Below are 57,235 nucleotides of genomic sequence, written 5' to 3'. Positions count from 1 at the left end.
CCCCTAATTTTCGGAATACGTCCAAAGTGGTTTCGTTGTAGATATTCAGGCTTGCACCGGCAACAAAAGGAATGCCATGTTCGCGTGCCAATTTGACTGCACCCATGTCGTTGGCTTCAACTTTAAACTTTCCCTGCTCCGTGATTTTGCGCAGGCGTTTTAGATCGGATTCGCTTTCGAGCAGGACTTGTGAAGAAAGAATAATCTCCTTACCGCTTTCCGCCAAGTCTTCAGCCAGTCCGAACCAGTCGGCAAAGCGCATTTTCTGACGGCGTGAGCAGACTACCTCACCCAAATAAACAGTGTCCAACGGCGTATCCAGCATGGAAACGTAAAATTCCAGTAGTGCTTCTTTTTGCCAGAAAAATAAAATAGGGCCCAGCGACAATTTCAATGAATTCATTTTTTTCCCCTTATTTCCATGGGCGGTTGTATGCGCCCAAAGTTGTCTGATGACCTTCCGAAACTTTGCTCAAGGCATTGCTCCAGGACGGATTGACTTTGAAATGCGACGGGTCGGCTGCGGCTGCATCCAGTGCTTGGCGCAGGGATTTGGTTACTTGCGCCGTATACATCGGACTGCGTTGGCGTCCCTCGATTTTGATGGCGGACACACCGATTTTGATGAGTTCGGGCAACATTTCCAAAACATTCAGGCTGGTCGGTTCTTCCAAAGCATAGTAAGTTTCATCATTGACTTCAAAGCGGCCTTTGCACAAGGTTGGATAACCTGCCGGTTCATTGGGTTTGTATTGGTCTATCAATACCTGGTTTAGACGTACGTTCATGCGGTCGGGTAGTTGTTCCCAGCGGACGGATTTTGCCGGAGAGCAGACACCTTGCATATTGGGCGATTCGCCTGTTGCATAGCTCGACAAGATGCAACGGCCTTCCACCATTACACACAAACTGCCGAAGCCAAAGACTTCAATTTCCACATCAGTATTGTCAATTACATGTTTGACCTGATCGATGGTCAGCACGCGCGGCAAAACGGCACGACGGATACCGAACAGCTCTTTCATCATATTGATGGCTTCGTAATTGGTGGCCGAACCTTGTACCGACATATGCAGGCGTAAATTCGGATGTTTGTCTGCCGCATACGCCATGATGGCGGGGTCGGCAACAATAATCGCATCGGCACCCAAATCCGCCGCCGTATCCACAGCAGCGTGCCAACGTTCCACTTGGCCGGCTTGTGCGAATGTATTGATGGCCATCAGTACATTGCGCCCGCGCGCATGGGCGTAAGCTACGCCTTCCCGCGCAGATTTCATATCGAAATTCAGTCCCGGAAAGTTTCGTGCATTGGTCGCATCTTTCAAACCCATATAAACCGTGTCCGCACCGTTGTCCACAGCGGTTTTCAGTGCAGGCAGGTTGCCGGCGGGGCAGACCAATTCTGGAATTTTCTGCATTTTGTGTCCCTCGTCTTGATGATAACCTCTATCGGGTTAATCAATATTTTGTAGAATTCCGAATATTTTATGGATTAATGACACAAGATATGCTGACTTAAATCAAATCGAAAAATTCAGGTTGACGTAGACATATTGTTTACAAAATCTTAACAGATGTTGTTTTTTATATATTTCATGTGCTTAAAAATTTTGATGACGGATTTTGTTTCAAAATCGGCTTATGTTTTTAACTATCGCATTTATTAATTTTTACAATAATGGCGATAGAAAAATGAAAAAAGGCCGTCTGAAAATCTGGTTTCAGACGGCCTTTCGCTTTAAAGGGGTAGATTTAAGAGAAACCCAAGCGTTTATCGGGTCGGGTAAACACAAAAATAAACAGCGAGGTTAACGCGCCCAAAGTATCGGCAAGCATGTCTTTTTGCGCGTCCCAAATATCGCCTTGAGAACCCAAGAATTCCAATCCGGCCTCTCCGCCGTCGATGACGGCATATTGCCATTCGATGATTTCATAGGCTGCAGCAACGCTCATAATGAAGAATAGGGAGAAAAATAAGGCCAACAGCAGGTTGCACAGCTTGCGGCGCAGCAGCCATTCGGCCATCGGGTAGGCGTAGAAGCCGATGATGTAATGGGCAATACGGTCGTAATGATTGCGGTTTTCGCCCAAAATCGGTTCGACAAAGCGGTTGATGGATTCAAACGGTACATCGGCAAAAGTATAGTATGCGCCGATGGAATGCATAATCAGCCAGAAGCTCATGAATAAGTAGGCCAAGTTGCTGAAGCGGAAAATGCGGTAGGTGGCAACCAGAAGGATGAATACGGATGCTACGGGGATGATTTCGGCGTACCAGACCGCGCGGTCATGGGGATTGATGCCTGACCAAACAATGAGGGCGAAGATAATCGTGGCAAGAAAAATGGGAAAGATTGGAGAGGGTTTATTCATATCGTGTGTATGTAATAACATTGCGTATTGTATAACGAATTGGTAGGGCTGGCAGTTTCATACATTCAAGGCCGTCTGAAAAGCAGCTTTCAGACGGCCTGAAGTTTAGCCGTTCCAGAAATAACGGGTGATGTGGAAAAACACGGGTGCGGCAAAACAAATCGAATCCACGCGGTCAAGCATACCGCCGTGGCCGCGTATCATATTGCCCCAGTCTTTGACACCGTAATCGCGTTTGATGGCAGACATAACCAGGCCGCCAAAGAAGCCCATCAGGCAGACGATAAAGCCGATAATGGCTGCTTGGCCGTGAGAGAACGGCGTAATCGGCGCCATCAGCGCGGCAATGGCAGTGGCCGATAAAATACCGCCGATAGTGCCGGAAATGGTTTTGGACGGGGAAAGTGAGGGCATGATTTTTGCACCGCCAATCAGTTTGCCCCAAACGTATTGCAACACATCCGATACTTGCACCACGCCAATCAGGAAGATCAGCAACAGGATATTGTTGCTATTATCGAAGCCGTCCAAGTCTAGAAACATCAGCGCCGGAACATGAGACAGGCAGAAGATGCAAATCATCGCCATCCATTGCGTTTTGGCGGCGCGTTCCAAAAAATGCGCGGTTTGGCCGCTGAGGCTGGCAATAATCGGTAGTATCAAAAAGCCGTAAACCGGAATAAAAATGCTGAACATGCCATACCAGCCGTCATAGACGAAATAGTATTGCACAGGCAGAAGCAGGTAAAAGCAGACCACCATGCTGTAATAGTCGCTGCGGCGACGATAGACGAGGGTCATAAACTCGCGCAGTGCGGCAAATGAAATCAGGAAAAACAGTACAACCGTCCCGATTTTGCCGAACCAAAACGCCCCCAGCAACACCAGCGTCATCAGCCACCATGCGTAAATACGGGCGTTGAGGTTGGCGATGGTGGCATTATCTGCGCCGTTTTTGCGCTTGAGCCATTGTCCGATGATGCTGGCAAAACACAATACGGCAAACACGCCGACAAAAATATAGCTGGCTTGCGGAGTCAGATGAGCGGCGGCTTGTTCGACAATGATTTGTTGGGAAGTCGTTGAAAGGCTCATGCTTGTCCTCCTTTGTTTTGCTGAACTTCAGATTCATTTTGGCGAAGCTCGCTGCGGTCGTTTTCAGACGGCCTGAGTGCCAGCAGCGCTTCACGGCTGCGTGTCAAAAAACAGTCTTTGTCTTCGTTTTCCTGCAAAGTAAGCGGCTGTCCGATATGGACTTCACACAAAAGAGGGATAGGCAGGATTTTGCCTTTTGGCAGTACGCGGCTGATGTTGTCTATCCAAATTGGCACAAATTCGGTATTGGGTTTGCTTTTCGCCAGATGATAAATGCCGGACTTGAACGGCAGCAGGATGGTGTTGTCGTCAGTGTTGCGCGTGCCTTCAGGGAAAATAATCAAGGAGTCGCCTGCGTTCAGCGCGTCTTTCATCTGTTCGGTAATCGCTTGCGGATTATCGCTATGGCGCGGAATCAGCAAGGCATTGAAAACATTTTGAATGATGAAGCGTTTGAACTTGCTCGTCAGCCAGTAATCTGAACCGGCGACAGGGCGCGTGGACAAGCGCCAGCGGCGGGGCAGGGAAATCCACACCAATACAAAATCACCATGGCTGCCGTGATTGGCGTAATAGACCTTTTGGTGCTGATTGAATGTCAGCTCGCTCGGACTTTTGGGGCGTACACCCGTAAGAAAAGAGACTGACAGACATAAGGCTTGGTCGGTCAGCCAGGCAAGTTGTTTTTTGAGGAAGTTTTTCATTGTTTCTGCCTTTTGAAGTGAGATACCGCTCTAGATTTGGTTTGGGTAAATCAGCAAAAATAATCAAATACTTTGGATAAGCAAAATTAAAAATTGGGCGGCGGTCAGGTATAAGCTTTTGCGCCATAAGGAAAGTGCGCCGTTTATCCGTTGGGTCAAAGTACGGCTGCCTGAAATTTGACGCAAACCGTTTTGCTGTGAGGCGTGGTCGAAGTCTTCAGGTGAGTAGCAGTTGTCGGCAAAGTCTTCGAACACGCGGCGGTCGAAGTGAATGCGGATATGGCAGTACAACAAAACCGCTGCCAAGAAAAGTTGCACCTCAAACCATGCGTCGCCATATTTTGCCGACAAGGCGAGCAGCAAGGCATTACAGGCGGCAACATAATGTGCGGTAGAGAGCAGGTGGGCAGTAATACGGCTATCGGTTGCGTTGTCCATCATTATCCTTGTTTTAAACGGTTGGCCGCAGCTTCGACTGCTTGGGTAGTGGCCGGCGATAATACCATTTGCGGCCGAGCCTGTTTGAGTTCAGCCTTCGCTTGCGTCAAGTCTTTGCAGCCACCATAGACCAGCAGCCACGTCAGTACCACTGCGGCACTTCTTCCATAACCCAAAGCGCAACATACCAGCACTTTGCCGTGTTTTTGGCGCAAGGTTTCCAATATCAAGGCCGTCTGAACCAAATCGTTTTCAGACGGCGTTACCATATCCAGTAAAGGCAGAGCGCGATATGCTCCCTGATAGCTACGGCAGGGATATTCGGCGCATACATCCAATACGGCAGGCAGATGGTTTGAAATTCCCCAAACGCTGCCAATCCATACATCATTGCGGACTGGTGCCGTTTTCGCCTTACCGCGTAACCAATACGCCATGTTTAGCCGTACACCCACCAGATAAGGCAATAGCAAAACCGTCGCTGCTGCCGATAATTTACCGTTAGCCTGTTTTTGGAATACGTTTGCATTTCCAGTCAAATAGGCAAAGGCCACCATCAGCAAAGACACGCTAATCCATATCAACCACAGCCACGCGCCACCCAGCAACGCGGGTAACGCCGTCAAACACGCACCAAGCAAATACAGCAACGCAATCTTTTTTGAGTGTACATTACTCAAGCCCAGTTTAAATGGCGAAGTCATCTGACGCGGGAAAGCCCACAACACCAGCCAGCCGAGCAATGCTCCGGTTGGCACGTCAATAAAATGATGTTGATAAGTCGTCAGTACCGACAAGGCAATCAGGCTTTGCCATAAGAAAAGCGGCAGGCGGATTTTTGGAAAGCGCGTCCAATAAAATGCACCTACGATAATCGCCAGCGCGATATGCAAAGATGGCGCTTGGTTGTATGGCAAATCAAATGCAGCCAATGAATCAAACAGCCAGCCTGACAGCCCATCAGCGGGCGGTTTGGGCCATCCGAAACGCAGCGGAAACAGCACGAAGCAAGCAGTCGCAATCAGTTGGGCAGCTACAAGGTGCGCTACATATCGGTTTTGTTCATGTGTATCACGGCAAAGAAAAAATGCCGCGGCATACATCAGGTTCAGCGACCAATAAGGCACAATCGTCCATGCCCAAAACGGAATATTGCTCTCCCATGCAAAAGCGATTTCAGGTACATAGTCCAGGGATGCCGCGTAATGGTTGGAGAGGCAGTAGCTGGTGTAGAACAGAATACCGACTAAAATCAGCTTGAGCAGGGAGGTTTTGAGGGAGGGTTTCATGGATAGGTACATGGTTTAAATAAGGCCGTCTGAAAGTTAAAAAATTGTTCAGACGGCCTTTATTTTTATTTCTTCACTGCCAAGCTCACGGTGAAAATACCGTCTTCGTCTATCCATTGATGGATTTTTTCAAAACCAGCCTTTTCAACCAACTGATCCATTTCCTGTTGACTGCGGCGGCGCATTACCCAGTTTGGGCTGCCTGCTTTGTGGCTGGTCAGCGCACGGGCAATCATTTCGAGCTGCGGATGCCACGGCTGACCGGTGTAAATCAGGTAGCCGCCGGTTTCAATGGCTTCGCCGAAGCCGTAGAGCGAGTTCAAAATCAAATCGTTGTCGGCAAACAATTCATGCAGGCCGGAGACGATGCCCAGGGTAGGGCGCGGCTGTAAATCGTGATAATTGGCGCGGTCGTAGGCATTGACTTCATTGAAGGTTACCGTGTTTTGCAAGCCGCGCTCGGCAATCAGCTTGCGTCCGGCTTCGACATTAATCGGGCTGTAATCGCGCAAGCGTACGGAATCAGGCAATGTGTCGGCAGTCAGGGCATCCAATACATAGCGGCCATGACCGGATGCAATATCCAAAACGTGTACAGGTTTCCCTGCTTCACGCAGTTTGGCTGAGGCCGTCTGAATGGCTTTGCCGATATTGACTTTGCGTTGGCGGATACCGCGCCAGCCGATGGCGTTGAGATAGTATTTGTCCACCCATACACCGAAAGCATTGCTGCCTTGCGGTTGATTGCGGTAAACGTAATCCAGTGTGCTGCCCGAATCAAAACCTGTTTCTTGGCCGATTCTCAAGCCTTCACTCCAGCGCGAACCCAGTTTGAGCGAGGCACGATATATTGCCCAAAATGCACCGCGAGGTGTACAAACAGGCAAAGGCGTAGCCAGTTCGTCAGCTTCGCGACGGCTGTCTCCAAATAAGTGCGCTTGAGTCAGATCGACTTGTTGTAAAGGCTGATTGAAACGCTCGCGGATAAAACGGCGCATTTCAACAAAAGCGATTTCACGGTTTTGCTCACCTAAAGTATCGTGGTAGAAACCGGGCAGGATATGGCGCTCTTTAATATGGCTGCCTAAGCGGTTGTAGAAATCGTGTTGCGGTTTGTGATGAACGACCCAATCACTGCCTGAAATCAACAGTTGTACAGGCGTAGTAATCGCTTGTGCATCGGCCACGACGCGCTCGGCCGCCTCATATAAACCCAGCAGGATGCGCACAGAAATAGCGCGGGCAATAAGCGGATCATTGTCGTAGCTTTTTTGACGTTCGACATTGTGGGTCAGATAGTGGGCTTTGACGTAGCTGTTGACAAAGAAATTGCCACGCCATTTTTGCATAATTTTCAAACCGGTACGGGCAAACGGAACATAGAGTTTGACTTTGAACGCAGGCGAAGCCAATACGGCGCAACGGATTTTCGGCGCGTAATCGTGCAACCAAGTAGAAACCAATACCGCACCAACACTTTGTGCAATCACGCAGATGTTTTCAGGTTTGATGCCGTATTCGCTTTGAATGTGTCGGATAAAATCATCTACATCAGCAACCGAAGTACCGATACTCGGACTATCGCCGCGTTCACCAGGGCTGTAACCATGACCGCGCGCGTCCCAAGCAAAATAGGCAAAATCATCAAAACCTAGCTCATCTGCCACAAACATCATCCGGCCGGAGTGCTCATGCCCGCGATGGAACAGCACAATGGCTTTGTCGGAAGAACCATCAGCAGCAGGGCGATAGCGGTAGAAAAGCGAAGTACCGTCTTGGGTAGAAAAGAATTTTTGCTGTTCGGACATGAGAAACTCCTAATAGTCATATTTTTTGAACAGTATCATGACATATCGAATAAATGCAATGACTATCCGATAGACGGACGAATGCAATGATGGAGAGAAATGGTAAAAGATGGTTTCAAATTTCACTTAAAACTGATGACAGTGATTGTGAAAAGGGTTAGATAGGGGGTGGATAACCTTACAAACTACTACCGACATATCATCATAAACTCTTTGTTTTGCAATTAATTTACGAAACACAGTCAGACGGGACTTATCGTTATCATATTGTTGCCAAATTTTTTCTCTTATTTCTTCTGAAGGGGAATCGCTTAGGCCGTCTGAATAGTTTTCAGACGGCCTTTACTGCGTTTAACCAAGCACTAATTAACTGCTAATTTTGTCATGTTTTAATACATCCATCGAAACCCGAATACACATTTAAAAAGGAAATCAAACATGAAAAAATTTTTATTGACCGCCATCGTTGCTTTGTCTGCCGCTACTGCCGGTGCCAGTGATTATATCGAACACAAAATCTACAGCGACAAAAACTTCGAGCAAAATCGTGCTAAAGCCGTAAAAATTTTGGAACAACGCGGCTATCAAGTTCACGATGTTGAAGCCGATAGCCGTCGAGGTCAGCCTGTGTTGGATATCGAGGCTTTTAAAGATGGTCGTGAGTACGACATTGTTTTGTCTTATCCTGATTTGAAAATTATTAAAGAACGCATCGACTATTAATATTTTGATGCAAAGCGGGTTGTCGCAGGACTTTGGGGTTCTGCGGCAGTTTGCTATTTAGGTATTTAAAGAATGTAAGCTACATGTAAATTACCTAAAATAAATGAACTAAATATGCTTTTTATTTTCCATTTAATTCAAAGTGTTTGATGTTGGGAGTCATGATATGGATTTGAATGATTGGAAGGAAAATGGTCGGCCGAAGCAGATGGGCGACCAAGACAAATCTTTAAACGACGGCGTATCTGCCGATTCCCAACAGGACGTTGATTTTTGGGATCGCAATCGAAACAATACTGTTGAAAACGAAGTTGAGGTTGCGGCTGAAACGGTAGAAGTTCAGGAGGAGGTAGAAGGTCAGGAAGCAGTTGAACATCCTGAGATGCCGTCTGAAAAAAGTGAAAAGAAAGCCAAACGCAAAAAAGACAAGGCAAAAAAGAAAAAAAATAAAGCCGAAGATTTGAATGCGCCTGATTTGTTGGGTACGAATAAGGGCGTGGAAACCATGTTCCGCAACGCCGTACGCTCGGAGATGGAATTGTTGGCGCTGGCGGCAACCAAAGCGAATATTATGATTTCGCTGAATGGTTTTATCGTGTCTGCTCTGATGATTTCGGGCGCGTTTATTTTTTCATCGTCGCCCGAATTTTTGATTCCGGCCAGTACGTTTATGATTACTGCCGCCGCATCTATCGTGTTTGCGTTGCTTTCTGCTTCGCCGGAACGTATCGGCAAAATGCAGGCGGCGCGGACATGGTTTAAGGATTTTATCCGCGGCCGTTCTAAGCTGCGGGACTTGAAAACCCGCCTCAGTAGTACCGAAACGCGCTTTTTTGGCGGCAGCCAACCTAATATTTTGATTTATGAAGACCGTGTGAAACTGCAAAAAGATCAATATTGGGAAATGATGCAGGAGATTATGGGCGACCGTAAACAAATCTATGAAAAGATGAGCGACCATCTTTATTGGCTTGGTTTGTTGGCGGACAAACAGTTCAAATACATCAATTTGTCTTACGCGGTATTCCGCTGGGGCTTGCTGGCTTCACTGGTGGCGTTTATCGGCGTGAAAACATTGCCGTCATTGCTGATACCGCCGGCCAACAATGCGGCAGAGCTGCGTTCGCTGGGAATCAATATGTTTAACGGTGTGTACGAGCCTTCCGCCGTACAACAGCTTCCGGACGGTAATTTGCTGATTGCGGAAGACGAACCCAACCATGCATTCAGTATCATCAGCATTGATAAAACGGGCAGGTTTGTGGAAGACGAGGCATTGGATACGCGCGTGATTACCGGTTTCAAACGCCGTCTCAGCGACTTGGAGGCTTTGGCGCGCGATGATGAAGGCTTTATCTACGCGCTGACTTCACATTCGCGCACCCGTAAAGGCAACCGCTCACCCGACCGCGAACATCTGATGCGCTTTAAAATCCAAGACGGCAATGTGTTGGGGCTGACCAGTTACGACAATTTGACGCAGGTTTTGGAAACCGATCACAAGCTGCATGATTTGATTCGTGAGCGAACCAAGGCAGAAGTTTCTTTTGAAGAAATCAATATTGAGGGCATGGCGTTTGATCCGGTGAAAAAACGTCTTGTTTTGGGCTTCCGTGATCCTGAGTTCAACAATATGGCTTTGGTCGCATTTATCAGCAATCCGAAAGATGTGTTTGAGCGCAATGCCAAACCTGAATTTGATGAAGTGGCGGTGATTGATATTGATGGCGGCGGTATCCGTTCCCTCAACTATGATCCTGTGTTGAAAACCTACGTGATTGCCAATGAAGTGAAGGATGAGAATGGACAGAAATTTTCACAACTGTGGACTTGGAGCGGTAACCCGACCGATGAACAGCAAAAAATCTCTCTGCCTAATCTGCAACACATCACCAACGTTGAAGCTGTTGATTCGATTACCGTTAACGGCAAGCCTCAAATGATTCTAATGGGTGACGAAGGTAATGCTTCGCAGAAAATTACTGCCAAGTATATGTTGGTAGATTACAGTCAACTGGGTAAACAGTAAGTGATCTTCGCTGACGGATAAAAGGCCGTCTGAAACCGATAGTTTATGGTTTCAGACGGCCTTCAAGCCATTGATGACACGTTTGTAGCAGGTATAAACCAATGCCGCGCAGGCCAGCCACATAAGGATATAGAAAGTCGGATGGAAGCTGCCGGCGATTGCATACCATACTGCCAATGCACCGATAAAGAATGCACGGTCGCTTTTGCCGAATGGCCCGTCATAACGCCGGCTGTTGCCATGAACTTGTCCCAAAACGCCGCAAAACTCAGTCATTGCCGCCAGCCAAATAAACAGGGCAATTTGTACGCCGCCGAAGGGCGCGATGAAGGCAAAAGGCAGATACAAAGCAGCATCGGCGACAATATCGGTGATTTCATTCAAATAGCCACCCAATGCCGATTGTTGACCGAACTCCCGTGCCAGCATACCGTCCATCGCATTCAGTGCCATGCGGACAAACAACCAGATCGGCAAAAGCCAGAATAATGTGGATACACCTGCAAACAATGCTAAAAGCAAACCGAGCAAAATGGAAACGGCGCAGGCAAACAGGGTTACCTGATTGGCAGTAATGCCTTTTTGATACAGTCTCTTAACGATGGGGCGCAACAGGTTTTGGAATTTTGGTTTCAGGGCGTAGATACTCATCATTATGCAGAATAAAAGAAAACGAAGTGCCGTGATTATAGACGAAATCCGTTATAATCCGTCAATCTTCGAATCACGCGGTTCGCAAACCTCCCGCGTTAACAAAACTAGGAATTTACAATGGAAAAACAGCAAGCCCTCGTTATTTTTTCGGGCGGGCAGGATTCAACGACCTGCCTGATTCAGGCAATTCAAACCTATGGCCGTGAAAATGTGCAGGCCATCACTTTTCAATATGGGCAACGCCACGCCATCGAATTGGAGCGCGCGCGTTGGATTGCCCAAGATTTGGGCGTGAAGCAGACGGTACTCGATTTGAGCCTGATGCAACAGATTACGCATAACGCCTTGATGGATGATACGGTATCTATTGAAACAGCTTCAGACGGCCTGCCCAATACATTTGTAGATGGACGCAATGCTTTGTTTTTGCTGTATGCCGCCATTTACGCCAAAGGGCAGGGAATACGCCATATCATTGCCGGCGTGTGCGAAACCGATTTTTCGGGTTATCCCGACTGTCGCGATGTGTTCGTCAAGTCGATGAATGTCACATTGAATCTGGCCATGGATTACGCTTTTCAAATCCACACGCCCTTGATGTATTTAACCAAAGCGCAAACTTGGGCATTGGCGGATGAAATGGGTGTGTTGGATTATATTCGCGAGCATACGCATACCTGTTATAACGGCGTGGTCGGTGGTTGTCATGAATGTCCGAGCTGTATTTTGCGCGAGCGTGGTTTGTCGGAGTATTTGAAAAGTAAAAAGGCCGTCTGAATCAAGAGGGGCATATATTTCCAATAGCCAGTTGTACGAAAAGGCCGTCTGAAAAATTCATTTCAGACGGCCTTTGGCTATGTATTTTGTTCTGCTTAGAACAGCAAATCTGCCGGCTCGCTGCTTGCCGGAGCATCTTTCACAGGAGCAGAGGCTGGGGCAGTAGCCGGTTCGGAAGCGGCTTTAGTTGCAGAAGCAGGAGCGTCGGCCGGAGTGGTTGCCGGTTTGGCAGCAGGTTTTGCCGGTTTCACCGGAGTCGGACGAACGCTTTGTTTCGGTTCGGATGCTGCCTTGTTTGCATCGTCGGTAGCATCGACTTCGATTTCAGTACCTTGAGGCAATACCACATCTTTAGCAGGAGCCTGTTTCGGCATGACTTTAGGTTTGCTGTAAGCATCCGTGCCGCTGGTCCATGCCAAAGATTTCAAAGGCGATTTGAGTTTCACGCCTTTGGCGCAGGTCAGACAGTTTGCCGCTCCGGTGCGTCCTTTCAGGATTGCATCCACACGCGCGGCTGGAATGGTTTTACCGTGCGCTTTTGCCCAAGCGGCAATGCTTTTTTTCAGGGCAGCCGTATCAAGGTTTTTCTTGTCGTATGGGTCACGATAGGCAGCCAGCCACAAGTTTTGGTTGGCATCTTCGTTCAGGCTCGCCATTTGGTAGATAACGGAGGCAGGAGAACCTGTTGCGATGGTTTTGGCGAATTCTAATGCATCAGGCGATTTCATGCGCACGCAACCATGGCTGCGGACGCCGGGTACGCTGGCAGGGGCATTGGTGCCGTGAATGCCAAGGCTTAATTTAGGGTCGCCAAGGCGGACAAATACCGGGCCCAGCGGGTTATTTGGGCCGGCCGGTACGCTTTTAACGCCGTCATTGCGTTCTTTTTGGATAGATTTAGGGATGTGCCAAACCGGGTTGTAGGCTTTTGCACCGATTTTATGTTCGCCCAGATTGGTTTGGGTCATGGCTTTGCCGACGGCAACAGGATAAATTTTGCTCAGTTTACCGTTGTCGTAGAGGAACAAACGCTGTTGCGTAATATTGATAACGACGTGTTGTCCGGAAGAGGCGGGGGAGACGTCTGGAATAAGTGTGTTTGCAGCAGCGGCCGAGGTCAGAAGGGCGGCTGTCAGGCCAAGGAATAATTTTTTCATGTCGTCTTTTTTTTGTAGGGATTGAAATGAAAGTTTTTGGCGCATGATACCTGAAACTCTGTGTTTTTGTGAGAAAATATGCGCTTTCGGTATTGGAAGACAGTCAGACGGCCGGTAAGCGGCTGTCTGACGGAAACGGTATGAGTGTGAAAGAACGGTATCAAGAGGCGGAAGTTTTTTCTTTGGATTATGAGGGCAGGGGTGTTGCCAGAGTCGATGGAAAGACTGTATTCATCGGCGGTGCGCTGCCCGGAGAGCGTGTAACGTTTGCCATTCATAAAGAAAAAAAGCAGTTTGCAGAAGCTCAGGTCGAAACGGTTTTAAAACCTTCTTCCGAACGCATTGAGCCAGCTTGTTGCTATTTTGATACATGTGGCGGCTGTTCGCTTCAACATGTTTCTTTCGGAGCGCAAGTTGCGTTAAAGCAACGGATTTTGGAAGAGCAGTTGGAACGGATAGGTAAGGTCAAGCCGGAAATAATTTTACCTCCTTTATATGGTTACTCCTGGTATTATCGCGATAGAGCGCGTTTAAGTGTTTCGGTGGATAAACAAGGCCGTCTGAACCTCGGTTTTCAGGCCAAAAAAAGCCATGATGTCGTCAATATCCGCCATTGCCATATTTTGCCTAAGCATGTGTCCGATAGATTGCCTGATGTCCGCAATTTGCTGCAAAAGCTGCATGATGACGGTGTAAAAGTGAAATTTGTTGAGTTTTATTGCGGGAAAAATGTGACAGCGCTCAACATTCGTTTCATAAATCAACCGTTTGGACAAATATTAAGCGAATTGCGTAATTGGTTTGATAATATATTGTCGGGTGCTGAAAAGGCATGGCAAATATGGTTGCAGGATCATGCCGAGTCCTTGCCGTTTTATCCCGAGAATGCTCCTGCTCTGAACTATAATTTTGCTCAATTTGATGTAGAAATGCCTTACAAACCCGGTGATTTTACGCAGATTAATGCGCAGCTGAACGAAGTGATGGTGGCAAGGGCTGTCAGGCTTTTAAATCCTCAAAAAGGGGAGCGGATTGCCGATCTGTTTTGCGGTTTGGGCAATTTCAGTTTGCCGCTGGCAAAAAGTGGCGCATCGGTTGTCGGTATTGAAGGCGCCGATTATTTGGTCGATAGGGCAAGGGAAAATGCACGCTTGAATCGTTGTGCCGAGAATATGACGTTTTCTGTTGCAGACTTATTCGATACCGATGAAAAAACTGTTGAGTCGTGGGGGCAATTTGACAAGATGTTGCTGGATCCGCCGAGAAACGGGGCGTATGCTGTTGTCAAATCGCTACACAAGCCGTTTTTGCCTCAGAAGATAGTGTATGTTTCGTGCAATCCATCAACATTTGCACGAGATGCCAGTGTCTTGGTTGATAAGGGCTATAAGTTTAAGGCGGCGGGAATCATGAATATGTTTGCACAAACCTCGCATGTTGAATCCATCGGTGTGTTTGAGTTGTAAATTGGTATCAAGTCCTTTATGGGGGTAGGGTTTCTAATGTAAAAATGGGTGCGTTCATGTTATCATCATTCGTTTGGCGAATTAATAACGTTGAAGTTGCGTGTAAAGCAACAGATATTAATAAATGCAGTTTGCAGCACAAGACCGGGAGGTGTTCTTGAACTATCAACTTTTAACTATTTTTTTGCTGGTGCTTTTTTTGCTGGTGTTGGTTTTTGTTCGTCATAAACAAAGTAACAATTCAGACAAACAAAGCGCACATGCATCAAAAAGCGGCCGTACATCTGCTGCTCATACAGCCTTCTCTGAGGATGGAAACGACTGGATCGAGAAAGTGAACCAGACAGTTTCCAATGCGGATAATCAAGACTGGGAATGGGGCGGAAGCGGCTCAAACGATGTAACAGCTTCTGTTTCCGCACAAGAAGTCGATCCGTTGACCGAATATCAGGTTTATAAACAGTTCGGCTATGAGAGTAAGGCTGCAGAGTCTTTGGCCGGTTATCTCAATACTTTGGAAGACGGCGCTCCGGAAAAGCTGGTTCATGAATTAATTGGTTTGAATCTGCGGGTCGGTAATATCGACATGCTGGCGGATACACTTGAGCGTCATAGTGCCTCACTTTCTGAAGACGGCGTAGCCGAATACCTGAAAGCCGGTCTGGCTTTGGATTCTACTAACCTGCGCCTGCGTGTTTTTGCCGATCATCATCTTGGTTGGAATATGCAGGAAGTGGACCGTCAAATTGGCGAACAAAGCGGTTTGGAAGTTGCTTCCGACGAGCATATTGCCTTTGAGAACGATTCGGTTGAACGTATTGTCGTTCCTGGTATGGGCAAACATGCGCCTATCGTATTAGGCAAGAAAGATTTTGGCGAAATCAGTCCTGAAGAGATGGGGGCGGTTATTGGTTTTGCCAAACCGGAACGCAGTGCAAAAATCCTGAAAGACAAGATTAGCTACGAGACTGCTTTGCATCAATACAACAAAGCAATCCAAACTTCTGCGAAGCCTGCTGGTCTCATTATCGATGCCTTGCGTCTGGATTATCAGAATGAAGAAGTAGGGCAGTTTGCCAAGCATCTGTGGAAGCTTTATCACTCTTTGGGTCAATATGGCCGTCAAGTAAAAGAACGTATGCTTGGTTGGGGTTATAGCCTTGGTTATCACGAAATTTTTGATGATTTGGAAAAAGGGCCGTCTGAACAGCAAATTAAAGAGATTGGCTTGAAACGCGGTTATATCCAGCCAAGTTCTTTGCAGATGAAAGCCAAATATCGTGAGTTGGTTCAAAAAGACTCTTCAGTCATCAGCGCGAGCTCTTCACCTGCAGATGAAGCCGTGAAAGAAGTCGAATCTTTGTTGGCCTATGGTCAGTTGGATTTGGCCATCGGTACTTTGGAACAGGCTGTTTTGCAGTATCCTCAAGAATCGCAGTTGTACATTATCTTGTTTGATTTGTACGAACGCGTTGAAGATTGGGGACGTTTGGAACAATTTCTGCGCTTGTTGCGTGAACGTGTTGTCAGCCTGCCTGAAGAGGTTGTCTTGGCAATGAGCCGTCTCTTGCAACGAATGAACCAATATTCAAAAAAATAAGATAATCGTAGAAAGTACGAGTGATGAATAATCATTTACCAAAAATTAAAACCATACGGGTTATGTTACAGGAGATGGGTGAGCAACAGCAGGCGGTATTCCGTATGGCATTTAAAATGCACAATACGACGAATTACGTCATCGTTTCTCCCGATTCTGATGAAAAACCGGATTTGGTATTGGTTGATACCGATACTCCGGCAGGTGTAGAAGCTTGGAAAGAGTCGAAGAAAACTTATCCGGAAGTGCCTGTGGCTATGTTTTCTTCCAAGTTGCCGACAGTAATGACTCCTTATTTGGCTAAGCCGGTCAAATTCGATACCTTGTTTCCTGTTTTGCGCAGCCTGGCTCAAGGCGGTAATGTTTTTGAGCCGTCTGAGCAACAAGCGGCCGAAGAGCATAAAAGACAATCAAATTCCGATGGCACAAGAAAAGCAACCATTCGTCGATTTAATCCAAATAAAGGCTTGTTGGGTGCGCTGAAATTTGCCAGTCAAGGACATCAAGATGTTGCCGTCTTGCATGAAGGCAAGCCGATATTAATCGTGTTTCCTAGTATTCAGCGTGTACTGTTGACAGTCAGTGCCAATGAGTTGGAGAAATTGTGTAAGAACGATAACTTGGCTGTCGTGTGTAAGGCTGTTCCTGATAATCCTCAATGGAAAGAAAAAGCCAAAGTCACCATTATGTCATGCTTGTGGCAAATGGCTATTTGGACTGCATCAGGCCGTCTGATTTATCCGATGACGCCGCAAACTGTCTTTACACTCAAGCGGTGGCCAAACTTAACCCGTTTGGCACATGTTCCGGAATCTATGCGTCTGTCGGCATTTCTGACAAAAACGTCTGTTAATCTGAACATCCTCTATAAAGTCATGCCTTTAGAAATGTCTGATATTTTGAACTATTTATCGGCAACATATATGACAGGCTTTTTGGCGACAGATACAGAGTTTGCAACTGATGCGAACAATACGCCTTCGTTGAATGAACAGATTGATGTGAATAGCAAAGACGTACCTGAAACAGCAATGAGCAAAGAGGCTCAAAAAATTGCTGGTCCGTCGAAAGAACAACCTCGCGGCCTGTTGCAACGCCTGATGCGTAAGTTGCTGGGTAAATCGTAAAGGACACGTCATGAAAGAAAATAAAATTATCTTTACCGGTCCTGTTGGCGTAGGTAAAACCACTGCAATTTCAGCTTTATCTGATGAACCACCGGTTCAAACCGATGCATCCGCATCCGATATGACACTTGTCCGCAAGGGGTACACGACTGTGGCGATGGACTACGGTGTCATTCATTTGGATGAGGAAACCAAGGTTCACCTTTATGGTACGCCTGGTCAGGAGCGTTTTAATTTCATGTGGGAAATTCTGAGCCAAGGCAGTATGGGCTTGGTGCTTCTTTTGGATAATACAAGAAGCAATCCATTGAAAGACCTGCAATTCTTCTTGGATGCATTCCGGGAGTTGCTGAAAAAAGCGCCTCTGGTTGTAGGGGTAACAAAGATGGATATCCGATCCTTACCAAGCGTGGATGTTTATCAAAAATATTTAGCACAGAATAATTTTAATGTCCCGGTTTTTGAGATTGATGCGCGTCGAGAAGACGATGTAAAACAATTGGTTACTGCTATGTTGTTCTCAATTGACCCCGGATTAGAGGTATAAGATGGAAGCGACACTTTCTTTACAAGCAAATTTATATCCTAAGATTACACCGGCGGGTGCGTATTATGCTGTTTCAAATGATACACCCAGTGCCAGCAGAACTTTATTGTATGGCCTGTTGCGTGCAGAGCCGTCTGAAACCATCAGCAGCGAAAAAATCTTGGCATGGGCGGATACCAGCGACATCAATACCGCTTTAAACCTGCTGTATCGCCTCCAACGCTTGGAATTTTTGTATGGTGATGAAGAAATCAGTACAGACGATATCCATTTGACTGACGAGCAATTGCCTACATTGTTGGAACAGTTGTCCAATTCTGGCAAGGCTTTATTGGCTGATGAAAACGGTTTGTATTTTGCCAATGCTAATTTCCATCACGAGGCTGCGGAAGAGTTGGGCCTTTTGGCGAGTGAAGTGGCCAAAATGGAAGACAAACACCGTCTTTTGATTCGCAATAACCTGCATATCAATAATAGCGCATGGGGTATTTGTGATCCTTCAGGCCAAAGTGAATTGACCTTTTTCCCCCTGTATATTGGCATGACCAAGCTGATTTTGGTAATTGGCGGAATGCCTGACTTAAATAAAGAGGCTTTTGTTACTTTGGTTAAAGTGCTGTACCACCGATACGGCAGCCGTTGATTTTTGCCTGACCGATATTTATTTTAGAATGGAGCGACTATGCAACAACTATTAATCTCTGTATTAAGCGATTTGAACAATACCTCTGCTGATATCACTGCTTCTGCAGTTATTTCTACAGACGGCCTGCCGATCGCAACCATGCTGCCTTCCCACCTGAATGCAGACCGTGTAGGTGCGATGTCGGCAACGCTTTTGGCATTGGGTAATCGTTCCGTACATGAGTTGGCTTGCGGTGAGTTGGATCAGGTAATGGTTAAAGGTAAAAATGGCTATATTCTGTTGAGTCAAGCAGGTGAAAATGCAGTGTTGGTATTGATGGCAAAAGAAAGCGGTAAATTGGGCTTGATTTTGTTGGATGCGAAACGTGCGGCCAAACAAATTGCTGAAATTTTATAAAGTTTTATAAATTAAAAAGATATAAAATATTTTTGTTTTTATATAGATTGTTGCTTGACAAGTTTCTGATATTTTCTATATAATTCCATCTTTAATTCCCCGATAGCTCAGTCGGTAGAGCGACGGACTGTTAATCCGCAGGTCCCTGGTTCGAGCCCAGGTCGGGGAGCCAAATTTTAAAACCACCATCTTGTATGGTGGTTTTTATTTTATCTATTTATTGGTATTTTAAACATATTAATAATGCGTGGTGAGATGGTTGCAGTTAATGCTTTAATTTTCAGACGGCCTACCAGCATATTTAAATATCTCATTTATTTTTTTAAGCTATACATAATATTTATAGAAGAAATAATATCTTATTGTTATCTATGGAAAACGCACATACATTACATTCTTCACCACGCTTTCGGTTCGCATTAAAAAATGCGGCATGGCATTTGTTGATTAGTCTGATTTTGGCAGGATTGGCCGCTTTGTTGGTATTTGGAGTTTGGTATCCTTATCCGTATGCCGAACTGACAGGCGGATTGGCTTTATATAAACTGGTCATTTCAGTAGATATTGTTTGCGGCCCGTTGCTGACTTTGATTCTTGCCAGTCCGAGCAAAAAACTTAAAGAGAGGATTGTTGATTTTTCCTTAATCGGCATGATTCAGCTGGCTGCTTTAATTTATGGTTTGTACAGCGTATCTTTGGCGCGTCCAGTGGTTTCCGCATTCGAAACCGATAGGATGAATGTGGTAACTGCTGCAGAAATTGATGTAAATGATTTGAGCCATGCCCCGAAGGATTTGCAGGATTTATCTTGGTTTGGCGCGCGTCGTGTTGGGTTGCGTGAAGCAACGAGTCCGGATGAGGCTAACCAAAGTCTTGATTTGTCTTTGAAAGGCATTGAACCGAGTATGAGACCTTCTTGGTGGTTGCCAGATTCGCAGCAAGAGCGTGAGAAAATTCGTAAGGTAATGAAACCGTTGTCTGTCTTGGCAAAAGCCCGTGGCATGAGTGAGGAATCAATTTTTAAACAGGCTTCATTGGAAAACAATGGGAAAGAGTTGTATTTCTTGCCGTTTACCAGTGCGCGAAGTAAAGAATGGGTTGTGATATTGAATGATCAGGCAGATTTCTTGGGTTATGCGCCGATTGATGGTTTTATCAAGTAAGAAAAGGCCGTCTGAAAGCTGGTAAGTGCTGGTATAGGCTGTTTTTAAAAGAAAATATGCTGTTAGACTTTGCCTTTCTTTCTTCAAACTGATAAACTGTTTGCCATTATTGTTGACCGAGGCATAAATTTTTCATGAAAGACGCAGAGCAGAGTAGTTGTTATACCGCTTCTTTCCCTTTATTTATGCCCGAACTTTGGCAGTCTGTCCGTTTTAAGCGGAACGGCTGCCTTTTTGTATTTTAAAGGAACACAATCATTATGGATTTCAGTTGGTTGGCAGAGCCGCATACTTGGATAGGCTTTGCCACGCTTCTGGTTTTGGAAGTTGTTTTAGGTATTGATAACCTTGTTTTCGTAGCGATTTTGGCAAACAAGGTTAAACCGTCGCAACGTGATAAGGCGCGGATAACGGGCTTGGGTTTGGCCGTAGTTATTCGGATTTTTATGCTGGGCTTTATGGCGCACATCATGACGCTGACGCGTCCTTTGTTTGAGTTGGGCGGTCTGGAGATTTCCGGTAAAGACATGATTATGTTTGCCGGCGGTATTTTCCTGCTTTATAAAGCGACTACCGAGTTGCACGAACGCCTTGAGGGCCACAATCAATTTGCGGTTGCTGAAGGACAGAAGAAGCATTCTTCTTTTTGGGGCGTTGTGGCGCAAATCTTGATTTTGGATGCGGTTTTCTCTATCGATTCTGTTATTACGGCAGTGGCGATGGTGGATCATATTGTGGTGGCAATGGGGGCGGTTGTTGTGGCGATGACTGTGATGATTTCTGCCAGCAAACCGTTGACTGCATTTGTCGACAAGCATCCGACCGTTGTGATGTTGTGTTTGGGTTTCTTGTTGATGATTGGTTTCAGCCTGATTGCGGAAGCCTTCCATTTCCATATTCCGAAAGGCTATTTGTATGCAGCGATCGGTTTCTCGATTTTGATCGAGCTGTTTAATCAGGTTTCGCAAAAGAATGCCCGCAAAAATGACTACATCAGCACTTCTTGGCGTAAGCGCACCGCTGAAAATGTGTTGGGTATGATGGGTATCCGCGAAAGCATTTTGGCAAAAGCAGGCGATAACGGCGGTGATGACGAGCATTTTGAAGAAAACGAAAAATCCATGATTCGCAGCGTGCTGACTTTGGCGGAACGCCCGATTATGGGCGTGATGATTCCGCGTCGGGAAATCGAGAAATTGGATATTTCCCAAAGTCGGGAAGAACAAAATGCGCAGTTGAAAAATACGCCGTATAGCCGTTTGTTGGTTGTCGGCAAGGCAGGTGTAGATGAGCCTTTGGGCTATATCAGTAAAAAAGATTTGCTGAACCAGCTGCTTGAATCGGGAGAAATTAATATTCAGACGGCCTTGCGCCAGCCATTGATTTTGCCGGACAGTACGACGGCGTTGAATGCGATTGAATTATTCCGTCAAAGCAGCGCGGATTATGCCTTGGTGGTGGATGAATTTGGTGCGGTGCTGGGTATGGTGACCATGAAAGATTTGTTGGAAACCATTGCCGGTGAGTTCCCTGAAGAGTTTGAGCGTGAGGAAGAAGAAGCTGCTCCAGCCAGTCAGGATGAAACGCTGTCTGTGGATGGTGCATTGGAGTATGTGGAATTGGCTTCACAGTTAAATCTGCCTGCTCAAGAGGAAGACGCGGACTTTCATACCGTTGCCGGTTTGATTATGGAAGAATTGCAAAGTATTCCTGATGTGGGCGACTTCATCGATTATCATGGCTGGCGTTTTGAAGTGGTTGAGAAGGACGGACAACGGATTGCCCGTGTGAAAATCAATCGTTTGCCGGAAGAAGAATAAGGAAAGGCTAATATAGTAAAGGCCGTCTGAAAATGTTCAGACGGCCTTTTTATTGATTTAACTTTAGTTGCCGTAATGTCCCGAGCCTAAGATTCGGTGTGAATGTGCGCCGGTTGCATGGTGGGGATTGCTCGGAACTTGATTGCACCAACAGGCTGCAAGCCAGGCAAAAGCGGCGGCTTCGACCCATTGCGGGTCAAGATGGAGCTTGGCTGTGCTGTGCAATTTGGTGTCAGGAGAAAACAGGGTTTCCAAGTCTTGCATCAAAACCGAATTGCGGATGCCGCCGCCGCAGATATAAAGATGATGAATCGCCGGAGCAGCTTGTTTGGTAGCATTAAAAATGGTTTGTGCAGTATAAAAGACCAATGTGCGCATGACATCTTCCGGCTTTTCATTACCTTTCAGACGGCCTTGAAGCCAGCTTAGGGAAAACAACTCTCGGCCTGTACTTTTGGGATAAGGGCGGCTGAAGTAAGGATGGTCGAGCAGGGAAGCGAGCAGGTCAGGAAGGATTTTGCCTTGTGTGGCTTTTTCCCCGTTTTTGTCGTAAGGCTGCCGCCAGATATGTTGCATCCATGCATCCATCAGCATGTTGCCGGGGCCTGTATCGAAGCCGAAAGAAGGGCTGTCGGGCGGGAGGATACTGATATTGGAAATGCCACCAATGTTGAGTACGGCACGGGTTTCATTCGCATCTTGAAATAGCGCTTCGTGAAAAGCGGGGACGAGGGGCGCACCTTGACCGTTGCAGGCAAGGTCGCGGCTGCGGAAGTCACCAACCGTGAAAATTCCGGTTAGTTCGGCCAATAGGGGAAGGTTGACCAGTTGAATGCTGTAACCGTGTTCAGGCGCATGGCGGATGGTTTGTCCGTGGCAGCCGATTGCGGCAATGTCTTTGGCCGACAGGTTTTGTTCTGCCAATAGTTGTCGGACGGTTTGGGCGTATAGGCGGCTGAGTGTTTGCGCCAGGATATTGCTTCTGTGCAATTCATTTTCGCCTATGTCTTGCAGTGCCAACAATTCTTGGCGCAGGCCGTCTGAATAGGGTAGAAAGCTGTGGGCAACGGCTCGTTGCCATTGCTTGCTCTGCATTTGAATCAGTACGGCATCGGCACCGTCCATGCTGGTTCCGGACATGATGCCAATATAGTATTGGGGTTGCATTTCGGTTACAGAAAGAGAAGGTAAAACGACATTTTAACGCCTTTTGACGTTTTTACGGGAATTTCGGCATTTAATGTAAATAGTTGGTGCAAGAAAGATTACAAAAAGGTTAAAATAACGCGACTCAACATGTTTTCCAAAAGGAAACTTTCCATGGCTCAAACTCAGTCGAGTGCGAACTTGAAGCTGATTAATACGGTTTTTGCCGCTATGCTTGTGAGCATGGTCGGCTATTTTATTTATTGGGGCCTGGGTTATACCCACTACAACCACTCCGGCCTGTTTATCCTTGCTACCTTTTTCGGCGTCTTCATGGCGTTTAATGTGGGTGGCAACGATATTGCCAACTCTTTCGGTACAAGTGTCGGCTCCGGCACATTGACTATTCCGCAAGCTTTGCTGATTGCGGCAGTATTTGAAGTCAGCGGCGCAGTGATTGCTGGTGGAGAGGTAACAGATACCATCCGTAAGGGTATTGTCGATTTGAATGGCATGCATCTGGATCCGATGCAGTTTGTCTTTATTATGATGTCCGCGCTTTTGGCTGCGGCATTGTGGCTGCTTTTCGCATCACGCAAAGGCCTGCCGGTTTCCACGACACATGCCATTATCGGCGGTATCGTCGGTAGTGCCTTGTGTATGGCGGCATTGAACGGTGTGGATTCCGTTGCGCTGATTCAATGGGACAAGTTGGGCGAAATTGCCTTGTCTTGGATTTTGTCTCCGGTATTGGGTGGCATCGTTTCTTATCTATTGTTTTCACGAATTAAGAAAAACGTTTTGGACTACAACTCTTGGGCCGATAATACGCTCAAAGGCATCAAGCTGGAGAAGAAAGCCTATAAAGAAGAGCACCGCCTGTTTTTTGAAGCTTTGAGTGAATCTGAAAAAGTCGAATACGCCACCAAAATGGCGCATGATGCCCAAATTTATGATGAGCCGGACTTTGATCCTGAAGAATTGCAGTCTGAGTATTATCGCGGTCTGCACCGCTTTGACAGCCGTAAGGGCGAAGTTGATTCTTACAAAGCCCTGCATTCTTGGGTGCCGTTTATTGCTTCTGTCGGCGGCATGATGATTGCGGCCATGCTGATTTTCAAAGGTCTGAAAAATCTGCATTTGGGCATGAGCAATGTTAACAGCTTTCTGACCATTTTCATGATCGGCGCGGCTATTTGGATGGGTACGTTTGTATTTGCCAAAAGTTTGAAACGCAAAGATTTGGATAAATCGACTTTCCAAATGTTCTCATGGATGCAGGTATTTACCGCTTGCGGTTTCGCATTCAGCCATGGTGCGAACGATATCGCCAATGCGATTGGTCCGTTTGCCGCGATTATGGATGTGTTGCGTACCAACAGCATTACTGCTCAAAACGCCGTGCCGCCAATTGCCATGTTGACTTTCGGTATCGCTTTGATTGTCGGCTTATGGTTTGTTGGTAAAGAAGTGATTAAAACCGTAGGCACCAGCTTGGCAGAAATGCACCCCGCGTCAGGCTTCTCAGCAGAGCTTTCTGCCGCCGCCGTCGTGATGGCCGCATCATTTATGGGCTTGCCTGTTTCCAGTACCCATATCTTGGTGGGTGCAGTTTTGGGTATCGGCTTGGTTAACCGCAATGCCAACTGGAAGTTGATGAAACCGATCGGCCTTGCTTGGGTTATTACCTTGCCTGCCGCTGCCGTTTTGTCTGTTGTCAGCTATTTGGTTTTACAAGCCGTGTTTTAATTGATTATTTTATTTCAAAAGGCCGTCTGAAAGATATTTCAGACGGCCTTTATTTATTTTTGTAAGGGGTAGATTTGAGTTTGTTTTAGCGATGTATAAATCATGCTGTTCAATGTTTGAACTGATACAAGAGTAATCAAGGTAATAGAGAAATACCTTATTGGGAATATTTTAGAAAAGATTTTGGTTCGTAGTGAGGGCAAATAAAGCTATTTTTAATCAGCCCACTATAAGGTTAGGGTAATAAAAAAGCCCCAATTCATCGACGTTAAAGATGTCGTATTGAATTGGGGTCTCTATTTATTTAGTGCAAGCCTTAGCAGGCCGTCTGAACATTATTCAGCAGCTTCGTTGGTCTCAGCTTGTGCAGGAGCTGTTTCTGCTTCAGCGGTAGCCTTAGCGGCTTGGCGTTCGGCTTGTGCAGCCAATGCCTGTTGAACGGCTGGGTGCTGTTGGGCGATGGTTTGTTCTTCTGCGCTGACTTCGCCTTTGAAGCGGTTGTTCAAGTCAAAACGTTTGCCGCCGCGAGCCAGAGCTTTCAGATAGCGCGGACGGCGGCAGTGGTTGGCCAGTACGCGTGCAATCAGTGCAGGGTCGTATTGGGGCAGGGCGGCAACCAAGTCTTGGTCGATACCGACGGCCAACGGTTTGAATCGTTTGAATACATCATATTTGCCGTAGATGTGGTCGGCAATCATGTCTGTCTGTTTTTTCTTGCTCATGGTTTGGACGGCAGATTTCAGCGCAGCGCCCAAAGCGGTTTCTTGTGCCATTGCGGTTGTATTCCTCTAATATAAATCCGTATTTTCGTCATACGGCAATAAGGTGCTATTGTAGTATAAAGACTGTGATTTGGCTAAATTTTTCTGAGAATATTCGATTGTAAATGTTTATTTTGCAAACGAGCTGGCACACTTATCTCAATAGGCGTTATGAAAGGTCGTCTGAAAATGTTCGGCACAATCCGCCATATTTGTTTTCAGACGACCTCAAGTGCACAGATGAAGCGCTTCATATTTTGCTAGCTTAAGAAGAGGGTTTGAAATGCCTATGCGATAATCTTTACTGGACTTCTTTTTGCAAAAGCAGGCCGATTTTGCTGTTTTCGGTCTGTTCAATATTTGGCAGAATGTCGTCAGCAGTAAACGCTTTGCCATCATTGCCCACACTACGCAAATAATAATGCGCATCGCCACTGCGTTCGTAATAAAACAGTCGGAGCGGTTCGGAACTCAGAGGCGTAGTACTCGTATCATACATAAATATCGGCTTGTTTGGCTGAGATTCTTGGAGCTGCTCTAATGATTCAGGATAGACACCGTGTTGCAGACGGTAGAATTCGACTTCGGAAACCAAACTAGATAAAGTATTTACCGTCAGTTGCTGCCTCAGTTCATCGTACACGCCTCCTCGCTGAACAAAGCCGAAATAAAACAATGCGCTGTAAAGCGCGACGGTGCATAACATTCCTAAGGAGGCAATCAAGGCAACGATTTTTGCACCGCGTTTGCGCCATCCCAATATACTTAAAACCAAAGCCGCTATGCCGAAGATCAAACCGATGAGCGGAATAAAGGAAACGCCTGCAAGGACATAAGCGGCTGTGTGGATTTTGGCAGGTGGTGCGACGGATGTGTGGTTTTCAGTATTTTCCATTGTAAGGTCCGGATGTATAGTTTAAGGCCGTCTGAAAAGTACCATATCATAATATCATATAAATAGGCGTTTTCAGGCGACCTTTTTAGATTTTACCCGCGAGTTTTGGCAATATCTGGCGTATCAACCACTACGTCGGTATTTTGCGCGCGATGGCGTAAGGCGTGGTCAATCAATACCAAGGCCAGCATGGCTTCTGCAATCGGAGCGGCGCGTAATCCGACGCAGGGGTCGTGGCGGCCGTGTGTGGCAAGTTCGACAGGGTTGCCTTCTATATCAATGCTGTGGCGCGGTGTGGCGATGGAACTGGTCGGTTTGATGGCAATATTCACATGAATGTCTTGTCCGGTGCTGATGCCGCCCAAGATGCCGCCTGAGTGGTTGGACAGGAAGCCTTGAGGCGTGAGCTCATCTCCATGCTCGCTGCCGCGTTGTGTTACGCTATTAAAACCTGCGCCGATTTCCACGCCTTTGACGGCATTGATGCCCATCATGGCGTAGGCAATTTCTGCATCGAGGCGGTCAAAAACCGGTTCTCCCAAGCCGACAGGGACGTTGGCTGCTTCGATATGAAGTTTTGCGCCGACAGAATCCAATAATTTGCGCACGCTGTCCATATAGTTTTCCAAGTCCTCAATTTGGCTTTGGTTCGCTGCAAAAAAAGGATTTTGGGAAATATATTCGTAACCTTCAAACTGGATTTCTTTTTCGCCGACTTGGGTCACGTAGGCGGTAATTTCAGTACCGAATTTTTCTTTCAGCCATTTTTTAGCGACTGCTCCGGCAGCAACACGTGCGGCGGTTTCGCGGGCGGAACTTCTACCGCCGCCGCGATAGTCGCGTGTACCGTATTTGTGCCAGTAGGTGTAATCGGCGTGACCAGGGCGGAAGCTGGTGGCGATACTGCCATAGTCTTTGCTGCGTTGGTCGGTATTGCGGATCAGGAGGGCGATGGGTGTACCGGTGGTTTTGCCTTCGAATACGCCGGAGAGGATTTCGACTTGGTCGGCTTCGCGGCGCTGGGTAACGTGGCGGCTGGTGCCGGGTTTGCGACGGTCAAGGTCATATTGGATATCCGCTTCGCTCAATTCTAATCCGGGCGGGCAGCCATCAATGATGCAGCCCAAGCCTGCACCGTGGCTTTCGCCGAAAGTGGTAACGGTAAAGATTTGTCCGAAGGTGTTGCCTGCCATAGGGATACTCTTTTGAAATTGGGTTTGGAAATTTTTTGCTTGTTTGGATAATTCTCAGGCCGTCTGAACGGTGAAACGAGAATCTTTGATTTCGTTGTCACATCTGTTCAGACGGCCTTTTGAGATGACTGCTTAGTTCAATTTACCGTGGCACTGTTTGTATTTCAGGCCACTGCCGCAAGGGCAAGGATCGTTGCGGTGAACAATCAGGCCGTTTTGTGCAAGCGCTTCAGGGCTGAAGTCTGTGCCGTCAGGGTCGAATGCTTCGGTAACCAAATCGGTTTGCGATTGGCCGAGCAATTCTTCCATATCAGGCGCATCGGAGTGGACGGTTTGAACATCGCTGACGCTTTGTGCGGCAGTGTGGTCGTATTCGCTGTTGCGCTCGATTTGAACGGCAGTCAGCAAAGCGGCAATGTTTTGTTTGATACCGCGCCACAGGTTTTCAAACATGGCGAAAGCTTCGCGTTTGTATTCCTGTTTAGGATTTTTCTGAGCATAGCTGCGCAGATGGATGCCTTGGCGCAAGTAGTCCATGGCGGCAAGGTGCTCGCGCCATTGATTGTCGATAACTTGCAGCATAACATTGCGTTCGAAGTCTGACATGGCCTGTTTGCCAACCAATTCAACTTTTTCGGCATACTCGTCTTCGATGCGCTTGATGAGGCGTTCTTTAATGTCTTGGTTGTCCAAAGTGCTGTCTTCTTTCAACCAGCCTTTGATATCGACATGCAGGCGGAAATCGGCGGCAAGTTGGTGCTCCAGTACCGGAATGTCCCATTGCTCTTCCATGCTGTCAGGCGGGATGTGGTAGTCAACCAAGTCGCTGACAACGTCGGCGCGGATTTCGCGGGTCAAATCGCTGACGTCTTTGCTGGTCAGGATTTCGTTACGTTGATGGTAAATCACTTTACGTTGGTCATTGGCAACGTCATCGTATTCCAAAACCTGTTTACGCATATCGAAGTTGCGGCCTTCGACTTTACGTTGTGCGCCTTCGATTTGACGGGTCAGTAGGCCGTGTTCGATGGCGACGCCGCGCTCAGGTGCCAGGCGGTTGAGGATGGCGGCGGCACGGTCGAGTGCGAAGAGGCGCAATAATGGGTCTTCAAACGACAGATAGAAACGGCTGGAGCCGGGGTCGCCCTGACGGCCGGCACGACCGCGCAACTGGTTGTCGATACGGCGGCTTTCATGGCGTTCTGTACCGATAATGTGCAAACCGCCTGCGGCCACAACTTGGTCGTGTTCGGCTTGCCAACCGCTTTCAAGGGCAGAAATTTGCGCTTGTTTTTGCTGTTCGCTCAGGGTTTCATCTGCATGGATGGCTTCGATTTGATGTTTGAGGTTGCCGCCCAAAACAATATCGGTACCGCGGCCGGCCATGTTGGTGGCAACGGTAATCGCGCCGACTTTACCGGCTTGGGCCACAATCAATGCCTCGCGCTCGTGTTCTTTGGCGTTCAGAACGTTATGCGGCAGACCTGCTTTATGTAATAAGTCAGAAACCAGTTCGGAGTTTTCGATGCTGGTTGTACCAACCAAAACCGGTTGGCCGTTTTTGTGGCATTCGGCGATGTCTTTGACGACGGCCTCAAATTTTTCTTCGGCTGAGCGGAAGATTTGGTCGTTGAAGTCTTTACGTTGTACAGGACGGTTGGTCGGGATGATGACGGTTTCGAGGTTGTAAATGCTTTGGAACTCGAAGGCTTCGGTGTCGGCCGTACCGGTCATGCCGGACAGCTTACTGTACAGGCGGAAGTAGTTTTGGAAGGTAATAGAGGCAAGCGTTTGGTTTTCGCGTTTGATTTCTACACCTTCTTTGGCTTCAACAGCTTGGTGCAAGCCTTCGGACCAGCGGCGGCCGGCCATCAGACGGCCTGTGAATTCGTCCACAATCACGATTTCGCCGTCTTGGATAACGTAGTGTTGATCTTTGTGGAACAGGGTGTGCGCGCGCAATGCAGCCATGAGGTGGTGCATTAGGGAAATATTGGCGGCAGAGTAGAGCGAATCGTTTTCCTGCAATAAGCCCATTTGGGTCAGGATTTGCTCGGCGTGTTCGTGACCGGCTTCGCTCAGGATGACTTGGTGTGCTTTTTCATCTACCCAGTAATCGCCTTCGCCTTCTTCGGTTTCTTGGCGAATAAGGTGGGCAGGAACGGCGTTCATCACACGGTAGAGCTGAATGTTGTCATCCGCCTGACCGGAAATAATCAGCGGCGTACGCGCTTCGTCAATCAGAATGGAGTCCACTTCGTCGACTACTGCAAAGTTCAATTCGCGCTGAACTTTGTCGTATTGGTCGGTCACCATATTGTCGCGCAGGTAGTCAAAACCGAACTCGTTGTTTGTACCGTAAGTAATGTCGGCACCATAAGCAGTTTGGCGTTCGAAAGGTTGCAAATCGGCTACGATTACGCCGACGCTCAAGCCTAAGAAATTGTACAACGGCTCCATAATGCTCGCGTCACGGGAGGCGAGGTAGTCGTTGACGGTAACGACGTGTACGCCTTTTCCTGACAATGCATTCAGGTAAACGGCAAGGGTGGCCACCAGAGTTTTACCTTCACCGGTACGCATTTCGGCGATTTTGCCGTTGTGCAGAACCATGCCGCCGATCAGCTGTACATCGAAGTGGCGCATGCCCAATACACGGCTCGATGCTTCGCGGCAGACGGCAAAGGCTTCGACCAAGATGTCGTCCAGGCTTTGTCCGTCGGCGAGACGTTGTTTGAATTCGGCTGTTTTAGCTTGCAGTTCTGCATCGTTCAGGGCCTGCATTTGTTTCTCAAGCGCGTTGATTTTGGCAACGGATTTACGATATTGTTTCAGCAGGCGGTCGTTGCGGCTGCCGAAGATTTTCTTAGCAATGTTTGTCAGCATGAATAATTCCTACGCCTTGATATAATAGTGGGCGAAATTGGGATTTTAACACAAGCGCTTGTATAACGCGGTAATGCTGTTTGAAATAAAGGCGGTTTTGCTGTATTTCAATTGTAATTGTTTGGTTAATTTACTGAGAGGCCGTCTGAAACTATGGATTTAGCACAATTAGGCAAGCGCGATCATTTATTGGCGGGCTTGTTGCAACAATCGCAACAATGGCGGAAATTGGATGCAAAAATCAAAACGGTTTTGCCGGCTAACCTGCATTCGCATTTTCAGACGGCCTGCGTAGAAGACGGAAGATTGGTCTTGCTTGCCGCCAACAATATGGCTGCTTCGCGTTTGAAAATGATCCTGCCTGCCATGCTGCCCAAGTTGCAAACATTGCATGCAGGGGTAAGGGAAGTGGTGGTCAGGGTAGTTCCCAAGCCTCCGGCTCAGCCGAAAACCAATAGTTTGCGATTGAGCGAGGCAGCTTTAGGCAGCTTCGATGAGGCGGCAACCAAATTGGAAGGCAAACATCCTGAATTGGCGGAGGCATTGGCAGAATTGGTACGCAAGCACAGCCGTTAAAATTATGCCATATGATATTATAGTTAATAAATGTTAAAATTTATATCGTTCGGCTGATGGCATCTAATACTAAAGAAATACGACCTAAAAAGTATCTGTTTTCTTTTAGGTAAACTGATGTAAACTTGGCTTGAAACTTTGATTTCGTGTGAAGTTTGTAGCAAAATAACGCCTGAATTTCACATCACGCTATACGGATAAATTTTAGTTTGGCGTTTGCCTTTTATTAATATATTCGTGTGGTGCTATTAATAGAACTTAACAAAACTCTCATCATTAGGAGATACATCAATGAAAGCTTATCTGGCTCTGATTTCCGCTGCCGTTATCGGCTTGGCTGCATGCTCTCAAGAAGCTGCAAAACCTGCTGAAGCCCCTGCTGCTTCCGAAGCTGCCCCTGCAGAAACTACTGCACCTGCTGATGCAGCTCCTGCTTCTGAAGCCGCTCCAGCCGACGCTGCCGCTGCTCCTGCTGCCGGCAACTGCGCGACTACTGTTGAAGCCAACGACGCTATGCAGTTCAATACTAAAGAAATCCAAGTAAGCAAAGCTTGTAAAGAATTCACCATCACCCTGAAACACACTGGTACCCAACCTAAAGCCAGCATGGGTCACAACATTGTCATCGGTAAAACTGAAGACATGGACGGTATTTTTAAAGATGGCGTTGGCGCAGCTGACACTGACTACGTTAAACCTGATGATGCACGCGTTGTTGCCCACACCAAACTGATCGGTGGCGGCGAAGAATCTTCTTTGACTCTGGATCCTGCCAAACTGGCTGACGGCGAATACAAATTCGCTTGTACCTTCCCAGGTCACGGTGCTTTGATGAACGGTAAAGTTACTTTGGTTGACTAATCCGCCTAAAGCTTGAAAACAGACAGCCTGCCTTGCGCAGGCTGTTTTGTTATAATCTGGAAACATTAATTTAAGAATAAAACCTATGAATCCGTTTGAAACCAAAAGCGTTACTTTTGCCGAACCCATTGAAATGCTATATGCCTGCCACGGCAAAGTGCGCCGTTTCTGCAATCAGGTTGCCATGTTGTCGGACTATATTGCCGAAAACGGCTGCAATCAGGTTGTTTTGCAAACCATCCGCCAAATTGCCCAGTATTTCAACGTTGCCGCGCCGTTACACCATGAAGATGAAGAAGAAAACTTCTTTCCGCTTTTATTGCAATATGCGCCGCAAGCTCAAGAAAGCGTTGACGAGCTGTTGCGCCAACATGTCAGTCTGCATAGTAACTGGGACGGCGTAGCGGCTGAATTTGCCAAGCTTGAAGCGGACAACGCCTATATCCCCGATGCCGAAGCATTCAAACGTTTTGTCGCAGGATATGATGTTCATCTGGCGATTGAAGAGCCGCTGTTTGATATGGGCAAAACCTTTATCCCCAAAGAAAAATTAACCGAAATCGGCGAAATTATGGCCGCACGCCGCCGTAAATAAGGCCGTCTGAAACAATCGTCTCAAGGAATACACTATGCTGACCCCAAAAAGTTGCGATTTGTTCAATATCCCTTTTTTCCAGTTTTCCCAGCTTAAAAAATACCAGCCTGAAAGCATTCCGCAAATCAAGGCAGACTATAAAGAAAACTGGCAGGTATGGCAGCAGCTGATCCAGCAGGTTGCCGCCGAATTGGGTGCACCGTTCGCGCCGCCGCATATCGAACGCTGGTGTAACGGCTGGCAGGTCCGCGCTCATTTCTTTGCCTATTTCAAATACGAACAATATAAAAATTCTGCAGCGATTTTGTCGATTTTGCTTAACCGCCGCCGTTTGAGTGTCAGCTTGGACTGGCATTGCTATAAAGCCGATGTGTCGCCCATCGCGCTGCCTGATTACAATCGCTGGCTGGATAATTTTGACACTGAAAAATACGCTTCATTCGATATGTGGCACGGCGCGGAAAGCGAATATGACGATTATCGTACCGTCGCCCAACAAAGCGACGGCGATAGAAAGCTTCGGGACGACAAAGATTTCTTCTGTATCGGGAAGCACATCGAACGCGATGATTTGGGTAAGCAGGATGTCGCGAAATGGATAGTGGAAACAGTGGAAGGCTTACTGCCGCTGTATGAAGCTTGCCATGGAAAATAACTCAGAATACCGAAAGGCAGACTGCCCATTCAGTATCTTCAAATGAACTCAAGGCCGTCTGAAAATTATATTCAGAACGTTTCAGACGGCCTGTTTCTCAAAGTGAACAAATATGACCGAGACCCAATCCCTAGAGCTTGCCAAAGCGCTGATTTCCCGCCCGTCCGTTACGCCGGATGATCAAAACTGCCAACAACTGCTGGCCGAACGCCTGCAAAAAATCGGTTTTGCCGTAGAAGAGCTTCATTTTGGCGACACCAAAAATGTTTGGTTGCGCCGCGGTACTCAGGCTCCGGTGTTCTGCTTTGCCGGGCATACCGACGTCGTGCCGACAGGCCCTGTTGAAAAATGGGATTCGCCTCCGTTTGAACCGACCGAGCGTGAAGGCCGTCTGTATGGTCGCGGCGCGGCGGATATGAAAACCAGCATTGCCTGCTTCGTTACCGCCTGCGAGCGTTTCGTTGCCGAAAATCCCGATCATCAAGGCAGTATCGCGCTCCTGATTACTTCGGACGAAGAGGGCGATGCATTGGACGGTACGACCAAAGTCGTCGATGTGTTGAAAGCGCGCGGCGAGTTGATTGATTACTGTATCGTCGGCGAACCGACTGCCGTGGATAAATTAGGCGATATGTTTAAAAACGGCCGACGCGGCTCGTTGTCGGGCAATCTGACCGTCAAAGGCAAGCAAGGCCATATTGCCTATCCGCATTTGGCAATCAATCCCGTGCATACTTTTGCCCCGGCCTTGCTGGAGCTGACACAAGAAGTCTGGGACGAGGGCAACGAATACTTTCCGCCGACCAGTTTCCAAATTTCCAATATCAACGGCGGCACAGGCGCGACCAACGTCATTCCGGGCGAGCTGAACGTCAAATTCAATTTCCGTTTCTCTACCGAGTCCACCGAAGAAGGTCTGAAACAACGCGTCCACGCCATTTTGGACAAACACGGCGTGCAATATGATTTGCAGTGGTCTTGCTCAGGCCAACCGTTCCTGACTCAGGCAGGAAAACTGACCGATGTGGCGCGCGAAGCCATTGCCGAGATTTGTGGCGTTGAGGCCGAATTGTCCACTACCGGCGGTACTTCGGATGGACGCTTCATCAAAGCCATTGCCAAAGAACTCATCGAATTAGGCCCGTCTAACGCGACCATCCACCAAATCAACGAAAACGTACGTTTGGAAGATATTCCGAAGCTGTCGGCAGTATATGAAGGTATGTTGAAACGTTTGTTTAAGTGAAAAAGGCCGTATAGGCTTTGAAAAACGATAGGGCGATATGATTCTTTTGCTCTTTTTGTTTTCGTTTAAGTTATCGATAATTGGACAAGGCAAAATATGATTACTCTGCCTTCTTTAAACGACCTTCCATCAAGGTGGAATGAAATCCGAGAGCAGTTGGAAACTGACTTTCCCGTTACTCTCGAAGCCTTGCTGCACGAGCGTCTTACGGAACACGAAGCCAAGCAGTTCGAGCAGGATTTTATCGACCGTATCGGCTGCACGCCCGAAGAATATGTCCGTATCCGCCGAGCCATCCGTCTGTTGGAAGCGCGTTATCCTGATAGTCCGAACGAACTGACTGCGGCCGCGGTTGCCACGCCGTTGGGCGAGATGTTGGCGGTGTTCGGCAGCAAGGGTTTGTGTCTGCTGGAATTTGTTGGGCAGAAACATATGGAACAGGAAATCATGGCTGTCCAAAAAGCTTTGCGCGGGCAGTTTATTTTTCAAGAAAATGAGCAAACGCAACTTTTACGCCAAGAATTGGATTTATACTTCCAAGGCCGTCTGAAAGTTTTTGCGACGCCTTTGGAAACGATAGGCACGGCCTTTCAGCAGCAGGTGTGGAAGGCACTGCTGACCATTCCTTACGGCGAAACGCGCAGCTATAAGGAGCAGGCGCAGCAGTTGGGTAATCCCAAAGCCATTCGCGCCGTTGCCGCTGCCAACGGGCAGAACAAGGTGTCTATCTTGATTCCCTGTCACCGCGTTATCGGCAGCGACGGCAAGCTGACCGGCTACGCAGGCGGTTTGAACCGCAAACAATCGTTGCTTGCCTTGGAGCGAGGCGAAGTTCAGACGGCCTTATTTTGAGTTTTGATAGAGGATAAGGGGTCATGCTTCGGGCAGACTTCGCACGTTAAAAAAAATTGAGCAGCAGAAGGTCGGGGAAGCACGACGAAATCTGCATGGAGAAAAATGTTGGGCAACGCCCACGCTAGAAAAAGAGAAATAAGACATGAGCCTGAAAAACCGCCATTTTTTAAAACTTTTGGATTTCACGCCCGAAGAAATTACTGCCTATCTCGACCTTGCCGCCGAATTGAAGGCTGCTAAAAAAGCAGGGGGCGAGGTGCAGCGGATGAAGGGGAAAAACATTGCCCTGATTTTCGAGAAAACATCGACCCGCACCCGTTGCGCGTTTGAAGTGGCCACACGCGACCAAGGGGCAGGGGTAACTTATCTGGAGCCGTCTGCCAGCCAAATTGGGCATAAGGAAAGCATTAAGGATACGGCGCGTGTTTTAGGGCGGATGTTTGACGGTATCGAGTATCGCGGTTTTGGACAGGATGTAGTGGAAGAGCTGGCCAAGTATGCAGGCGTGCCTGTGTTCAATGGTTTGACCAACGAGTTCCACCCGACTCAAATGCTCGCCGATGCGCTGACGATGCGCGAATATAGCGACAAGCCTTTGAACCAAATTGCGTTTGCCTATGTCGGCGATGCGCGTTACAACATGGCCAATTCGTTGCTGGTGTTGGCTGCGAAACTGGGCATGGATGTGCGTATCGGTGCGCCGAAAAGCCTGTGGCCGTCTGAAAACATTATCGAGACGGTGCAGGCTGTTGCTAAAGAGACCGGCGGACGGATTCTGTTGACGGAGAATGTGCAGGAGGCCGTGAAAGGCGTGGATTTTATCCATACCGATGTGTGGGTCAGCATGGGTGAGCCTAAAGAGGCGTGGCAGGAACGTATCGATTTGTTGAAAGATTACCGCGTTACGCCTGAGCTGATGGCGGCGGCGGAAAATCCGCAAGTCAAGTTTATGCATTGCCTGCCTGCTTTTCATAATCGCGAAACCAAAGTCGGCGAATGGATTTATGAGACATTCGGTCTGAATGGTGTGGAAGTAACGGAAGAAGTCTTTGAAAGCGAAGCCAGCATTGTGTTTGATCAGGCAGAAAACCGGATGCACACGATTAAAGCAGTAATGGTAGCGGCATTGGGCGATTGAGTTTTGTGCTCGACGCTGCTTACCGCTTCATTTAATAGAGATTAAATAAAGGCCGTCTGAAAGAAAGACTTTCAGACGGCCTTGTTGTTTGATTGGGTTTATTGCCAAATCAGGACTTTGGGTTCAGGCGTTACTTGATAGCCTTCTTGACGCAATAGTTCGATTAGACCTTTTTCGCTGGGTAAATGGGCAATGCCGACAGCAAAAAGGGTGCTTTGTTTGGCCGATTGCTTGCGGATTTCAGGCAGCCATGCCAAGTTGCGGCGGATCAGGAGGTCGTTTTTCAGCCAATCGGACATGGCTTTGGCGTACTTGGTATCAACACGTTTGAGGGTGCGTTGTTCGGTTTCTTCCAAAAGTGGAATGAGTTCTTCAAAGCGGCCGTCTGAATAGGCTTGATGGAGTTTTTTGATATCTTCGGTTTCTTCTTTATTGGTTTTAATACTGGCTTTCAGAAAGTTGAGCATGGTTTCTTCAGGCTGTGCTTTGAAGATCGCGGTAACATCATCCAAACTTTCCAATGAACCACGCGGCTTATTGATGTCGGCTGCCGCGTTGGTCAGCAACATATCTGCACCGGTTTCTGAGCTATACCCTTTGGGAAATGTACTGCCGGCAAAAATGAATGCGGCCCACGGATGGAGTTTGTCGGCAATTTGGGCGATGGGTTGGCTTTCTTCATTTTGTGAATAGATTTCTTGTAAAAGACGGAAATCTGTTTTGCCAAGCTTGCGGCTGAGCAGTTCGGTACTCATGGCTTCCTGGAAGTATTTTTGATACATTTTTTTTGTTTCCAGACTGCTGTCCGGTAGTGGGTCAACTTCTGTCGTCAGTTGGGCGGTGGATTGCAACAGTTTGACTGCATCGGAAGACAAGGTTTGATTGGTTTGCCCCATGTGGATGGTGCCGAGCAGATAGGAGTCTGGTTGGCCTTCTTTGCTGATTTTCCAAACATTGCTGGTCAGTTTAGGCTGCTGCCAGTTAAGTTCGGCAGGTTTGCTTTCGGGTGAAGTTGCGGAGGGTTTGCAGGCACCCAAGGCGAGGGCGGTCAATGGCACAAGTAGGCAGGCAAGCAGTTTTTTCATGTTTTTCCTTATTGTGGTGTGCGGTAGGCAAGGGCAATTTAGAAATCGAGCAGGTTTTGAACCGGATGTTCGCCCGTGTCGGGCTTTTCTGTTTTGCGGTTGCGGATTTTGGCTTTCCTGAGGGATAGAAGGTGCATGACTTGATGCTTTTGGCTGTCGGTCATCTGGAGCCAGTACAAGCGCTCTTCCCGGCTGCGCAGGCAGCCTTTGCAATAGCCTTTGGCATTGGCTTCGCAAACGCCGATGCAGGGGCTGGGAATGGGGAAGAAATCGGGTTGATCCATTTTGTGTTGCTTTTGATGTGAAAAAAGGCCGTCTGAAATATAGCACATATGTTCAGACGGCCTAAGTGTTTATACGGTTTGCGAGTATTTGGCTTTAGTTTCTTTATGGCGTAAATGGTAGTCGAACACCATGGCGATGTTGCGGATCAGGAAACGGCCCTTCGGCGTAACGGTCAGGCCGTGTGGTTTAAGGCGGACCAGGCCGAGGGTTTCCAGTTGCTTCATATCTTCCAGTTCGGCTGCAAAATAACGGCTAAACGGAATGCCGAACACGCTTTCGTAAATCCGATAGTCGAGCGAGAAGCGGCACATCAAATCCTGAATGATGTTGCGGCGCAAAATATCGTCTTGATTGAGCTGGTAGCCGCGCATGATGGGCAGGTATCCGGCGTCGAGTGCGGCGTAATAGGCATCGATATCGCGCTCGTTTTGGGAGTAGGTGCTGCCGATTTTGCCGATAGAGGATACGCCGATTGCCACCAAATCGCAGTCGGCATAGGTCGAGTAGCCTTGGAAGTTGCGTTGCAGGAAGCCTTCTTTGAGGGCGATGGAGAGTTCGTCGTCAGGTTTGGCAAAGTGGTCCATACCGATGAAAACGTAGCCGCGCTCGGTCAGGGTTTGAACGCAATATTGCAGCATATCGAGTTTTTCTTCACTGCCGGGTACGACATTGGTGTCGATACGGCGTTGCGGTTTGAAGATATGCGGCAGGTGGGCGTAGTGGTAAAGGGCGAGGCGGTCGGGATCGAGGGATAAGACCGTGTCGATGGTGGTTTTGATGCTTTTGGTGTTTTGGTGCGGCAGGCCGTAAATCAAATCGACGCTGACCGATTTAAATCCGGCTTCACGCGCGGCATCAATCACTTCTTTGGTTTCTTCGTAGCTTTGGATGCGGTTGACGGCTTCCTGCACTTTAGGGTCAAAGTCTTGAATACCGACACTCATGCGGTTGAAACCGAGTTTGCCCAGTTTGAGGACGGTTTCGCGGCTGACTTTGCGCGGGTCGATTTCGATGGAGTATTCGCCGTTGGGGATGAGCTGGAAGTATTTTCGGATCATTTCGAAGACGCGTTCGAGTTGGTCGTCGCTTAGGAATGTCGGCGTGCCGCCGCCGAAGTGGAGTTGCGCAAGCTGGTGTCGTCCGCCTAAATGCGGTGCCAGCAACTCCATTTCTTTTTCCAGATATTGGATATAGGCATCGGCACGGCTTTTGTCTTTGGTAATAATTTTGTTGCAGCCGCAGTAGTAGCAGATGGTATTGCAGAAGGGAATGTGGATGTAGAGTGAAAGGGGTTTGTTGAGCGCGCCCATGTTACGCAGGTTTAAAGCTTGGATATATTCGGCTTCTTTAAAGCCTTCATGGAAGCGGTCGGCGGTCGGATAGGATGTATAACGTGGACCGCTTGATGGCAAACTGGCAATCAATTCGCGGTCGAATTCCGGTAATTCATTGTTTGTGTTGGTGTTATTTGAGATAGGGATAATTTTCATGGTAGGGGCTTGTAGTATAAAGTAGGGAAATTAGGGAAAATTTTAGTCAAAATTTCGATAGTTTGGTAGAATGCCTGATAATGATATGTCGACTTTGACTTGGGTCAATAGTTATTCGGCTTCATCAGGGATTTATAGAACTATGCAGATTAAGGGTGCGTTATGGCCACACACAATGCAACACATCAAATGAAAACCTTGTGTTCCACATGTTCTTTACGCGAGCTGTGTTTGCCTGTCGGACTGATGCCTAACGAATTTTCACAATTAGACGCGGTTATTCGTCAAAGCCGCCGTCTGAAAAAAGGTGAATACCTGTTCCGTGCCGGCGAGCCGTTTACCTCTTTGTTTGCCATCCGTGCAGGCTTCTTTAAGACAACAGTCGCCAGCCAAGATGGACGAGATCAGGTAACCGGCTTTTTTATGTCGGGCGAGCTGATCGGTATGGATGGGATTTGTTCCCATATTCACAGCTGTGATGCTGTGGCTTTGGAAGACAGCGAGGTATGCGAGCTTCCGTTTACACATATTGAAGAACTCGGTCAGGATATTCCCAGCCTCCGTTCTCACTTTTTCCGCTTGATGAGCCGCGAAATTGTTCGAGATCAGGGCGTTATGTTGCTTTTGGGCAATATGCGCGCTGAAGAGCGATTGGCGGCATTCTTGCTCAACTTGTCCCAGCGTCTCTATTCACGAGGTTTTGCCGCCAATGATTTTATCTTGCGAATGTCGCGTGAGGAAATTGGCAGCTATTTGGGGCTGAAACTGGAAACAGTCAGCCGCACCTTGTCTAAATTCCATCATGAAGGCTTGATTTCGGTTGAACACAAGCACATCAAAATCCTAGATGCGACGACTTTGAAGAAAATGGTTTCCGGTTGTTCGCACGCTATCTGAATCTTAGGCCGTCTGAAATATTTCAGACGGCCTTTTTAACAAGAATTAAAGAATAATTGTTAAGTTACGAAAGTGATAGTCAGATTTTAAATTGAAAAATCTTCAACAACCGGCGTGTACAGAATGCGATCGACTACTTCTCTGGTCAGTTTCGGTGCAAACATCTGGATAAAGTCATACGCGTAACCGCGCAGGTAGGTATCGGTGCGTAAGGCTATCCAAGTGGGCGACGGTTCAAATAAGTGTGCCGCATCAATCAGCTGTAAATCTTGATCGACAACGGGATCGTACGCCATTTTCGCCATCAAACCAACGCCCAAGCCTAAGCGGACATACGTCTTCAATACATCTGTATCGGCAGCCGATAAGGCAACATCAGGTTGCTCAATATGCGCTTTATTAAATGTACGCGCAATGCTACTGCCGGAATTAAAAGCAAATTCGTAAGTAACCAGCGGAAAAGAAGCTAAATCTTCAAGGCTTAAAGGATTGCGGCAGTCCAAAAGAGGGTGGTCGTGCGGAACAATGACGGCATGGTTCCATTCATAGCAGGGTAGTTTGCCCAACTCGGGGTGATCGTCAATGCGTTCGGTAATAATTGCCAAATCCGCTTCGCCGCTGCTGACCATTTGCGCAATGGCAGAAGGGCTGCCTTGTTTGATGGTCAAATTGACTTTAGGATAGTTTTTCACAAATTCCGCAACGATTTTAGGTAATGCATAACGCGCTTGGGTGTGCGTCGTGGCAATGGTCAGGGAGCCACTGTCATGATCGGTAAATTCGCTGCCGATATTTTTAATGTTCTGTACATCACGCAAAATTCGTTCCGAAATTTCTAACACGGCTTTGCCCGGTTGCGAAACGGAAACCACACGCTTGCCGCTGCGGATAAAAATTTGGATACCCAATTCTTCTTCAAGCAGGCGGATTTGTTTGGAAATGCCGGGCTGGGATGTAAAAAGCGCATCGGCAGCCTCGGAGACATTCAGATTGTGCCGGTAAACTTCAAGGGCATAACGTAATTGTTGTAGTTTCATGGTAGCAGTACCGAATACGTTGTTATTGTGGATTTTGTGCGACAAACGGCATGTAATTTAACATATTTTGCCCAGTTTTGCCCCGAGTTTTGAAAATGGTTGTTTTTAATGAAAATATCTTTTAATGATATGAAAACAGGAAATTCAGGAAAGAAGAGGGAAAGGGGTTTTGTTGTTTTTGTACAACTTTAGGTGGGTGAATTGTCTGATTTTGCCCTAAATTAATGACACAAGATTGATTTTTCGGCATGATTAACTACTAGGAAGCAGGCACTTCATGATTGTTTGAAGGCATCGAGTATTGACAGTTTGCCTTGCGCTTCTTTATAGTGCAACCTGATATATCCGATTTGCCGCTGTTTTGATACTGCGGCCTGTATATTGGTACTTTGCAGCGGTTGCTTTCCTAGTCCGCCGCATAACAATTTGATGAGGGAATAAAATGACCAAACAGCTGAAATTAAGCGCATTGTTCGTTGCCTTGGTTGCCTCTGGCACCGCTATGGCCAGCGAAGCGCACACCAAACACGGTTACACCGTAAGCAGCCAATCTCAAGAAATCGTCCGTAACAACTACGGCGAATGCTGGAAAAACAGCTACTTCGACAAAGCTACCGAAGGCCGTGTTGAATGTGGTGACCGCGAAGCAGTTGCTCCTGTACAACAAGCTCCTGAGTATGTTGATGAAACTGTTTCTCTGTCTACTAAAACTCTGTTCGGCTTCGACAAAGACAACCTGCGTCCTGAAGCTCAAGAAAACCTGGACTCTTTGGCTCAACGCCTGAGCAACGAAAGCGTACAAACTGTACGTGTTGAAGGTCACACTGACTTCATGGGTTCTGAGCAATACAACCAAGCTCTGTCTGAGCGTCGTGCTAACGTAGTTGCTAACTACTTGGTAGGTCGTGGCGTTGCTTCTAGCAAAATCTCTGCAGTAGGTCTGGGCGAATCTCAAGCTCGCATGACTGCTACTTGTGAAGCTGAAGTTGCTAAACTGGGCAAAAAAGTTTCTAAAGCTAAGAAACGTGCTGCTCTTATCGCTTGTATCGAACCTGACCGTCGCGTTGATGTTAAAATCCGCAGCGTTGTTACTCGTCAAGTTGCTCCAGGCCAAACTATCGAAGGTCAAGGCGAATTGCCTGCTACTGATGAAGGTTGGATCCCAGCTCCTTACAATGGCGTTCACGGTTACGCTAAACCTTAATCGGTTTTTGAAAAATGCCCTGCAATATGCAGGGCATTTTTTTATGGTTTATATTTGAAGAGTCGGGGAATTCATGATTCAAAATAAAAGGCCGTCTGAAAGACTTATTTTCAGACGGCCTTTTATTAAGACAGATTAGTTTGACTTGGGCCATTTCCATACGCAAACAGCGGCGAGTATTGTACAAATCAAAAAGATGATACTGGATAAGCCGTGCCAAACGCCGAATGTTCCACCTACTAGGGACAGCAGCCAGTTATCTAGTCCGTACTTGTGTGCCTCGATAACCGGCGTAACCAAAAGATGGTTGCAGGCTAAGAGTAGCCAAAGTACCAAGATCCACCAAGAAAGTGAGGCCAGTTGCTTTCTGAAAAAGGCATAGGCTGCGCCAAAAATAACTAAGCCACATATTGCTGTAATGGCAAACAAGATGCCGGCAATTTCTCCTGCCTGCATTTTAGGTAGAAGGCGGAACAGGATAGGGGCAGTAACATAGCCTGCTGTCAGCTGCATACCGAGCCACATGGCGGCAGCGGTTTGGATAATTTTGTACAGTAGATTCATTATGCTTCTCCTGGGAAGATTTCACTTCTCTATTATCGTGTTTTTAGATACAACAAAAGGCCGTCTGAAAATGTTTTCAGACGGCCTTTTGTTTATTTAGATATATTGTACGGCAATAATGTCATATTCACGCACACCGCCAGGTGCCTGAACTTCTGCAACGTCGCCTTCTTCTTTGCCGATCAGGGCGCGGGCAATGGGGGAGCCAACGTAGATTTTGCGTTCTTTGATGTCTGCTTCATCTTCACCGACGATTTGATAGGTAACTTGTTCTTCGGTTTCCAAGTCTTCCAGTGTCACAGTTGTACCGAACACGATTTTGCCTTCTGCATGGATTTCGGCAGGGTTGATGATGTGCGCCATAGAGAGTTTGTGTTCCAACTCGGCGATGCGGCCTTCGATAAAGCCTTGACGCTCTTTGGCGGCTTCGTATTCTGCGTTTTCAGACAAGTCGCCGTGCGAACGTGCTTCGGCGATGGCTTCAATGACTTCTGGACGTGCTACGCTTTTGAGGTGTTGAAGTTCTTGTTTCAACAATTCTGCACCACGGACGGTCAAAGGGATTTTTTGCATTGAGTTCTCCATGAAAGCATGATGATGCTTTTAAAATTTTATCCGGCCACGCGCGGTAGCCGGATTGGAAATAAAAATACAAGCCGCCAAAGCTTGGCGGCTTGATGAATAAATAAGTAATGCCTGTATTCTACCAAATTCTGCCGAAACCGCAATGATTAAAACGGATTTTCAGTAAAGTGTTGTTTTCTTTCTATTTTGTTTTTTTCAGACGGCCTGAAAACTAAATATTGAAGTATTTCAAAGCTGCATGGGAAAAACGGTTTCTTAAATGAATGTTTTTGATTAAAATACCTGATGCTAATTCGTAGTAATTAGTCTGCTTTAACTATACGAAGAGATTATATGGAAACAAAACCAACTCCCCAAAATGAACAACAGGCTAACCGCCGTTATTTGACTGTTTGGCGATGGCATTTTTATGCCGGATTTTTGGTTGCGCCGTTTTTAACCCTGTTGGCTGTTACAGGGTTGGGAATGCTGCTATTTGCCAATATCACCGGTAAAGAAGGCGAACTCATACATGTTGCGCCGCAGGCAGTGGTTCAGCCTTTATCGGCTCAGGCTGAAGCCGCCAGACAGTTTGTAAATCCGGAAACTGCTTCGGTAGTGCAGTATATTGCGCCGCGCGCAGATGATATGGTTGCCGTATTCCGCGTGAACAATGACGATAAGGCTACTATGGTTGCCGTTGATCCCTATACGGCGAAGGTCGTCAATTCAACGCCGCGCAATGAAGGCTGGTATCACATCATGGACGAAATCCATGGCGATATGATGATCGGTCCGGTAGGCGACTATCTGCTGGAAACTGCCGCGTCGCTGACCATCCTGCTGATAATCACGGGGATTTATTTGTGGTGGGCGAAACAGCGCAGCCTGAAATCCATGCTTGTGCCGAAAGCAGGCAAAGGGCGCACATGGTGGCGTAGCATGCACGGCGCATTCGGCACTTGGGTTTCTTTGCTTCTATTACTGTTCTGCCTGTCGGGCGTTGCTTGGGCGGGAATTTGGGGTGGTAAGTTGGTTCAGTCTTGGAGCCAATTCCCTGCCGGTAAATGGGGCGTCAAACCGAACCCTGTATCTACCGTGCCGACCCATGGCGATGTGTTGAACGACGGTAAAATCAAAGAAGTGCCATGGGTTCTGGAGCTTACGCCTATGCCTGTTTCCGGTACAACGAAGGGCGAAAACGGCATCAATCCGAGCGAACCGATGACTTTGGAAACGGTTGGCCGCTTTGCCCGCGAAATCGGTTTTGAAGGTCGCTACAAGCTTAATTTGCCTAAAGGCGAAACGGGCGTGTGGACGCTGTCTCAAGACTCGATGAGCTACGATATGCCCAGTCCGACCGCCGACCGCACGGTACACATCGATCAATACAGCGGTAAAGTCCTTGCCGACATCCATTACGACGATTACAACTGGTTTGGTAAATTCATGGCGGTCAGCATTGCGCTGCATATCGGTACGATGGGCTGGTGGAGCGTGTTGGCGAACGTTTTGTTCTGTTTGGCGGTCATCTTCATCTGCGTCAGCGGCTGTGTGATGTGGTGGAAACGCCGTCCTTCGGAAGCACGTGGTTTGGTTCCTCCTGCGCAGAAAATAAAATTGCCGGTATGGTGGGCAATGGCTGTACCACTTCTGATTTTGGCTGTGATTTTCCCAACAGCCATAGCCGCAATCGCTGTGATTTGGATTTTGGATACACTGTTGTTGTCGCGTATTCCAGCATTGGCAAGATGGTTTAAATAACCGTCCGATATGATTAAAGGCCGTCTGAATCTTTTGTTTCAGACGGCCTTTTGTATAAAGGTTAAAAGAGGTAGGGAAGTTACGATTCTGTTTAAGTTTATATGTGAAATGGAGATGGTGGTTGGCTTGCAGGATTGGTGTAAGAAAGACAAGGAGTTTTTGTATAAAAACAAAAAACCCACTTCATTGAAGTGGGTTTTTGATGAAGGCTATTAACCTTTGCGAGCAGGCAATTTTTCTTTAATGCGAGCTGCTTTACCGGTCAGACCACGCAAGTAGTACAGTTTGGCGCGACGTACGTCACCACGGCGTTTAACTTCGATTTTTTCTACGGTAGGAGAGTACAGTTGGAAAGTACGTTCTACACCTTCGCCGCTAGAGATTTTGCGAACGATGAAGTTGCTGTTCAGGCCACGGTTGCGGCGAGCGATAACAACACCTTCGTATGCTTGCAGACGGCTGCGAGAACCCTCAACCACGCGTACAGATACGACAACGGTGTCGCCTGGAGCGAATTCAGGGATTTCTTTGTTCAAGCGAGCGATTTCTTCTTGCTCTAATTGTTGAATCAAGTTCATTTGTTTTTCCTAAGTTATGATTGGATTTCCTGTTGCTCTTGCAAGATTTCTTTTAAGAGGCGGGATTCCTTTGGGATTAAACTGCGCTTTTCCAATAAATCGGGTCGGCGCTCTAAAGTGCGTTGTAGAGATTGTTTCAATCGCCACTCGGCAATCAAGCCATGATTTCCTGAACGTAAGACATCAGGAACCATCATGCCTTGGAATTCTACGGGTTTGGTGTAATGAGGACAATCTAAAAGGCCGTCTGAAAATGAGTCTTGTTCAGCTGACTGTATATCGCCCAATACACCCGGTACCAATCTTAAGACGGCATCCATCAACATCATAGCGGGTAATTCACCGCCCGAGACGACAAAGTCGCCAATGCTGATTTCTTCGTCCACACTGCTTTGCAGCAGTCTTTCATCTATGCCTTCATAGCGTCCGCATAGAAGAATAAGATGGGGCAGTTCGGCAAGTTCTGCGGCCTTTTTATGCGTCAGCGGCCGACCTTGCGGACTGAGATAAATTACTTTGGCAGGTTTTTGCGAGTTTGCTTTGGCTTCTTCGATTGCAGATTGAAGCGGCGGCGCCATCATAATCATTCCCGGACCACCTCCGAAGGGGCGATCGTCGATATAGCCAAGTTTGTTGTCGGCAAATTTTCGGGGATTGATGGCTTGAAACTGCCAAAGATTTTGTTTTCTTGCTCTGCCTGTAACGCCATATTCGACAATGCTGTCGAACATCTCCGGGAAAATGGTGATGGCTTGAATCAGCATCAGTAGTCCAAACCCCAGTCGGCAATAATGGTTTTGCTGTCGGTATCGACAGATTCGATATAGTTGGAGACAAAGGGAATCAGGATTTGTCCATGTTCGCCTTTAATCATCAAAACATCATTTGCACCGGTTTCCATCAGGTTGCTGACTTTGCCGAGAACGATGTTTTCTTTGTTGATGACGGTCATGCCGACTAAATCTGCCCAGTAGTATTCGTCTTCCTCAGTAGGGGCGAATGACTCTCTGGGGATTTCGATGGTATAGCCGCGCAAGGCAAAGGCTTGGTCGCGATCGTCTATACCTTCAAATTTGACCTGAAGTTCGCCATTGACAATTTTACCTGCCTCAAGCACAACATTCAGGGTTTTGCCATCCTTGCACAACTGCCACTCGGGGTAGTCCAGCAGGCTGTCGGTATATTCGGTATTGGCGGCAATTTTAAGCCAGCCTTTAATGCCGAATACACCTTTGATGTAGCCCATGGCTACCCGTTTTTGAGTGTCTGTCATGGTCGTTTCGGCTGATTAAGCAGCGATTTTTTGCTCTTTAATCAGTTTGGCAACTGCGTCGCTAACTTTCGCGCCTTGAGCAACCCAATGGTTGATGCGGTCTGCGTCGAAACGTACGCGTTCTTGTTTTTCGTTGGCAACGGGGTTGTAGAAACCTACGCGCTCGATGAAGCGGCCGTCACGACGGTTGCGAGAGTCAGTTACGACTACGTTGAAGAAAGGGCGGTGTTTTGAGCCGCCGCGAGCCAAACGGATAACTACCATTTTGAGTCCTTTTGAAAAATGCGGATATATAGAAACCGCTAATTTTAGGATATTTCACACGGGTTATGCAAGTTTTTATTTGTTTTTGTTGCTGTTTTGCCATTCATTCAAATCGAGGTTGGCTTGATACAGGCCGCGGTCGGTTTCCGATGGGGTAACGGTAAATCCTGATTTTTCAGCGAGTTTGAGCATCGGTGTGTTTTCTTTGAGGATTTCCGCATTCATGGTTTGGTAACCTTGCTGTGTGGCAGTTTGGATAATAAGGCTCATCATTTTGCCAGCTAAGCCGGTTTTGCGTGCTTCAGGCGCTAAAGTAATGCCGAACTCGCACTCATTGCGATTGATGCGGCTGTAGCGGCTGACTGCGACGATACGGCCGTCTGAAGCGAAGGCTGCCCACGCGCATTCGGTATGGAAATCAGGGCGAGTAAGCCGTGCGAGTGTGGGCAGCGGCAACTCGTTGGTATGGGTCATGAAGCGCGTATAGCGGTCGGCCGCGGGTAATTGGCGGACAAATTTTTGTTTGGCTTCGGCATCTTCAGGCTCTAGTGCGCGGATGTGCAGTGTGTTGCCGTCGGGCAGGGTAAAGGTATCGGTTTGGCTCGGATAGGGTGCGAGTACGTTTTGTATCTCGGGCGTTTCGGTTTTAGGGTGCAGCAGTTCGGAAGCGGCTTCGCCGGTGTTGCGTAGGAATTCGGCTGCGGCCGGATTTTTTTGTTGGAGATAGGCGGCGGCGCTTTGCATTTTGGCGGCGGCCTGTTCCAAGGTTTGGACGGCTTTTTTTGGGATTTTGGTTGTTGGTGCAACAGGTTTTTCCACGATTTCGGGAATGATGGTACTGCTGTATTGGCTGCCGTTGTAGTTGAGGATAATGTTGCCGATATGCTGGTTGTTGTGGATAAGCGTGTTTAGGGAGTGCAGGAATTGATTGAGAACGGAAGTGTTGTCGAGTTCTGCAAACTGGCTTAAACGCTGGATATCGAGTGTGGTAAAGGGAGGTAATGCGGCTTCGGCTTTGCCATTGTAATGGGCGGTAAGGATGTTGCCGTAAATGGCATGGCGGCTGAACCGGAACTGGACGGCATTGTGTTTTTGGGTTTGGCACGGAGGCAGGTATAGGGCCTCCGCCATCAGTTCAGTTTGGCTGGATGCAATGGCTTTATCAATATTTTTGCTTTTAGGTGTTTTCAGACGGCCTGTTTTGGCTGGGGCAGGGGTATTTTGTACTTGTTGCAAATAGGCGGTTTGATTGCGGAAATAAAGTGTCAGTAAGGCCTCTTCCGGCGTGTTAAACCGAGTCAGACCGTCTGAAAAACGATAGCTGACGAGAATGGGCTTGCTGGTTTTTTGTGCCAAATTATCTAGAGTTTGATGAATGCTGTACGCATCCGGCGTATCTGGCGAAATAATGCCGAGCAGGGCTTGAGTATGCGGATTTTGTAATTGTTCTAGCGCCAGACGGTGGATGCGTGCAGGTGTGGGGTTGCTGCCGATGCAGCCTTGTCGGATGGATGGTGCATCGGTTGGGAGGTCGAGGGTCAATTCGCAGGCATTGGCGGTACTTCGCAGCCATTCTATCGGCGTGTCGGACAGAATGGTGGGGTTGGTAATGACGGGAATGCCGGAAAGGTGGGCTTTTAGGGCTGCTTCCAGTTCGGCGGTATTGAATACCGGTTGGAAATTGCAATGGCGGCTGAGGCTGCGCAGGATGGCTTTGTCTGTGTCGTCGGTATGGTGTGTGGACAACAGGATAAGCGGGGTGTGGCGTGTAAAGTGGCGGATGGCACTGAACAGCTCGCGTTGGTTTTCGGCCGGATTGTAGTGGATCACGGCAACTTTGGTATGGCGGTTGTGGCCGAAGCGGTTGAGCCAGTCAGCGGATATGGTGGGGCTTAGGTCATAGTTGAGGCTGATGTGGCGTGATACGCCTTGGTGCAGCATGTTCAGCAGGTGGTTGATGTTGCGGCTGACGGTGCTGTGGCCGCTCAGTAACGCGATATGGCCGGCGGGATAGTCGGTTTGTGTGCCGATGTTGAGGTTGAGCGAGGGGAGTTGGATGCCTGCGCTGTTGCACACGGTGATGTTTAATTCGTCGCCGTGATATTTTTGAATGATGGAACGGGCGTTTTTACAGGATTCGGGTGGCAGGTTTTCCCAATCTTGAATCAGGATAATGTGGCGTAGGTCTTTTTTACGGCAGGCTCTGAACAGCGAGTCGTAATGATCGGGCGGGATAACGGCAACAACCAAATCAGCTTGGCCCGGGATTTTGCTGAGGCTGGAGTAGGAGGGAATGCCTGCGACACTGCTGTGTCGAAGATTGATGGGGGTGATTTTGCCTTGATATGAGGAACCGAGCAGGTGGCTGAAAATGCGTTCGCCAAGGCTGTGCGGACGTTCGCTGGCGCCGACAAGGATGATGTGTTCAGGCATGAAGAAGTAGCCGGTTTGGACGGTTGCGCTCATGATGGTTCCTTATTTGTGTTTTTGGCCGTCTGAAAAGTTTCAGACGGCCTTATTTTTAGACTTCTTTTTTGTCTCCGGCTTTCTTTTTGGGAAGGATAAAACGCATCCTCAGGCCGTTTGGTTTGACATTTTCAGCAATGATTTTACCGCAGTGCTGTTCCATAATGTGCTGCGTCAAGGCAAGCCCTAAACCTGTACCGGGTTTGTGTGCGCTGGAGTCGGCGCGATAAAAGGCGGTGAAAATATGCGGAAGCTGCATTTCATCTACGCCAGGCCCGTTGTCAGTCACATCGATAATCCAGTTTTTGCCGTCTTGTCCGATATGGGCTTGAATGGTGCTGCCTTCCGGACTGTAATTGATGGCATTGCGGATCACGTTGTCAAAGGCGCGGTATAGATAGCCTTCGTTGGCGCTGACCACGGCATTTTCGGGGATTTTTGGGTCAATGCTCAGGGTAACGCTTTGGTTGTTTTGGTGGGCAATGCTTTGGTTGTCCTCAATTAAGTTGGTCAGGAACGGAACGAGTTTGAGGTTTTCTTTTTCCAAAGGAATATTGGAAGTCTCTAGGCGGGAGAGGGTCAATAATTCACCTACCAAAGTATCCATGCGCACCAGTTCGCCTTCGAGTCGCTTGAGATATTGCTCTTGTTTTTGCGGTTGGGATTGAATCAGGCCGACAATCGCCTGCATACGCGCCAGCGGCGAGCGCATTTCATGAGAAACGTGGTGAAGTAGATGGCGCTCTTTGGCAACAAGTTTTTCAAGTTTCTCGGCCATTTTATCGAACTGCACGGCAAGGTGGGACAATTCGTCGTCACGGTCGTCAACTTGTTGGGAAATGCGGGTTTCGAGTTCGCCGTTGGCTACTCTGTCCATGCCGCCGCCAAGAATTTTGATAGGCTTGGTAATGTTGTTGGCAAGGATGTATGCCATCAGCAGGCCGACGATGATGATGAAAGACAGAATAATAAATTCGTGCCAAATAGGCGAAAGCGGCAGGCCGGGAATGAAGAGTGGGCTAGGTAGGCGTTGGGCTTGATGATTGTCCCAGCCTTTAATGAAGAAGAGGTATTCTTCGCCGAAACGGTCGTATTCGATGTGGGCTAAATCGGATTCGGGATTGTTGATGGCAAAGATGCGGGCGCGTTCGATGGACAGGCTGTCGATATTGCGGCCTAAAATATCTTTTTTATCGTCGCCGGTAATCACATAAACGGCATTGGAAACAGGATTGTTTTTCCATTCCGAAAGAATTTCACGCGCACCGCTGTCTCCGCGCGAGTTAAACGCGGAGATGATGCTGCTCATCAATGTGGTTTCGATGGTGCGGCGTTGGTTGAATTGGTTTTCGGCGAGGGTGTTTTGCACCAGCCAAAATGAAAAACTCGCCACAAAGATTGCGCAGACGATGACTGCGCAAAATGTGGCGAAGATGCGTTGAAACAGTTTCATTGATCTGTTTAATCTTTAGTTTTTAACAAACAGGTAGCCTAAGCCACGTACAGTTTGAATCAGGGAAGCATCGCCCAATTTGTGGCGGATGCTGGAGATGTGTACGTCGATGCTGCGGTCAAATTTAGCTAGTTTGCGGTCGAGTGCCTCGATAGACAGGGTCTCTTTGCTGACGACTTGTCCGGCGTGGCGCATCAAAACTTCGAGCAGGTTGAATTCGGTGCTGGTCAACTCGAGCGGAGTGTCTTTGATGCTGGCTTGGCGTTTGGCCGGGTACAAAACGACGTCGCTGACAGAAATGCTGTTAGGCGCGTTGTTTTGTTCGTTGCTGTGTTGCGCACGGCGCAGGATGGCGTTGATGCGGGCCAAGAGTTCGCGCGGTGTGCATGGTTTCGGTACGTAATCGTCCGCACCCATTTCCAGACCGATAATGCGGTCGATGTCGTCGCCTTTCGCGGTCAGCATGATGATGGGCACGGTGCTTTGGGTGCGTACGTTTTTCAGTACGTCCAAACCGTTCATTTTAGGCATCATGGAGTCTAATACGACGACATCGTATTGTCCGGTCAGAATTTCTTGAACGCCGGCTTCGCCGTCAGGAACGCTGTGAACGTTGAGGCCTTCGGCAGTCAGGTATTCGGTCAGCAATTCGGTCAAGAGGGCATCGTCATCTACGAGTAATACGCGACTCATGGAATTTCCTTTTCGTGATTGTATGCGCCGTGGCACTAAATAGGCAGTGCGGCGATTAAAATAGAGTTGTGTTCAATCTTAACATGCAATCTGCTTTTGTTGATAGCGTAATTTTCTGTGCTTTTGCGCTTTTTTGCATAGAAACTTGTCGCTCTTTACATTTTCAGACGGCCTGTAAGGACAGACTGACAATTGAGTGAGTTTTGTTTAGGGTTTATCACATGATTTGGCAGTTTGGTGTTTCGGTGCGTTGATGAAATCTTTGCAATCGGACAAAAGTTTGGGCAGCAGGGGGGAGAATACCGGATGGCTGCGTATTTTGTCGGCGTAGAAATACATCATATAGGGGTAATAATATTGCACTGCCTGCATCCATTGCGCACCTTCTTCTTTCTTGCCTTGTCTGTATAGGTAGAGGCCGACTTGATAGGCGCTGGAGTAGGGGCGGTAGGTCAGGGCTTTGAGTGCGGCTTCTTCCGCCCATGGGCGGATGTAGGCATCGGTCGGGTCGGCACGTCTGCTCAAACTTAAATCGGCGTAATAGGCAAGCATGGGGCTTTCTTTGGAGAGCTGCTGCAAGCCGTCAATTTTGTTTTGAACTGTTTGCGGATCGTCGGTTTTCCCTACACGGCTATATTGGGTCAGATTTTGATATTCCCAGCTGAGGTTTGCCATGCCGATTAAAATCGATAAAGCAGCTATACCGCCTGTCCATTGTCTGATTCGGGTAGATAAAGGGCCGTCTGAAACATCTTTCGGATAAGAAGGTGTCAGCGACAGAATCAGGCTGAATACGGTAAGGAAGTAGATATACCAAAGCGGATATTCGAGCATGCTGTGGCAGAGGCTGACGGCGGCGGCAGTCAGCAAAAATAGGGAAGCCGGCGTTTGGTTGCGGCCTGATAGTCGCCATACGGCTGCAAGCAGGGTTAAGGTTGCCAGCAAGGTGCCGGCAATGCCCATTTCGGACAGCAACTGCATGACGATATTGTGCGAATGGGTAAACAGTACGCCGAGGATATTGTTGGGGAAATATTGTTGCTGGGCATTGATCAGAAAGGTTTGCTGGGCAAAGCTGTTCCAGCCGTGACCGAACCAAGGTGCGGATTGAAAGGCAATCCATGCTTTGCTCCATTCGATTTGGCGCATGGAACCTTCAAAACCGCTGGTGCCTGCGCGTTCGACAGCGGTTTCGTATTTGATGTTGCCAAACAAATCCAACAGGCTGCCCATGCCGAATTGGAAAGCAGCGGCCAGGATGGCGGTCAGAAGGAAAATGCACAGTGCGCGTTTGTGTTGGAAACGAATACGCCAAAACCATAACGGCGTAATCAGGAATAAGGCGGCAATGTAGCCTAAGATGGTGCGCGAGTTGACAAGGCCGAGGGTCGCAGTCAAAGCCAATACGAACAGAAAACCTGCTGCATTGGACATTTTGCGCGCCGTCCATAAATAGGATGCCGCCAAAATGCCCCACATTAAATAATGTCCCAAATGATTGCGCTGGCCGAGTTGACCGTTTACGGTACCGCTGCTTCGGGCAATGATGCCGTTCAACCACTCTACGTTGGACCAGCCTTTAAATTGCAGCCAGACGATGGCAGCCTGTATGGTTGCACCTATCAATAAAGACCAAGCAAAGATGCTGACGACGCGATCCTGTCCGTAAGCTGTTACCCAGCCGCGCACCGACCATGCACCCAGTGCCAAAATGACAAAGGTCCAGGCGGTGATGTCGCTCATGCCGGGGTAGGTGGAATGCATGAGGCGCGCTTGGAGCGACCAAAATACGGCCATGGCAAACAAGCCGATGCTGAGTGCGGGAAGGCGGATATTCAGCAGGCCTTTGTGTGCGCTAATCAATGTCAGTACCAATGAGCCGCTCAGTGAGATGGCTTCCAAATAAAAGCTGGGCAGTGGGCCGACTCGGTAGAGTGAGAGAAAAGGGACGGCGCAAATCCAAAGAAAACTGAGCCATAAAGGCCAAAAGGTTTTCACTGAAGATTCAGTCAGGCCGTCTGAAAGTGTGTGGTAGGTCATTTTGATGTGTGTTTTTGTTGTTTGATAAATGCAAGGCAGCCGAGGAAAAAGGCAATGCACAATAATACGGAAACGGCGGCGCAAATCCGGCTGGCGACGGCTGTGTCAGCCAGGCGCATACAGGCTTCGGCAAAGTAAATCAGAATCAGCATGGAGCTGTATTGATAAGTGTAGATGCGTTTTTTCAAAATGCCGGTCAACGGCAGGCACAGCGGCAGTGCTTTCAGTGCCAGCCATGAGCCGCCTTCGCGCAATGGCGCGATCCACAATTCCCATGACAAGGAAAGCAGAATCAGCAGGATAAGGCTTATGGACGTTGCAAGATAAGGCAATGGGGAGCGTGTATTGTTCACAATCAATATTGAGGGCGTAAAGCCGTACTGGAAAACTTAAAATTATACCGCTAAAAAGGCGAGGTAAGCCAAGAATATTGCTTAAAGATGCTGAAGAAAGGATTTATTGTTTTTTCTTCAAACGAATGAAACTTTATCTTGTTTTATAGTCTTATTTATATATATATTTAATAAAGATTGTGCTACTATTATAAATACTTTATCTCAGGAGGATAGAAAACCATGAATCGCGTTGCTGATGTTATCCGTGATGATATTAAAGTAATGACAGCCTATCAGGTTGCCGATTTGCCGGAAGGTTTTATTAAGTTGGACGCCATGGAGTGTCCGCATCATCCTTTCGCCGGGTATGAATCTTTATTGTCAGAATGGGCGGACTTGGCAAAGCAGGCCCCGATTCATTTGTATCCCCATACTGCCAAGAGCGGTATTTCTGAAGAATTGAGGGAAGTTTTCGGTATTCCCGATAAAGCGGAAATCGCATTGGGTAACGGCTCCGACGAGCTTATCCAGTTTTTGACTATGCTGGTTGCCAAACCAAATGCGCGTGTATTGGGTATTGAGCCAAGTTTCGTTATGTATCGTCATAATGCCGCACTTTATGGCATGGAATATGTCGGCGTCCCCTTAAATCCGGATTTCTCTTTAAATCTTCCTGCCGTTTTGTCTGCGATTGAGCAACATCAGCCGTCATTAATTTTTATTGCCTATCCCAATAACCCTACCGGCGTATGTTTTAAACGAGAAGAAGTAGAGGCGGTCATTCGTGCGGCAACCGGCATTGTGGTTGTCGATGAGGCATATGGTGCGTTTCATCATGACAGTTTCCTTCCGTGGGCGGGCAAAGTCGAAAACCTGGTCGTAATGCGCACCATCAGTAAAATCGGCTTTGCCGGCTTACGGATGGGGTATGCGGCGGCAAGCCCAAGCATTATGGGTGAACTGGCCAAAATCCTTCCGCCTTACAATATGAATCAATTAAGCTTGGCGGCGGCAAAATTCTCATTGAAACATCATCAAATCATTCAGCAAAACATTGATACATTAAAAAATGAGCGTTCGCGCGTGATGAATGAATTGTTGAAATTAAACCGTTTGGAAGTTTTTCCGAGCGAAGCCAACTTTATTACCGTTCGCGTACCTGATGCGAACGAGCTGTTTGAAACATTGAAGCAAAACCGCATACTGATTAAAAAACTGCATGGCAGCCATCCGCTTTTGGATCAGTGTGTCCGCATAACCATAGGCTCGGCAGCGCAAAATGATGCCGTCTTGGCGGTTATTAGAAACCTTTACCCCAATCTTTGATTTCAAGGAAACTACCATTATGAACAAAGCTCAACTGCATTTGACCAATTTTCTGTTACTGGTTGAAGAAGCCGGCTCATTGACCAAACTCGCACGTGCTTGCGGTTATGAAAACTCCGCCTCTTTGTCTCAGCTCAAACGCCGTTTGGAACAACAAGCAGGCGATGAGTCTGCACGCGGCATTCGTCCGAGCCTGGCTGCGAAGTTGGAATCCGGTATGCACAAACGCAAAGGCTGGCTGAACCGTGACCACAGCAAAGACCAAGAAAAAGCAGCAGCGGTTGAAGCGGCGCGTTTGGAAAAACAAACTGTCGAAGCAGCAGAAACTGGTGTTTCAAACGAAGGCCGTTTTGTTACCGTTACCCGCAATACCTGTGAAACCCAAATCACCGTTAGCCTCAACCTTGACGGTACCGGTAAATACCGCTTGGATACCGGCGTTCCTTTCCTTGAGCATATGCTTGCCCAAGTAGCGCGTCATGGTTTGATTGACTTGGATATTACCTGCAAAGGCGATTTGCACATTGACGACCATCACACAGTTGAGGACATCGGTATCGTGGTGGGTCAGGCCTTGAAACAGGCGCTTGGCAATAAAGCCGGCATTACCCGTTACGGTCATGCCTATGTTCCGCTGGACGAGGCGTTGAGCCGTGTAGTCATCGATCTTTCCGGCCGTCCTGGCTTGGTGTACAACATCGACTTTACCCGCGCTCTGATCGGCCGTTTTGATGTCGATTTGTTTGAAGAATTTTTCCACGGCCTTGTGAACCACAGCATGATGACCTTGCACATCGATAACTTGAGCGGCAGTAATGCACATCATCAAGCCGAGACTGTTTTCAAAGCCTTCGGCCGCGCATTGCGCATGGCGGTCGAATACGATCCGCGCATGATGGGTCAAACGCCTTCTACCAAAGGCACGCTGAGCGAAGAATCTGTTCAAGAAGAAGCAGAAGCCGCATCTGAAGAATAAGGCATCGTGTGAATGAATAAAGGCCGTCTGAAACCGATCGGGATTTCAGACGGCCTTTATTATTCATCTTGTATGGTGGCAATATTTTGTTTTAAACCATCTTTTGCTACAATCATTCTTATTATTATATTAATCATTAAATGTTTTCAGACGGCCTGAGGAGAAGCAATGAAAGTAGCGATTGTCGATTATGGAATGGGAAACCTGCACTCAGTGTTGAAATCTGTTCAGGCGGCGCAGGTCTTGTCCAAGCAAAATGCCGAGGTTTATCTGACTTCGCGGCCCGAAGAAGTGATAGCGGCGGATAAGGTTATCTTTCCGGGGCAGGGCGCCATGCCGGACTGTATGTCTGCGCTGAAGGCCAGCGGTTTGGGCGAGGCAGTTTCAGACGGCCTGAAAAACAAGCCGTTTTTTGGAATTTGCGTAGGTGCGCAATTATTGTTTGAACACAGCGAAGAAGGCGATACAGATGGTTTGGGCTGGTTTGAAGGGCAAGTCAAACGGTTTTTGCCCAATCAAACCGATGCGCAAGGAGGGCGTCTGAAAGTGCCGCATATGGGCTGGAATACA

General features: G+C 47.8%; 55 protein-coding genes, 1 tRNA gene and 1 riboswitch (2 of these 57 only partly in view). Of the genes, 26 read left to right on the top strand and 30 right to left on the bottom strand.

The genetic code is table 11. The annotated features are described in order from the left end of the window. From ACTHRE_RS07090 to ACTHRE_RS07055, 8 genes are all read right to left on the bottom strand, one after another. On the bottom strand, positions 1–403 hold the beginning of the coding sequence (locus tag ACTHRE_RS07090; protein WP_377073608.1) for a U32 family peptidase. Its footprint begins 515 nt before the window's first position; 403 of the gene's 918 nt are visible here — the first part of the coding sequence; its start codon is at positions 401–403; its stop codon lies off the left edge, out of view. Positions 404–413: 10 nt separating this feature from the next. Beyond that, entirely contained in the window at positions 414–1,421 is a 1,008-nt protein-coding gene (gene ubiU, locus ACTHRE_RS07085) for a ubiquinone anaerobic biosynthesis protein UbiU (RefSeq protein WP_377073606.1), read from the bottom strand. Positions 1,422–1,755: 334 nt separating this feature from the next. Next, entirely contained in the window at positions 1,756–2,376 is a 621-nt protein-coding gene (locus tag ACTHRE_RS07080) for a DUF2238 domain-containing protein (protein WP_377073604.1), read from the bottom strand. A gap of 105 nt (positions 2,377–2,481) precedes the next feature. Further along, positions 2,482–3,471, bottom strand: coding sequence for a phosphatidate cytidylyltransferase (locus ACTHRE_RS07075; RefSeq protein WP_377073602.1), 990 nt, complete (start codon positions 3,469–3,471; stop codon positions 2,482–2,484). Then, on the bottom strand, positions 3,468–4,175 hold the full coding sequence (locus tag ACTHRE_RS07070; protein WP_296184880.1) for a lysophospholipid acyltransferase family protein: 708 nt from the start codon (positions 4,173–4,175) through the stop codon (positions 3,468–3,470). Before ACTHRE_RS07070 ends, ACTHRE_RS07075 begins: the two co-directional genes overlap by 4 nt. Before the next feature lie 63 nt (positions 4,176–4,238). Further along, positions 4,239–4,613 carry a hypothetical protein gene (locus ACTHRE_RS07065; protein WP_377073724.1) on the bottom strand — a complete coding sequence of 125 codons (375 nt, stop codon included), beginning with the start codon at positions 4,611–4,613 and terminating at the stop codon, positions 4,239–4,241. A 2-nt stretch (positions 4,614–4,615) separates the two neighbouring features. Beyond that, on the bottom strand, positions 4,616–5,902 hold the full coding sequence (locus ACTHRE_RS07060) for a phosphatase PAP2/dual specificity phosphatase family protein (protein WP_296186887.1): 1,287 nt from the start codon (positions 5,900–5,902) through the stop codon (positions 4,616–4,618). Between the two features lie 65 nt (positions 5,903–5,967). Further along, on the bottom strand, positions 5,968–7,710 hold the full coding sequence (locus tag ACTHRE_RS07055; RefSeq protein ID WP_440344925.1) for a bifunctional alpha/beta hydrolase/class I SAM-dependent methyltransferase: 1,743 nt from the start codon (positions 7,708–7,710) through the stop codon (positions 5,968–5,970). Between the two features lie 438 nt (positions 7,711–8,148). On the opposite strand from ACTHRE_RS07055, the gene ACTHRE_RS07050 reads away from it, so the two are divergent. After that, complete coding sequence (locus ACTHRE_RS07050) at positions 8,149–8,433, top strand: PepSY domain-containing protein (RefSeq protein ID WP_004519602.1); 285 nt, start codon at positions 8,149–8,151, stop codon at positions 8,431–8,433. 382 nt (positions 8,434–8,815) lie between these two features. Then, positions 8,816–10,462, top strand: coding sequence for a Pycsar system effector family protein (locus ACTHRE_RS07045; protein WP_224783392.1), 1,647 nt, complete (start codon positions 8,816–8,818; stop codon positions 10,460–10,462). 51 nt (positions 10,463–10,513) lie between these two features. On the opposite strand, the gene ACTHRE_RS07040 is transcribed toward ACTHRE_RS07045, so the two are convergent. Beyond that, a complete protein-coding gene (locus tag ACTHRE_RS07040) occupies positions 10,514–11,113 on the bottom strand; it encodes a CDP-alcohol phosphatidyltransferase family protein (RefSeq protein ID WP_039862085.1) in 600 nt (199 codons plus the stop codon). 71 nt (positions 11,114–11,184) lie between these two features. After that, a riboswitch (PreQ1 riboswitch) is annotated at positions 11,185–11,230 on the top strand. 3 nt (positions 11,231–11,233) lie between these two features. Here ACTHRE_RS07040 and queC point away from each other — a divergent pair. Next, a complete protein-coding gene (gene queC / locus ACTHRE_RS07035) occupies positions 11,234–11,893 on the top strand; it encodes a 7-cyano-7-deazaguanine synthase QueC (RefSeq protein ID WP_004519606.1) in 660 nt (219 codons plus the stop codon). 95 nt (positions 11,894–11,988) lie between these two features. On the opposite strand, the gene ACTHRE_RS07030 is transcribed toward queC, so the two are convergent. After that, entirely contained in the window at positions 11,989–13,050 is a 1,062-nt protein-coding gene (locus ACTHRE_RS07030; RefSeq protein ID WP_039862112.1) for a L,D-transpeptidase, read from the bottom strand. A 140-nt stretch (positions 13,051–13,190) separates the two neighbouring features. Between ACTHRE_RS07030 and rlmD the strand changes: the two genes are divergently transcribed. The 9 genes from rlmD to ACTHRE_RS06985 all read left to right on the top strand — a co-directional run bounded on the left by rlmD (position 13,191) and on the right by ACTHRE_RS06985 (position 21,815). Further along, positions 13,191–14,516, top strand: a complete 1,326-nt coding sequence (gene rlmD / locus ACTHRE_RS07025; RefSeq protein WP_440344924.1) for a 23S rRNA (uracil(1939)-C(5))-methyltransferase RlmD — start codon at positions 13,191–13,193, stop codon at positions 14,514–14,516. 124 nt (positions 14,517–14,640) lie between these two features. Continuing rightward, entirely contained in the window at positions 14,641–16,116 is a 1,476-nt protein-coding gene (locus tag ACTHRE_RS07020; protein ID WP_377073590.1) for a 23S rRNA methyltransferase, read from the top strand. Between the two features lie 23 nt (positions 16,117–16,139). Next, positions 16,140–17,243, top strand: a complete 1,104-nt coding sequence (locus ACTHRE_RS07015; RefSeq protein ID WP_377073723.1) for a response regulator — start codon at positions 16,140–16,142, stop codon at positions 17,241–17,243. A 10-nt stretch (positions 17,244–17,253) separates the two neighbouring features. Then, complete coding sequence (locus tag ACTHRE_RS07010) at positions 17,254–17,790, top strand: GTP-binding protein (RefSeq protein ID WP_003748733.1); 537 nt, start codon at positions 17,254–17,256, stop codon at positions 17,788–17,790. A gap of 1 nt (position 17,791) precedes the next feature. Beyond that, complete coding sequence (locus ACTHRE_RS07005; RefSeq protein ID WP_070646666.1) at positions 17,792–18,433, top strand: peptidase M23; 642 nt, start codon at positions 17,792–17,794, stop codon at positions 18,431–18,433. Positions 18,434–18,472: 39 nt separating this feature from the next. After that, a complete protein-coding gene (locus ACTHRE_RS07000) occupies positions 18,473–18,832 on the top strand; it encodes a roadblock/LC7 domain-containing protein (protein WP_070460119.1) in 360 nt (119 codons plus the stop codon). A 96-nt stretch (positions 18,833–18,928) separates the two neighbouring features. Beyond that, a tRNA-Asn gene (locus tag ACTHRE_RS06995) sits at positions 18,929–19,004 on the top strand. A 199-nt stretch (positions 19,005–19,203) separates the two neighbouring features. Further along, on the top strand, positions 19,204–19,995 hold the full coding sequence (locus tag ACTHRE_RS06990) for a fimb protein (protein WP_377073588.1): 792 nt from the start codon (positions 19,204–19,206) through the stop codon (positions 19,993–19,995). 260 nt (positions 19,996–20,255) lie between these two features. Continuing rightward, entirely contained in the window at positions 20,256–21,815 is a 1,560-nt protein-coding gene (locus ACTHRE_RS06985) for a TerC family protein (RefSeq protein WP_377073586.1), read from the top strand. A gap of 63 nt (positions 21,816–21,878) precedes the next feature. On the opposite strand, the gene ACTHRE_RS06980 is transcribed toward ACTHRE_RS06985, so the two are convergent. After that, positions 21,879–22,982, bottom strand: a complete 1,104-nt coding sequence (locus tag ACTHRE_RS06980) for an anhydro-N-acetylmuramic acid kinase (protein ID WP_377073584.1) — start codon at positions 22,980–22,982, stop codon at positions 21,879–21,881. Positions 22,983–23,135: 153 nt separating this feature from the next. Here ACTHRE_RS06980 and ACTHRE_RS06975 point away from each other — a divergent pair, with 153 nt between their 5' ends. After that, a complete protein-coding gene (locus tag ACTHRE_RS06975) occupies positions 23,136–24,710 on the top strand; it encodes an inorganic phosphate transporter (RefSeq protein WP_070584891.1) in 1,575 nt (524 codons plus the stop codon). 335 nt (positions 24,711–25,045) lie between these two features. Here the strand turns inward: ACTHRE_RS06975 and ACTHRE_RS06970 are convergent, their stop codons facing one another. The 4 genes from ACTHRE_RS06970 to secA all read right to left on the bottom strand — a co-directional run bounded on the left by ACTHRE_RS06970 (position 25,046) and on the right by secA (position 30,445). Then, positions 25,046–25,483, bottom strand: coding sequence for a ProQ/FINO family protein (locus ACTHRE_RS06970; RefSeq protein WP_070606914.1), 438 nt, complete (start codon positions 25,481–25,483; stop codon positions 25,046–25,048). A gap of 289 nt (positions 25,484–25,772) precedes the next feature. Continuing rightward, positions 25,773–26,366 (bottom strand): type II secretion system protein GspG, encoded by a 594-nt coding sequence (locus ACTHRE_RS06965; protein ID WP_296183967.1) that lies wholly within the window; start codon positions 26,364–26,366, stop codon positions 25,773–25,775. A gap of 92 nt (positions 26,367–26,458) precedes the next feature. After that, entirely contained in the window at positions 26,459–27,559 is a 1,101-nt protein-coding gene (gene aroC, locus ACTHRE_RS06960; RefSeq protein WP_315037798.1) for a chorismate synthase, read from the bottom strand. 132 nt (positions 27,560–27,691) lie between these two features. After that, entirely contained in the window at positions 27,692–30,445 is a 2,754-nt protein-coding gene (secA, locus tag ACTHRE_RS06955) for a preprotein translocase subunit SecA (RefSeq protein ID WP_377073581.1), read from the bottom strand. 153 nt (positions 30,446–30,598) lie between these two features. Here secA and ACTHRE_RS06950 point away from each other — a divergent pair, with 153 nt between their 5' ends. The 7 genes from ACTHRE_RS06950 (at position 30,599) to argF (ending at position 36,371) form a co-directional block, all read left to right on the top strand. Next, complete coding sequence (locus tag ACTHRE_RS06950) at positions 30,599–31,021, top strand: DciA family protein (protein ID WP_377073579.1); 423 nt, start codon at positions 30,599–30,601, stop codon at positions 31,019–31,021. Positions 31,022–31,312: 291 nt separating this feature from the next. Further along, positions 31,313–31,882, top strand: a complete 570-nt coding sequence (gene azu / locus ACTHRE_RS06945) for an azurin (protein WP_070460143.1) — start codon at positions 31,313–31,315, stop codon at positions 31,880–31,882. A gap of 85 nt (positions 31,883–31,967) precedes the next feature. Beyond that, positions 31,968–32,477, top strand: a complete 510-nt coding sequence (locus ACTHRE_RS06940; protein WP_070584903.1) for a hemerythrin domain-containing protein — start codon at positions 31,968–31,970, stop codon at positions 32,475–32,477. A 34-nt stretch (positions 32,478–32,511) separates the two neighbouring features. After that, positions 32,512–33,132, top strand: coding sequence for a glucose-6-phosphate 1-dehydrogenase family protein (locus ACTHRE_RS06935; RefSeq protein ID WP_377073576.1), 621 nt, complete (start codon positions 32,512–32,514; stop codon positions 33,130–33,132). 112 nt (positions 33,133–33,244) lie between these two features. Further along, positions 33,245–34,378, top strand: coding sequence for a succinyl-diaminopimelate desuccinylase (gene dapE / locus ACTHRE_RS06930; protein ID WP_377073574.1), 1,134 nt, complete (start codon positions 33,245–33,247; stop codon positions 34,376–34,378). A 96-nt stretch (positions 34,379–34,474) separates the two neighbouring features. Continuing rightward, a complete protein-coding gene (locus ACTHRE_RS06925) occupies positions 34,475–35,230 on the top strand; it encodes a methylated-DNA--[protein]-cysteine S-methyltransferase (RefSeq protein ID WP_285071125.1) in 756 nt (251 codons plus the stop codon). A gap of 145 nt (positions 35,231–35,375) precedes the next feature. Then, entirely contained in the window at positions 35,376–36,371 is a 996-nt protein-coding gene (argF, locus tag ACTHRE_RS06920; protein WP_377073572.1) for an ornithine carbamoyltransferase, read from the top strand. A gap of 98 nt (positions 36,372–36,469) precedes the next feature. Here argF and ACTHRE_RS06915 read toward each other — a convergent pair whose 3' ends face one another. From ACTHRE_RS06915 to hemN, 3 genes are all read right to left on the bottom strand, one after another. Beyond that, positions 36,470–37,456: a TraB/GumN family protein gene (locus tag ACTHRE_RS06915; RefSeq protein ID WP_285071127.1), complete on the bottom strand. Its 987-nt coding sequence runs from the start codon at positions 37,454–37,456 to the stop codon at positions 36,470–36,472. Positions 37,457–37,494: 38 nt separating this feature from the next. Further along, positions 37,495–37,740 (bottom strand): DUF1289 domain-containing protein, encoded by a 246-nt coding sequence (locus tag ACTHRE_RS06910; protein ID WP_285071128.1) that lies wholly within the window; start codon positions 37,738–37,740, stop codon positions 37,495–37,497. A 69-nt stretch (positions 37,741–37,809) separates the two neighbouring features. Further along, entirely contained in the window at positions 37,810–39,231 is a 1,422-nt protein-coding gene (gene hemN, locus ACTHRE_RS06905) for an oxygen-independent coproporphyrinogen III oxidase (RefSeq protein WP_377073801.1), read from the bottom strand. 162 nt (positions 39,232–39,393) lie between these two features. On the opposite strand from hemN, the gene fnr reads away from it, so the two are divergent. Next, entirely contained in the window at positions 39,394–40,128 is a 735-nt protein-coding gene (fnr, locus tag ACTHRE_RS06900) for a fumarate/nitrate reduction transcriptional regulator Fnr (protein WP_039862092.1), read from the top strand. 86 nt (positions 40,129–40,214) lie between these two features. Here fnr and ACTHRE_RS06895 read toward each other — a convergent pair whose 3' ends face one another. Beyond that, positions 40,215–41,165 (bottom strand): CysB family HTH-type transcriptional regulator, encoded by a 951-nt coding sequence (locus tag ACTHRE_RS06895; RefSeq protein ID WP_070503716.1) that lies wholly within the window; start codon positions 41,163–41,165, stop codon positions 40,215–40,217. 442 nt (positions 41,166–41,607) lie between these two features. On the opposite strand from ACTHRE_RS06895, the gene ACTHRE_RS06890 reads away from it, so the two are divergent. Further along, positions 41,608–42,369: an OmpA family protein gene (locus ACTHRE_RS06890; RefSeq protein ID WP_070646180.1), complete on the top strand. Its 762-nt coding sequence runs from the start codon at positions 41,608–41,610 to the stop codon at positions 42,367–42,369. A gap of 135 nt (positions 42,370–42,504) precedes the next feature. Here ACTHRE_RS06890 and ACTHRE_RS06885 read toward each other — a convergent pair whose 3' ends face one another. Further along, a complete protein-coding gene (locus ACTHRE_RS06885) occupies positions 42,505–42,933 on the bottom strand; it encodes a DUF4149 domain-containing protein (RefSeq protein WP_440344923.1) in 429 nt (142 codons plus the stop codon). A 96-nt stretch (positions 42,934–43,029) separates the two neighbouring features. Beyond that, positions 43,030–43,506, bottom strand: a complete 477-nt coding sequence (gene greA / locus ACTHRE_RS06880) for a transcription elongation factor GreA (RefSeq protein WP_003684304.1) — start codon at positions 43,504–43,506, stop codon at positions 43,030–43,032. A gap of 345 nt (positions 43,507–43,851) precedes the next feature. On the opposite strand from greA, the gene ACTHRE_RS06875 reads away from it, so the two are divergent. Further along, entirely contained in the window at positions 43,852–45,261 is a 1,410-nt protein-coding gene (locus ACTHRE_RS06875) for a PepSY-associated TM helix domain-containing protein (RefSeq protein WP_440344922.1), read from the top strand. A gap of 212 nt (positions 45,262–45,473) precedes the next feature. Here the strand turns inward: ACTHRE_RS06875 and rplS are convergent, their stop codons facing one another. The 9 genes from rplS to ACTHRE_RS06830 form a co-directional block, all read right to left on the bottom strand. Beyond that, positions 45,474–45,839 carry a 50S ribosomal protein L19 gene (gene rplS / locus ACTHRE_RS06870; protein ID WP_003679470.1) on the bottom strand — a complete coding sequence of 122 codons (366 nt, stop codon included), beginning with the start codon at positions 45,837–45,839 and terminating at the stop codon, positions 45,474–45,476. Between the two features lie 14 nt (positions 45,840–45,853). After that, entirely contained in the window at positions 45,854–46,603 is a 750-nt protein-coding gene (trmD, locus tag ACTHRE_RS06865) for a tRNA (guanosine(37)-N1)-methyltransferase TrmD (protein ID WP_070646191.1), read from the bottom strand. Then, positions 46,603–47,112, bottom strand: a complete 510-nt coding sequence (rimM, locus tag ACTHRE_RS06860; protein WP_049329569.1) for a ribosome maturation factor RimM — start codon at positions 47,110–47,112, stop codon at positions 46,603–46,605. Before rimM ends, trmD begins: the two co-directional genes overlap by 1 nt. 15 nt (positions 47,113–47,127) lie before the next feature. Next, entirely contained in the window at positions 47,128–47,376 is a 249-nt protein-coding gene (rpsP, locus tag ACTHRE_RS06855) for a 30S ribosomal protein S16 (RefSeq protein WP_003684452.1), read from the bottom strand. 75 nt (positions 47,377–47,451) lie between these two features. Beyond that, a complete protein-coding gene (locus ACTHRE_RS06850) occupies positions 47,452–49,842 on the bottom strand; it encodes a GNAT family N-acetyltransferase (protein WP_440344921.1) in 2,391 nt (796 codons plus the stop codon). A gap of 55 nt (positions 49,843–49,897) precedes the next feature. Further along, positions 49,898–51,295 carry an ATP-binding protein gene (locus tag ACTHRE_RS06845; RefSeq protein ID WP_440344920.1) on the bottom strand — a complete coding sequence of 466 codons (1,398 nt, stop codon included), beginning with the start codon at positions 51,293–51,295 and terminating at the stop codon, positions 49,898–49,900. A 15-nt stretch (positions 51,296–51,310) separates the two neighbouring features. Beyond that, entirely contained in the window at positions 51,311–51,988 is a 678-nt protein-coding gene (misR, locus tag ACTHRE_RS06840) for a two-component system response regulator MisR (protein WP_003748666.1), read from the bottom strand. Positions 51,989–52,195: 207 nt separating this feature from the next. Then, positions 52,196–54,028, bottom strand: coding sequence for a Wzy polymerase domain-containing protein (locus tag ACTHRE_RS06835; protein WP_440344919.1), 1,833 nt, complete (start codon positions 54,026–54,028; stop codon positions 52,196–52,198). Further along, positions 54,025–54,381: a DUF2069 domain-containing protein gene (locus ACTHRE_RS06830; protein ID WP_049336736.1), complete on the bottom strand. Its 357-nt coding sequence runs from the start codon at positions 54,379–54,381 to the stop codon at positions 54,025–54,027. Before ACTHRE_RS06830 ends, ACTHRE_RS06835 begins: the two co-directional genes overlap by 4 nt. A 222-nt stretch (positions 54,382–54,603) precedes the next feature. Between ACTHRE_RS06830 and hisC the strand changes: the two genes are divergently transcribed. The 3 genes from hisC to hisH all read left to right on the top strand — a co-directional run. Further along, positions 54,604–55,689, top strand: coding sequence for a histidinol-phosphate transaminase (hisC, locus tag ACTHRE_RS06825; protein ID WP_063069194.1), 1,086 nt, complete (start codon positions 54,604–54,606; stop codon positions 55,687–55,689). 19 nt (positions 55,690–55,708) lie between these two features. Next, the gene (gene hisB, locus ACTHRE_RS06820) at positions 55,709–56,665 is read left to right on the top strand and encodes an imidazoleglycerol-phosphate dehydratase HisB (RefSeq protein WP_063069195.1); all 957 of its coding nucleotides are present in this window, start codon (positions 55,709–55,711) and stop codon (positions 56,663–56,665) included. Between the two features lie 168 nt (positions 56,666–56,833). Beyond that, positions 56,834–57,235, top strand: the 5' portion of a protein-coding gene (gene hisH / locus ACTHRE_RS06815; RefSeq protein ID WP_063069196.1) for an imidazole glycerol phosphate synthase subunit HisH. The gene runs 243 nt beyond the window's last position; 402 of the gene's 645 nt are visible here — the first part of the coding sequence; its start codon is at positions 56,834–56,836; its stop codon lies beyond the right edge, outside the window.

The sequence above is a fragment of the Neisseria sp. P0001.S007 genome (assembly GCF_051963655.1).
Taxonomy (GTDB): Bacteria; Pseudomonadota; Gammaproteobacteria; order Burkholderiales; family Neisseriaceae; genus Neisseria; species Neisseria subflava_A.
The sequence above is the reverse complement of the archived record's forward strand: the minus strand, read 5'-3'. Positions and strand labels throughout refer to the sequence as shown.

Coding starts and splice junctions, on each gene's coding strand:
- ACTHRE_RS07005 (WP_070646666.1), top strand. CDS start 17,792: ATGGAAGCGACACTTTCTTTACAAGCAAATTTATATCCTAAGATTACA.
- ACTHRE_RS06925 (WP_285071125.1), top strand. CDS start 34,475: ATGATTACTCTGCCTTCTTTAAACGACCTTCCATCAAGGTGGAATGAA.
- trmD (WP_070646191.1), bottom strand. CDS start 46,603: ATGCTGATTCAAGCCATCACCATTTTCCCGGAGATGTTCGACAGCATT.
- rlmD (WP_440344924.1), top strand. CDS start 13,191: ATGAGTGTGAAAGAACGGTATCAAGAGGCGGAAGTTTTTTCTTTGGAT.
- ACTHRE_RS07010 (WP_003748733.1), top strand. CDS start 17,254: ATGAAAGAAAATAAAATTATCTTTACCGGTCCTGTTGGCGTAGGTAAA.
- ACTHRE_RS07060 (WP_296186887.1), bottom strand. CDS start 5,902: ATGAAACCCTCCCTCAAAACCTCCCTGCTCAAGCTGATTTTAGTCGGT.
- ACTHRE_RS06835 (WP_440344919.1), bottom strand. CDS start 54,028: ATGACCTACCACACACTTTCAGACGGCCTGACTGAATCTTCAGTGAAA.
- ACTHRE_RS06910 (WP_285071128.1), bottom strand. CDS start 37,740: ATGGATCAACCCGATTTCTTCCCCATTCCCAGCCCCTGCATCGGCGTT.
- ACTHRE_RS07050 (WP_004519602.1), top strand. CDS start 8,149: ATGAAAAAATTTTTATTGACCGCCATCGTTGCTTTGTCTGCCGCTACT.
- greA (WP_003684304.1), bottom strand. CDS start 43,506: ATGCAAAAAATCCCTTTGACCGTCCGTGGTGCAGAATTGTTGAAACAA.
- ACTHRE_RS06950 (WP_377073579.1), top strand. CDS start 30,599: ATGGATTTAGCACAATTAGGCAAGCGCGATCATTTATTGGCGGGCTTG.
- rplS (WP_003679470.1), bottom strand. CDS start 45,839: ATGAACTTGATTCAACAATTAGAGCAAGAAGAAATCGCTCGCTTGAAC.
- ACTHRE_RS07070 (WP_296184880.1), bottom strand. CDS start 4,175: ATGAAAAACTTCCTCAAAAAACAACTTGCCTGGCTGACCGACCAAGCC.
- ACTHRE_RS07080 (WP_377073604.1), bottom strand. CDS start 2,376: ATGAATAAACCCTCTCCAATCTTTCCCATTTTTCTTGCCACGATTATC.
- ACTHRE_RS06980 (WP_377073584.1), bottom strand. CDS start 22,982: ATGCAACCCCAATACTATATTGGCATCATGTCCGGAACCAGCATGGAC.
- ACTHRE_RS06935 (WP_377073576.1), top strand. CDS start 32,512: ATGCTGACCCCAAAAAGTTGCGATTTGTTCAATATCCCTTTTTTCCAG.
- argF (WP_377073572.1), top strand. CDS start 35,376: ATGAGCCTGAAAAACCGCCATTTTTTAAAACTTTTGGATTTCACGCCC.
- queC (WP_004519606.1), top strand. CDS start 11,234: ATGGAAAAACAGCAAGCCCTCGTTATTTTTTCGGGCGGGCAGGATTCA.
- azu (WP_070460143.1), top strand. CDS start 31,313: ATGAAAGCTTATCTGGCTCTGATTTCCGCTGCCGTTATCGGCTTGGCT.
- ACTHRE_RS07075 (WP_377073602.1), bottom strand. CDS start 3,471: ATGAGCCTTTCAACGACTTCCCAACAAATCATTGTCGAACAAGCCGCC.
- ACTHRE_RS06915 (WP_285071127.1), bottom strand. CDS start 37,456: ATGAAAAAACTGCTTGCCTGCCTACTTGTGCCATTGACCGCCCTCGCC.
- ubiU (WP_377073606.1), bottom strand. CDS start 1,421: ATGCAGAAAATTCCAGAATTGGTCTGCCCCGCCGGCAACCTGCCTGCA.
- ACTHRE_RS06850 (WP_440344921.1), bottom strand. CDS start 49,842: ATGAGCGCAACCGTCCAAACCGGCTACTTCTTCATGCCTGAACACATC.
- ACTHRE_RS07030 (WP_039862112.1), bottom strand. CDS start 13,050: ATGAAAAAATTATTCCTTGGCCTGACAGCCGCCCTTCTGACCTCGGCC.
- rimM (WP_049329569.1), bottom strand. CDS start 47,112: ATGACAGACACTCAAAAACGGGTAGCCATGGGCTACATCAAAGGTGTA.
- secA (WP_377073581.1), bottom strand. CDS start 30,445: ATGCTGACAAACATTGCTAAGAAAATCTTCGGCAGCCGCAACGACCGC.
- hisC (WP_063069194.1), top strand. CDS start 54,604: ATGAATCGCGTTGCTGATGTTATCCGTGATGATATTAAAGTAATGACA.
- ACTHRE_RS07015 (WP_377073723.1), top strand. CDS start 16,140: ATGAATAATCATTTACCAAAAATTAAAACCATACGGGTTATGTTACAG.
- ACTHRE_RS06940 (WP_070584903.1), top strand. CDS start 31,968: ATGAATCCGTTTGAAACCAAAAGCGTTACTTTTGCCGAACCCATTGAA.
- hemN (WP_377073801.1), bottom strand. CDS start 39,231: ATGAAAATTATCCCTATCTCAAATAACACCAACACAAACAATGAATTA.
- ACTHRE_RS06845 (WP_440344920.1), bottom strand. CDS start 51,295: ATGAAACTGTTTCAACGCATCTTCGCCACATTTTGCGCAGTCATCGTC.
- ACTHRE_RS06970 (WP_070606914.1), bottom strand. CDS start 25,483: ATGGCACAAGAAACCGCTTTGGGCGCTGCGCTGAAATCTGCCGTCCAA.
- ACTHRE_RS06885 (WP_440344923.1), bottom strand. CDS start 42,933: ATGAATCTACTGTACAAAATTATCCAAACCGCTGCCGCCATGTGGCTC.
- misR (WP_003748666.1), bottom strand. CDS start 51,988: ATGAGTCGCGTATTACTCGTAGATGACGATGCCCTCTTGACCGAATTG.
- ACTHRE_RS06990 (WP_377073588.1), top strand. CDS start 19,204: ATGGAAAACGCACATACATTACATTCTTCACCACGCTTTCGGTTCGCA.
- ACTHRE_RS06985 (WP_377073586.1), top strand. CDS start 20,256: ATGGATTTCAGTTGGTTGGCAGAGCCGCATACTTGGATAGGCTTTGCC.
- fnr (WP_039862092.1), top strand. CDS start 39,394: ATGGCCACACACAATGCAACACATCAAATGAAAACCTTGTGTTCCACA.
- ACTHRE_RS06975 (WP_070584891.1), top strand. CDS start 23,136: ATGGCTCAAACTCAGTCGAGTGCGAACTTGAAGCTGATTAATACGGTT.
- ACTHRE_RS07020 (WP_377073590.1), top strand. CDS start 14,641: ATGCAGTTTGCAGCACAAGACCGGGAGGTGTTCTTGAACTATCAACTT.
- ACTHRE_RS07045 (WP_224783392.1), top strand. CDS start 8,816: ATGCCGTCTGAAAAAAGTGAAAAGAAAGCCAAACGCAAAAAAGACAAG.
- aroC (WP_315037798.1), bottom strand. CDS start 27,559: ATGGCAGGCAACACCTTCGGACAAATCTTTACCGTTACCACTTTCGGC.
- hisB (WP_063069195.1), top strand. CDS start 55,709: ATGAACAAAGCTCAACTGCATTTGACCAATTTTCTGTTACTGGTTGAA.
- ACTHRE_RS06965 (WP_296183967.1), bottom strand. CDS start 26,366: ATGGAAAATACTGAAAACCACACATCCGTCGCACCACCTGCCAAAATC.
- dapE (WP_377073574.1), top strand. CDS start 33,245: ATGACCGAGACCCAATCCCTAGAGCTTGCCAAAGCGCTGATTTCCCGC.
- rpsP (WP_003684452.1), bottom strand. CDS start 47,376: ATGGTAGTTATCCGTTTGGCTCGCGGCGGCTCAAAACACCGCCCTTTC.
- ACTHRE_RS07055 (WP_440344925.1), bottom strand. CDS start 7,710: ATGTCCGAACAGCAAAAATTCTTTTCTACCCAAGACGGTACTTCGCTT.
- ACTHRE_RS06875 (WP_440344922.1), top strand. CDS start 43,852: ATGGAAACAAAACCAACTCCCCAAAATGAACAACAGGCTAACCGCCGT.
- ACTHRE_RS06895 (WP_070503716.1), bottom strand. CDS start 41,165: ATGAAACTACAACAATTACGTTATGCCCTTGAAGTTTACCGGCACAAT.
- ACTHRE_RS07040 (WP_039862085.1), bottom strand. CDS start 11,113: ATGAGTATCTACGCCCTGAAACCAAAATTCCAAAACCTGTTGCGCCCC.
- ACTHRE_RS07065 (WP_377073724.1), bottom strand. CDS start 4,613: ATGGACAACGCAACCGATAGCCGTATTACTGCCCACCTGCTCTCTACC.
- ACTHRE_RS06890 (WP_070646180.1), top strand. CDS start 41,608: ATGACCAAACAGCTGAAATTAAGCGCATTGTTCGTTGCCTTGGTTGCC.
- ACTHRE_RS07000 (WP_070460119.1), top strand. CDS start 18,473: ATGCAACAACTATTAATCTCTGTATTAAGCGATTTGAACAATACCTCT.